Source organism: Intrasporangium sp. (assembly GCF_035688975.1).
In the GTDB taxonomy this organism is placed as follows: domain Bacteria; phylum Actinomycetota; class Actinomycetes; order Actinomycetales; family Dermatophilaceae; genus CALMNV01.
In genome coordinates, this window is the sequence record NZ_DASSMH010000076.1 from 1 (window position 1) to 57,671 (window position 57,671).

48 protein-coding genes and 1 tRNA gene (1 of these 49 running past the window's edge) are annotated in these 57,671 nt (G+C 71.5%); 39 read left to right on the forward strand and 10 right to left on the reverse strand.

Annotation, left to right across the window (positions count from 1 at the left end; genetic code table 11):
- Positions 1-242: 242 nt before the first annotated feature.
- The 18 genes from hisI to VFJ94_RS07850 all read left to right on the forward strand — a co-directional run bounded on the left by hisI (position 243) and on the right by VFJ94_RS07850 (position 20,593).
- Positions 243-596 (forward strand): phosphoribosyl-AMP cyclohydrolase, encoded by a 354-nt coding sequence (hisI, locus tag VFJ94_RS07765; RefSeq protein ID WP_325003686.1) that lies wholly within the window; start codon positions 243-245, stop codon positions 594-596.
- 60 nt (positions 597-656) lie between these two features.
- Complete coding sequence (locus VFJ94_RS07770) at positions 657-2,240, forward strand: anthranilate synthase component I (RefSeq protein ID WP_414654584.1); 1,584 nt, start codon at positions 657-659, stop codon at positions 2,238-2,240.
- Positions 2,237-2,821 (forward strand): Trp biosynthesis-associated membrane protein, encoded by a 585-nt coding sequence (locus tag VFJ94_RS07775; protein ID WP_325003626.1) that lies wholly within the window; start codon positions 2,237-2,239, stop codon positions 2,819-2,821. The genes VFJ94_RS07770 and VFJ94_RS07775 overlap by 4 nt, the downstream gene beginning before the upstream one ends.
- Before the next feature lie 50 nt (positions 2,822-2,871).
- Positions 2,872-3,150 (forward strand): HGxxPAAW family protein, encoded by a 279-nt coding sequence (locus VFJ94_RS07780; RefSeq protein ID WP_325003627.1) that lies wholly within the window; start codon positions 2,872-2,874, stop codon positions 3,148-3,150.
- 5 nt (positions 3,151-3,155) lie between these two features.
- Positions 3,156-3,959, forward strand: a complete 804-nt coding sequence (gene trpC / locus VFJ94_RS07785) for an indole-3-glycerol phosphate synthase TrpC (protein ID WP_325003628.1) — start codon at positions 3,156-3,158, stop codon at positions 3,957-3,959.
- On the forward strand, positions 3,956-5,203 hold the full coding sequence (trpB, locus tag VFJ94_RS07790) for a tryptophan synthase subunit beta (RefSeq protein WP_325003629.1): 1,248 nt from the start codon (positions 3,956-3,958) through the stop codon (positions 5,201-5,203). The genes trpC and trpB overlap by 4 nt, the downstream gene beginning before the upstream one ends.
- Positions 5,200-6,000 (forward strand): tryptophan synthase subunit alpha, encoded by an 801-nt coding sequence (trpA, locus tag VFJ94_RS07795; protein ID WP_325003630.1) that lies wholly within the window; start codon positions 5,200-5,202, stop codon positions 5,998-6,000. Before trpB ends, trpA begins: the two co-directional genes overlap by 4 nt.
- Entirely contained in the window at positions 6,000-6,920 is a 921-nt protein-coding gene (gene lgt, locus VFJ94_RS07800; RefSeq protein WP_325003631.1) for a prolipoprotein diacylglyceryl transferase, read from the forward strand. Before trpA ends, lgt begins: the two co-directional genes overlap by 1 nt.
- Positions 6,921-7,071: 151 nt before the next feature.
- Positions 7,072-11,625 carry a glutamate synthase large subunit gene (gene gltB, locus VFJ94_RS07805; protein WP_325003632.1) on the forward strand — a complete coding sequence of 1,518 codons (4,554 nt, stop codon included), beginning with the start codon at positions 7,072-7,074 and terminating at the stop codon, positions 11,623-11,625.
- Entirely contained in the window at positions 11,618-13,084 is a 1,467-nt protein-coding gene (locus tag VFJ94_RS07810; RefSeq protein WP_325003633.1) for a glutamate synthase subunit beta, read from the forward strand. Before gltB ends, VFJ94_RS07810 begins: the two co-directional genes overlap by 8 nt.
- Before the next feature lie 79 nt (positions 13,085-13,163).
- Positions 13,164-14,621: a pyruvate kinase gene (gene pyk / locus VFJ94_RS07815; protein ID WP_325003634.1), complete on the forward strand. Its 1,458-nt coding sequence runs from the start codon at positions 13,164-13,166 to the stop codon at positions 14,619-14,621.
- 119 nt (positions 14,622-14,740) lie between these two features.
- Positions 14,741-14,823 (forward strand) — tRNA-Leu (locus VFJ94_RS07820).
- A gap of 59 nt (positions 14,824-14,882) precedes the next feature.
- Positions 14,883-15,530, forward strand: coding sequence for an ANTAR domain-containing response regulator (locus VFJ94_RS07825; protein WP_414654585.1), 648 nt, complete (start codon positions 14,883-14,885; stop codon positions 15,528-15,530).
- Between the two features lie 127 nt (positions 15,531-15,657).
- Entirely contained in the window at positions 15,658-16,800 is a 1,143-nt protein-coding gene (locus tag VFJ94_RS07830; RefSeq protein ID WP_325003635.1) for a branched-chain amino acid ABC transporter substrate-binding protein, read from the forward strand.
- Positions 16,801-16,911: 111 nt separating this feature from the next.
- Positions 16,912-17,901 (forward strand): branched-chain amino acid ABC transporter permease, encoded by a 990-nt coding sequence (locus VFJ94_RS07835; protein WP_325003636.1) that lies wholly within the window; start codon positions 16,912-16,914, stop codon positions 17,899-17,901.
- Entirely contained in the window at positions 17,898-19,013 is a 1,116-nt protein-coding gene (locus VFJ94_RS07840) for a branched-chain amino acid ABC transporter permease (RefSeq protein WP_325003637.1), read from the forward strand. Before VFJ94_RS07835 ends, VFJ94_RS07840 begins: the two co-directional genes overlap by 4 nt.
- Positions 19,006-19,884, forward strand: coding sequence for an ABC transporter ATP-binding protein (locus VFJ94_RS07845; RefSeq protein WP_325003638.1), 879 nt, complete (start codon positions 19,006-19,008; stop codon positions 19,882-19,884). The genes VFJ94_RS07840 and VFJ94_RS07845 overlap by 8 nt, the downstream gene beginning before the upstream one ends.
- Positions 19,874-20,593, forward strand: a complete 720-nt coding sequence (locus VFJ94_RS07850; RefSeq protein ID WP_325003639.1) for an ABC transporter ATP-binding protein — start codon at positions 19,874-19,876, stop codon at positions 20,591-20,593. The genes VFJ94_RS07845 and VFJ94_RS07850 overlap by 11 nt, the downstream gene beginning before the upstream one ends.
- A gap of 45 nt (positions 20,594-20,638) precedes the next feature.
- Here VFJ94_RS07850 and VFJ94_RS07855 read toward each other — a convergent pair whose 3' ends face one another.
- Positions 20,639-21,394 carry a DUF554 domain-containing protein gene (locus VFJ94_RS07855; protein ID WP_325003640.1) on the reverse strand — a complete coding sequence of 252 codons (756 nt, stop codon included), beginning with the start codon at positions 21,392-21,394 and terminating at the stop codon, positions 20,639-20,641.
- Positions 21,395-21,493: 99 nt separating this feature from the next.
- Here VFJ94_RS07855 and VFJ94_RS07860 point away from each other — a divergent pair, with 99 nt between their 5' ends.
- On the forward strand, positions 21,494-22,078 hold the full coding sequence (locus VFJ94_RS07860) for a GNAT family N-acetyltransferase (protein WP_325003641.1): 585 nt from the start codon (positions 21,494-21,496) through the stop codon (positions 22,076-22,078).
- 325 nt (positions 22,079-22,403) lie between these two features.
- Here the strand turns inward: VFJ94_RS07860 and VFJ94_RS07865 are convergent, their stop codons facing one another.
- A complete protein-coding gene (locus VFJ94_RS07865; RefSeq protein ID WP_325003642.1) occupies positions 22,404-22,850 on the reverse strand; it encodes a hotdog fold thioesterase in 447 nt (148 codons plus the stop codon).
- Positions 22,851-22,909: 59 nt separating this feature from the next.
- On the opposite strand from VFJ94_RS07865, the gene polA reads away from it, so the two are divergent.
- On the forward strand, positions 22,910-25,597 hold the full coding sequence (gene polA, locus VFJ94_RS07870; protein ID WP_325003643.1) for a DNA polymerase I: 2,688 nt from the start codon (positions 22,910-22,912) through the stop codon (positions 25,595-25,597).
- Positions 25,598-25,713: 116 nt separating this feature from the next.
- Here the strand turns inward: polA and VFJ94_RS07875 are convergent, their stop codons facing one another.
- Entirely contained in the window at positions 25,714-26,523 is an 810-nt protein-coding gene (locus VFJ94_RS07875; protein ID WP_325003644.1) for a class I SAM-dependent methyltransferase, read from the reverse strand.
- A 190-nt stretch (positions 26,524-26,713) separates the two neighbouring features.
- On the opposite strand from VFJ94_RS07875, the gene rpsA reads away from it, so the two are divergent.
- The 10 genes from rpsA (at position 26,714) to VFJ94_RS07925 (ending at position 38,799) form a co-directional block, all read left to right on the forward strand.
- Complete coding sequence (rpsA, locus tag VFJ94_RS07880) at positions 26,714-28,207, forward strand: 30S ribosomal protein S1 (protein WP_325003645.1); 1,494 nt, start codon at positions 26,714-26,716, stop codon at positions 28,205-28,207.
- A gap of 233 nt (positions 28,208-28,440) precedes the next feature.
- Positions 28,441-29,400, forward strand: coding sequence for a sugar ABC transporter permease (locus VFJ94_RS07885; protein WP_325003646.1), 960 nt, complete (start codon positions 28,441-28,443; stop codon positions 29,398-29,400).
- Entirely contained in the window at positions 29,397-30,329 is a 933-nt protein-coding gene (locus VFJ94_RS07890; RefSeq protein ID WP_325003647.1) for a carbohydrate ABC transporter permease, read from the forward strand. Before VFJ94_RS07885 ends, VFJ94_RS07890 begins: the two co-directional genes overlap by 4 nt.
- A 37-nt stretch (positions 30,330-30,366) precedes the next feature.
- Positions 30,367-31,671 carry an ABC transporter substrate-binding protein gene (locus VFJ94_RS07895; protein ID WP_325003648.1) on the forward strand — a complete coding sequence of 435 codons (1,305 nt, stop codon included), beginning with the start codon at positions 30,367-30,369 and terminating at the stop codon, positions 31,669-31,671.
- Positions 31,672-31,678: 7 nt separating this feature from the next.
- Positions 31,679-32,809, forward strand: coding sequence for an ABC transporter ATP-binding protein (locus tag VFJ94_RS07900; protein WP_325003649.1), 1,131 nt, complete (start codon positions 31,679-31,681; stop codon positions 32,807-32,809).
- Complete coding sequence (locus tag VFJ94_RS07905; RefSeq protein WP_325003650.1) at positions 32,760-33,644, forward strand: glycerophosphodiester phosphodiesterase family protein; 885 nt, start codon at positions 32,760-32,762, stop codon at positions 33,642-33,644. Before VFJ94_RS07900 ends, VFJ94_RS07905 begins: the two co-directional genes overlap by 50 nt.
- Positions 33,645-33,737: 93 nt before the next feature.
- Positions 33,738-34,202, forward strand: a complete 465-nt coding sequence (locus VFJ94_RS07910) for a PPOX class F420-dependent oxidoreductase (RefSeq protein ID WP_325003651.1) — start codon at positions 33,738-33,740, stop codon at positions 34,200-34,202.
- 9 nt (positions 34,203-34,211) lie between these two features.
- Positions 34,212-35,417, forward strand: coding sequence for a dephospho-CoA kinase (coaE, locus tag VFJ94_RS07915; RefSeq protein WP_325003652.1), 1,206 nt, complete (start codon positions 34,212-34,214; stop codon positions 35,415-35,417).
- A gap of 103 nt (positions 35,418-35,520) precedes the next feature.
- Positions 35,521-37,632 carry an excinuclease ABC subunit UvrB gene (uvrB, locus tag VFJ94_RS07920; RefSeq protein WP_325003653.1) on the forward strand — a complete coding sequence of 704 codons (2,112 nt, stop codon included), beginning with the start codon at positions 35,521-35,523 and terminating at the stop codon, positions 37,630-37,632.
- 183 nt (positions 37,633-37,815) lie between these two features.
- Positions 37,816-38,799: a TerC family protein gene (locus VFJ94_RS07925; protein WP_325003654.1), complete on the forward strand. Its 984-nt coding sequence runs from the start codon at positions 37,816-37,818 to the stop codon at positions 38,797-38,799.
- Between the two features lie 17 nt (positions 38,800-38,816).
- On the opposite strand, the gene VFJ94_RS07930 is transcribed toward VFJ94_RS07925, so the two are convergent.
- Genes VFJ94_RS07930 through VFJ94_RS07940 form a run of 3 tightly spaced genes read right to left on the reverse strand, consistent with a single transcriptional unit; the run spans position 38,817 to position 41,040 of the window.
- The gene (locus VFJ94_RS07930) at positions 38,817-39,707 is read right to left on the reverse strand and encodes an EamA family transporter (protein ID WP_325003655.1); all 891 of its coding nucleotides are present in this window, start codon (positions 39,705-39,707) and stop codon (positions 38,817-38,819) included.
- Positions 39,704-40,477 carry a C40 family peptidase gene (locus VFJ94_RS07935; protein WP_325003656.1) on the reverse strand — a complete coding sequence of 258 codons (774 nt, stop codon included), beginning with the start codon at positions 40,475-40,477 and terminating at the stop codon, positions 39,704-39,706. Before VFJ94_RS07935 ends, VFJ94_RS07930 begins: the two co-directional genes overlap by 4 nt.
- Positions 40,478-40,518: 41 nt before the next feature.
- Positions 40,519-41,040, reverse strand: a complete 522-nt coding sequence (locus tag VFJ94_RS07940; RefSeq protein ID WP_325003657.1) for an excalibur calcium-binding domain-containing protein — start codon at positions 41,038-41,040, stop codon at positions 40,519-40,521.
- A 161-nt stretch (positions 41,041-41,201) separates the two neighbouring features.
- Between VFJ94_RS07940 and VFJ94_RS07945 the strand changes: the two genes are divergently transcribed.
- Positions 41,202-41,660: a hypothetical protein gene (locus VFJ94_RS07945; protein ID WP_325003658.1), complete on the forward strand. Its 459-nt coding sequence runs from the start codon at positions 41,202-41,204 to the stop codon at positions 41,658-41,660.
- A 52-nt stretch (positions 41,661-41,712) separates the two neighbouring features.
- Here the strand turns inward: VFJ94_RS07945 and VFJ94_RS07950 are convergent, their stop codons facing one another.
- From VFJ94_RS07950 to VFJ94_RS07965, 4 genes are all read right to left on the reverse strand, one after another.
- The gene (locus tag VFJ94_RS07950; RefSeq protein WP_325003659.1) at positions 41,713-43,005 is read right to left on the reverse strand and encodes a ScyD/ScyE family protein; all 1,293 of its coding nucleotides are present in this window, start codon (positions 43,003-43,005) and stop codon (positions 41,713-41,715) included.
- Between the two features lie 234 nt (positions 43,006-43,239).
- Positions 43,240-43,902: an MBL fold metallo-hydrolase gene (locus VFJ94_RS07955; protein ID WP_325003660.1), complete on the reverse strand. Its 663-nt coding sequence runs from the start codon at positions 43,900-43,902 to the stop codon at positions 43,240-43,242.
- Positions 43,903-43,906: 4 nt separating this feature from the next.
- Positions 43,907-44,608, reverse strand: a complete 702-nt coding sequence (locus VFJ94_RS07960) for a maleylpyruvate isomerase family mycothiol-dependent enzyme (protein WP_325003661.1) — start codon at positions 44,606-44,608, stop codon at positions 43,907-43,909.
- A complete protein-coding gene (locus VFJ94_RS07965; protein WP_325003662.1) occupies positions 44,595-46,409 on the reverse strand; it encodes a glycoside hydrolase family 15 protein in 1,815 nt (604 codons plus the stop codon). The genes VFJ94_RS07960 and VFJ94_RS07965 overlap by 14 nt, the downstream gene beginning before the upstream one ends.
- A 66-nt stretch (positions 46,410-46,475) precedes the next feature.
- On the opposite strand from VFJ94_RS07965, the gene uvrA reads away from it, so the two are divergent.
- The 8 genes from uvrA to VFJ94_RS08005 all read left to right on the forward strand — a co-directional run.
- Positions 46,476-49,517 (forward strand): excinuclease ABC subunit UvrA, encoded by a 3,042-nt coding sequence (gene uvrA / locus VFJ94_RS07970; protein WP_325003663.1) that lies wholly within the window; start codon positions 46,476-46,478, stop codon positions 49,515-49,517.
- 15 nt (positions 49,518-49,532) lie between these two features.
- The gene (locus tag VFJ94_RS07975; RefSeq protein WP_325003664.1) at positions 49,533-50,096 is read left to right on the forward strand and encodes a Rieske (2Fe-2S) protein; all 564 of its coding nucleotides are present in this window, start codon (positions 49,533-49,535) and stop codon (positions 50,094-50,096) included.
- A 41-nt stretch (positions 50,097-50,137) separates the two neighbouring features.
- Complete coding sequence (gene uvrC / locus VFJ94_RS07980) at positions 50,138-52,135, forward strand: excinuclease ABC subunit UvrC (protein ID WP_325003665.1); 1,998 nt, start codon at positions 50,138-50,140, stop codon at positions 52,133-52,135.
- Positions 52,132-53,046, forward strand: a complete 915-nt coding sequence (rapZ, locus tag VFJ94_RS07985; RefSeq protein ID WP_325003666.1) for an RNase adapter RapZ — start codon at positions 52,132-52,134, stop codon at positions 53,044-53,046. The genes uvrC and rapZ overlap by 4 nt, the downstream gene beginning before the upstream one ends.
- A 4-nt stretch (positions 53,047-53,050) precedes the next feature.
- Positions 53,051-54,013: a uridine diphosphate-N-acetylglucosamine-binding protein YvcK gene (locus VFJ94_RS07990; protein WP_325003667.1), complete on the forward strand. Its 963-nt coding sequence runs from the start codon at positions 53,051-53,053 to the stop codon at positions 54,011-54,013.
- A 269-nt stretch (positions 54,014-54,282) separates the two neighbouring features.
- Complete coding sequence (gene whiA / locus VFJ94_RS07995) at positions 54,283-55,263, forward strand: DNA-binding protein WhiA (RefSeq protein ID WP_325003668.1); 981 nt, start codon at positions 54,283-54,285, stop codon at positions 55,261-55,263.
- A gap of 460 nt (positions 55,264-55,723) precedes the next feature.
- Positions 55,724-56,728, forward strand: a complete 1,005-nt coding sequence (gap, locus tag VFJ94_RS08000; protein ID WP_325003669.1) for a type I glyceraldehyde-3-phosphate dehydrogenase — start codon at positions 55,724-55,726, stop codon at positions 56,726-56,728.
- A 7-nt stretch (positions 56,729-56,735) separates the two neighbouring features.
- Positions 56,736-57,671: the 5' portion of a phosphoglycerate kinase gene (locus tag VFJ94_RS08005; protein ID WP_325003670.1), read on the forward strand. 273 nt of this gene lie beyond the right edge of the window; 936 of the gene's 1,209 nt are visible here — the first part of the coding sequence; it begins with the start codon at positions 56,736-56,738; the stop codon falls past the right edge of the window.

The following is a 57,671-nucleotide window of genomic DNA, read 5'->3' on the forward strand; positions in this document are numbered from 1 at the left end:
TGTGCGCGCCCGCGCGCGTGCGGAAATGGCCACTCGACGGGTTGGGGGGCGCCTGGGGGGGACCGGTGGGCGCGCTGACCTTGTCGAGTGGCCACTTGTGCGCGCCCGGACGCGTGCGGAAATGGCCACTCGACGGGTTGGGGGGGCGCGGGCGGCACAATGGGCGCGTGACCGACCCGACGAGTGACCCGCAGACGCTCGACCCGCAGACGCTCGACCCGCAGACGCTCGACCCGAAGGCGCTGGACCCGCGAATCGCCGAGCTGCTCAAGCGTGACGAGCGAGGCCTTGTCGCCGCCGTCGTGCAGCAGCACGACACGGGCGACGTCCTCATGGTCGGGTGGATGGACGACGAGGCGCTTCGGCGCACGCTCACCGAGGGGCGGGTCACCTTCTGGTCGCGCAGCCGGGGGGAGTACTGGCGCAAGGGCGACACGAGCGGCCACGTCCAGTGGGTCCGCGGCGTGCGCCTCGACTGCGACGGCGACGCGCTGCTCGTCAGCGTCGACCAGGTCGGCGCGGCCTGCCACACCGGTGACCACTCGTGCTTCGACGCCCGGGTCCTGCCGGCCGTCGTCGGTCGCGCAGCGCCCTAACGCAGCTCGTCTCCGGGGAGCCTTGGCCGGCTCCGCGGCATACGACGGCGGTGGTCCACAATGGGCCCCGTGCCCGAGGACCGTATGCCGCCCAGCCCGCCCTCGCCGGAGCCCGACCTCACGTGGGGCCGCACGTGGCCGTCGCTGGAGGTGTTCACGGAGCTGGCGCTCTCCGGCGACCGGCGGGTCATCCCCGTCGTGCGGCGCCTCCTCGCGGACGCCGAGACGCCCGTCGGCGTCTACCGCAAGCTGGCAGAGGACCGGCCCGGCACGTTCCTGCTCGAGTCGGCCGAGCACGGTGGGGTGTGGTCCCGGTTCTCCATCGTCGGCGCCCGGTGCGTGGCGACCCTCACCGAGCGGGACGGGGAGGCCACGTGGATCGGCACCCCGCCGGTCGGGGTGCCCACGGGCGGTGACCCGACCGCCGCGCTGCGCGACACCGTCGCGGCCCTGGCGACGCCACGCGTCCCCGGCCTGCCGCCGTTGACCGGCGGCATGGTCGGCGCCATCACGTATGACGCCGTCCGGCGGTGGGAGTCCGTGCCCGACGCGGGCCGGGACGATCTGGACCTGCCGGAGCTCGCCATGATGCTCGCCAGCGACCTCGCTGTCATCGACCACAGTGACGGCTCCCTCCTCCTCGTCGCCAACGCGATCAACCACGACGCGACCGACGAGCGCGTCGAGGAGGCGTGGGCCGACGCCGTCGCCCGGCTCGACCGGATGACCGAGGAGCTCGCGGCCCCGGCCCCGAGCACCGTGGCGACGATCGAGCCGCGGCGCAGTGCACCGGCGAGCAGCCACACCCAGGAGCAGTTCGAGGACATGGTGGAGCAGGCGAAGGAGGCCATCCGGGCGGGCGAGGCCTTCCAGATCGTCGTCTCCCAGCGGTTCACCGTCCCGTGCGCGGCCGACGCCCTCGACGTCTACCGGGCGCTGCGCGTGAGCAACCCGAGCCCGTACATGTACCTGCTGCGCCTGCCCCACCCCGACGGCACGGCATACGACGTCGTGGGCTCGAGCCCGGAGGCGCTCATCAAGGTCACCGACCGGCAGGCCATCACGCACCCGATCGCCGGGTCGAGGCCGCGGGGCAAGACCCCCGACCACGATGCGCACCTCGCGGAGGAGCTCCTCGGCGACGCCAAGGAGCGGGCGGAGCACCTCATGCTCGTTGACCTCGCCCGCAACGACCTCCAGCGGATCTGCCGGGCCGGGACCGTCGACACCGTGGACTTCATGTCGATCCGGCGCTACAGCCACATCATGCACATCGAGTCGAGCGTCGTCGGCGAGCTGCGCCCCGGGTGCACCGCCTACGACGCGCTCGTGGCCACCTTTCCAGCCGGCACGCTCTCCGGGGCCCCCAAGCCGCGGGCCATGGCGCTCATCGACGGGTACGAGGGCCTGCGGCGAGGCCTCTACGGCGGCGTCGTGGGATACCTCGACTTCGCCGGCGACCTCGACATGGCCATCGCCATCCGGACGGCGCTGATCAAGGGAGGCCTCGCCCACGTGCAGGCTGGGGCCGGCATCGTCGCCGACTCCGTGCCGCACCTCGAGTACGAGGAGACGGTCAACAAGGCCGCCGCGGCCCTGCGTGCCGTGGCGGCCGCCGAGGGGCTCGTCCCGGTGCGTCGATGAGGCTGGACAAGAGACGGGCGGTGCTGGCCGTCGTGCTGCCGGCTCTGGTGCTGCTCGGGCTGACGACGCAGGCCTGGGCCACCGGCACGGCGAGCGACGTGCTGAGCGGCGGTGCGGTCGCGGTGCCGGGTGGGCGCGCGGCCCCCGGCGTCATCGGCCTCGTCGTCGTCACGGTCGTGGCCCTGCTCGGCGCGGCAACCGGTGGCCGGGCGATCCGCGCCCTGTCCGTGGCGGTCGCCGTCCTGGCCGCCGCCGCCTCTGTCGTGCTCGTCGCCGTCGTCGTCATCCGACCGGAGGACGCCGTCGCGGCAGAGGTCGCCCGCCAGCTGGCCCGCACCACGCCACCGGCCGCCCGGGCCGCCGCGACGCCGTGGGCCTGGCTGGCGCTCGTCGCGGCGGCACTGCTCACGGCCGGGGCGCTCGCCGTGGCGTGGGCCGCCCGGTCGTGGGCGGGGCTGCCCCGCCGCTACGAGCGGCGACCCCCGCCGCAGGCGGGTCCCCGCGGGGAGGCGCGCAGCGCCTGGGACGAGATCACCGAGGGCCGCGACCCCACCCTGGGCGACGGACCCCAGCGGACCTGACACAATGGGACGGCATACCGGCCGGTGCCAGCAGGACGAGAGAGGAAGCCATGGAAGAGCACGAGGACCACGGTCACAGCTTTGCCGCCTGGGTCGCGGTCGGGGTCATCCTCCTCGGTGCGGTCGTGGGCAGCATCGCCGTGCTCCGGCCGAGCGCCCTCCTCGGCTGGCTGGCCGCCGGGATCATCGTGGTCGGGGCCGTGTCGGGCAAGGTGCTCTCGATGGCCGGCTTCGGCGCCCGCCCGCACGACACCGAGAGCGCCAGCGCGCCGGGTCCCCTCACGGACGCTCCCGAGGAGTCCGGCACCAAGACCGTCGGCAAGAGCTGAGCGCGGTGCCCACAGTCCTCGACGGGATCCTCGACGGCGTGCGTGAGGATCTCGAGTCCCGGCGCGCCGCGACGCCCCTCGCCGCGCTCGAGTCCGCCCTGTCCGACCTCCCTGCCGCGATCGACCCCCTGCCGGGGTTCCGCGCCGCCGCCGCCACCGGCGTGGCGGTCATCGCGGAGGTCAAGCGCGCGAGCCCGAGCAAGGGCTCGCTGGCCGAGATCCCCGAGCCCGGTCGACTGGCTGCTGCGTATGCCGCCGGGGGAGCGAGCGCCGTCAGCGTGCTCACCGAGCGGCGCCGGTTCGGCGGCACGCTCGCCGACCTCGACGAGGTGCGCGCCGCCGTGACGATCCCCGTCCTGCGCAAGGACTTCCTGGTCGACGGCTACCAGGTGACGGAGGCCCGTGCCCACGGGGCCGACCTGGTCCTGCTGATCGTCGCCGGTCTCGACGACGCCCTGCTGCGCGACCTGCACCAGCAGGCCCGCGAACTCGGCATGACCTCGCTCGTGGAGGTGCACGACGCCGCCGAGCTGGACCGGGCGCTCGCGGTCGGTCCTGCCCTGGTCGGCATCAACGCCCGCAACCTCAAGACCCTCGAGGTCGACCTGCGGACGGTCACCGACCTGCTGCCGCGGGTGCCCGGCGACGTGCTCGCCGTGGCCGAGTCCGGGGTGACCGGTCCCGAGGTGGTGGCCGACTACGTCCGCGCCGGGGCGAGCGGCGTGCTTGTCGGTGAGGCGCTGGTGACGGGCGGCCGTCCCGCGCAGGCGGTGCGATCCTTCCTCGAGTCCGCCCGGGCGGTGCGATGACGGTCGTACAGCCCACCGGCCGGTTCGGCGGCTTCGGCGGGCGCTACGTGCCCGAGGCCCTGATCCCGGCCCTCGAGCAGCTCGACGAGGTCCGTCGCAAGGCGACCGTCGACCCGGAGTTCGTCGGTGAGCTCGAGCGCCTGCACCGCTCGTACACCGGCCGACCGAGCATCCTCACCGACGTCCCCCGGTTCTCCACGCACTGCGGGGGGGCGCGGGTGATCCTCAAGCGGGAGGATCTCAACCACACCGGCTCGCACAAGATCAACAACGTCCTCGGGCAGGCCCTGCTCACGCGGCGGATGGGCAAGACCAGGGTCATCGCCGAGACGGGCGCCGGCCAGCACGGCGTGGCGACCGCGACGGCGGCCGCCCTGCTGGGCCTGGAGTGCGTCGTCTACATGGGGCGCAAGGACACCGAGCGCCAGGCGCTCAACGTCGCGCGGATGAGGCTGCTCGGCGCCGAGGTCGTCCCCGTCGACCACGGCAGCCGCACCCTCAAGGACGCCGTCAACGAGGCCTTCCGCGACTGGGTGGCCAACGTCGAGACGACCCACTACGTCCTCGGCACGGTCACCGGCCCACACCCGTTCCCGGAGATGGTCCGCGACTTCCACCGGATCATCGGGGTCGAGGCGCGCGCCCAGATGCTCGACCTCGTGGGGCGGCTGCCCGACGCCGTCCTCGCGTGCGTCGGGGGCGGCTCCAACGCCATGGGCATCTTCCACCGTTTCCTCGACGACGCCTCGGTCCGCCTCATCGGTCTGGAGGGCGGGGGCGGCGGCATCGCGTCGGGCAAGCACGCGGCGCGCTTCGCCACCGGCATACCGGGCGTCCTCCACGGCGCGTACACCTACGTCCTGCAGGACGAGGACGGCCAGACCACCCCGTCGCACAGCGTGTCGGCCGGCCTCGACTACCCCAGCGTCGGCCCTGAGCACGCCTACCTGCGCGACACGGGACGCGCCGAGTACCGCCCGATCACCGACGCCGAGGCGATGGAGGCCTTCTCGCTCCTCAGCCGCAGCGAGGGCATCCTGCCGGCCATCGAGAGCGCGCACGCCCTCGCCGGCGCCATCCAGGTCGGGCGCGAGCTCGGGGAGGAGGCGGTGCTCCTCGTCAACCTCTCCGGCCGGGGCGACAAGGACGTGCACACCGCGGCGGAGTGGTTCGGCCTGCTCGAGGGCGGCATCGAGCGGCCCCCGGACGACCCGGACGCGCAGGGGACCGGGGTGCAGCTGTGAGCGTGGCACGCGTCGTGCAGCGGTGCAACGACGAGGGCCGCGCGGCCCTCGTCGGCTACCTGCCCGTCGGCTTCCCCTCCGTGGAGGGCTCTCTCGAGGCCATGCGCGTCCTCGTGGAGTGCGGCGTCGACGTCGTCGAGGTGGGGGTGCCCTACAGCGACCCGGTCATGGACGGCCCGGTCATCCAGGACGCCGCGGTCCGGGCGCTCGAGCGGGGCGTGCGGCTCACCGACGTCTTCCTCGCCACGGAGGCGGTGGCCGAGGCCGGAGCGGCGGCGCTCGTCATGACGTACTGGAACCCCGTCCTGCGCCACGGCGTCGACACCTTCGCGGCCGAGCTCGTCGCGGCTCGGGGCGCCGGGCTCATCACCCCCGACCTCATCCCGGACGAGGCCGGGGAGTGGATCGCCGCCGCGGATAAGCACGACCTGGACAAGGTGTTCCTCGTCGCGCCGAGCTCGACCCAGGAGCGCCTCGCGGCGGTCACGGCCCAGTGCCGGGGGTTCGTCTACGCCAGCGCCGTCATGGGCGTCACCGGCGCCCGCGCGAGCGTCGGCGCGGCCGCCGAGGACCTCGTGCTGCGCACCCGCGCGGTCACCGACCTGCCCGTGTGCGTCGGCCTCGGGGTGTCGACGGGTGCGCAGGCAGCCCAGGTGGGCCGGTTCGCCGACGGCGTCATCGTCGGGTCCGCCCTCGTGCGATGCCTCACCGAGGCGCCCTCGGATGCCGCCGGGCTCAAGGCGCTCGGCGACCTCACGCGGGAGCTCGCCGACGGGGTGCGAAGGAGCCGCTCCTGATGGCGCTCAACGGCATACCATCCCTGGCGCTCGACCTCGCGGCGGGCGCCGCTGCGCCCGTGCCTGCCGAGATTCCCTCCCCGACGACCGGGGTGTGGCACCTCGGTCCCGTGCCGATCCGGGCCTACGCGCTGTGCATCCTCGCCGGGATCGTCGTCGCCGTCTGGCTCACCCAGCGACGACTTCTCGACCGCGGCGGTCGAGCCGGCGTCGCCCTCGACGTCTCGGCCTGGGCGGTCCCGTTCGGCATCGTCGGTGGGCGTCTCTACCACCTCATCACGACGCCGCAGCCCTACTTCGGCGCGGGCGGCCGGCCCATGGACGCGTTCGCGATCTGGAACGGCGGTCTGGGCATCTGGGGTGCCGTCGCGCTCGGGGCCGTCGGGGCGTGGATCGGCTGCCGCCGCCACGGGGTGGTCTTCCTCGACTTCGCCGACGCGGCGGCACCCGGCATCCTCATCGCCCAGGCCATGGGCCGCTTCGGAAACTACTTCAACAACGAGATCTACGGCCGGCCCACCGACGTGCCGTGGCGGCTCAAGGTCTACGAGTGGGACACCGGCCTCGGGCAGGCGGTGCGCGACGCCGCCGGGGAGCCCATCGTCAAGGGCTGGTTCCACCCCACCTTCCTCTACGAGGCGCTGTGGGCGCTCGCCCTCGCCGCGGCGCTGATCGTGCTCGACCGGCAGCGCTCCCTGCGCCGGGGCCAGCTGTTCGCGGCCTACGTCATGGGCTACCCGGTCGGGCGCATCGTCGTCGAGAACATGCGCAGCGACTCGGCCAACGAGATCCTCGGCCAGCGGGTCAACACGTGGGTCTCGCTCCTCGTCTTCCTCCTCGGCGCCTGGCTGTGGCGTCGCTTCGGCCGCACCTCCCCGGAGGCGCCCAGCGAGCATCCGGAGCCCGCCGTCACGGAGTGACGCCGCGCACGCTCAGCATCTCAGCATCCGGAATCCGCCGTATCAAGGAGTAGGACGGTTGCGGCCTCGGCTATCGTTGGTGGACTTGCCGTGGTCAGTGCTGCCCACCGGCCCTTTGCATCCGGGGACCACACGTAAAAGGACGGTGACGATGACGCCGCACTCCCGCTTCAGCTCGCATCCGCAGAGCACCGGGCTCTACCGGCGCGAGCTCGAGCACGACGCCTGCGGTGTCGCGCTCGTGGCGACCCTACGCGGAACCGCCGGTCACGACATCGTCGACCACGCCCTGACCGCGCTGCGCAACCTCGACCACCGGGGCGCCACCGGTGCCGACCCCCTGGTCGGTGACGGCGCCGGCATCCTCCTGCAGATCCCGGACGAGTTCCTGCGCAGCGTGGTGCCCTTCCGGCTCCCGACCCCCGGGGCGTATGCCGCCGGGCTCGTGTTCCTGCCCGCCGACCCCGGCGAGCGCGCGCAGGCCGTGGCCCGCATCGAGCAGCTCGCGGCCGCCGAGAACCTCACGGTGCTCGGCTGGCGGGACGTGCCGGTCGAGGCCGACCTCGTCGGCAAGGTCGCCCGTGACTGCATGCCGCACTTCGCCCAGCTCTTCGTCTCCTCGGCCATCGGCCGCGCCGTGCACCTCGGCCTCGACCGCCTCGCGTTCCGGCTGCGCAAGCGGGCCGAGCACGACGCCGACGTCTACTTCGCCTCCCTGTCGTCGCGGACCCTCGTCTACAAGGGGATGCTGACGACCGGTCAGCTCGAGCCGTTCTTCCCCGACCTCAGCGACCCGCGCCTCAAGACCGAGCTCGCGGTGGTGCACTCCCGCTTCTCGACCAACACGTTCCCGTCCTGGCCGCTCGCGCACCCCTACCGGTTCATCGCCCACAACGGCGAGATCAACACCGTCAAGGGCAACCGCAACTGGATGCGGGCCCGGGAGAGCCTGCTCACCTCGGACATCATCCCCGGCGACCTCGAGAAGCTCTTCCCCATCGTGACCCCGGGCGGCTCAGACTCGGCCAGCTTCGACGAGGTCCTCGAGCTGCTCCACCTGGGCGGCCGGTCGCTGCCGCACGCGGTGCTCATGATGATCCCGGAGGCGTGGGAGAACCACGCCACGATGGACCCCGCGCGCCGGGCCTTCTACGAGTTCCACTCGACGATCATGGAGCCCTGGGACGGGCCGGCCAACGTCGTCTTCACCGACGGCACGCTCGTCGGCGCCGTCCTCGACCGCAACGGCCTGCGCCCGGGGCGCTACTCGGTGACGTCGGACGGCCTCGTCGTGCTCGCCTCCGAGTCGGGCGTGCTCGACCTCGACCCGGCCTCGATCGTCAAGCGGGGCCGGCTGCAGCCCGGCCGGATGTTCCTCGTCGACACCGAGCACGGCCGGATCGTCGGCGACGACGAGATCAAGACCCAGCTCGCGGCGGCGCACCCGTATGCCGACTGGCTGCACGCCGGGCTCATCCGCCTCGAGGACCTGCCGGAGCGCGAGCACATCGTCCACACGGCCGCGTCGGTGGCCCGCCGCCAGCAGACCTTCGGCTACACCCACGAGGAGCTGCGCATCCTGCTCACCCCGATGGCGCGCACGGGCGGCGAGGCGCTCGGCTCGATGGGGACCGACACGCCCATCGCGGTCCTGTCCTCCCGACCCAGGCTGCTCTTCGACTACTTCACGCAGCTGTTCGCGCAGGTGACCAACCCCCCGCTGGACGCGATCCGCGAGGAGCTCGTCACCTCCCTCGGCACCCTCCTCGGTCCGGAGGGCAACGCGCTGTCCGCGTCCCCCGCGCACGCGCGCCAGCTCGTGCTCAACTTCCCCGTCATCGACAACGACGAGCTCGCCAAGATCGTGCACCTCAACGCCGACGGCGACCTGCCCGGCTACGCGACGTACGTCGTCCGCGGCCTCTACGACGTCACGGGCGGCGCCGCGGCCATGCGCGCCCGGCTCGAGGAGATCTTCACCGAGGTCTCCCACGCGATCAGCCGCGGGGCCCGGTTCGTCGTGCTCTCGGACCGAGACTCCGGCCGCGACCTCGCGCCGATCCCCTCCCTGCTGCTCACGGCGGGCGTGCACCACCACCTCATCCGCGAGAAGACCCGGACGCAGGTGGGCCTCATCGTCGAGGCCGGCGACGTGCGGGAGGTGCACCACGTCGCGCTTCTCATCGGCTACGGCGCCGCGGCGGTCAACCCCTACCTCGCCATGGAGACGGTCGAGGACCTCGTCCGGTCCGGCGAGATCGACGACGTGACGCCCGAGCGGGCGGTCAAGAACCTCATCAAGGCGCTCGGCAAGGGCGTGCTCAAGGTGATGTCCAAGATGGGCATCTCGACGGTCGCGTCCTACCGCGGGGCCCAGGTGTTCGAGGCCATCGGCCTCTCGGAGGACCTCGTCGAGCGCTACTTCACCGGCACCGTGTCCCAGCTGGGTGGCGTGGGCCTCGACGTCATCGCCCGCGAGACCGCGGAGCGCCACGCCCGCGCCTACCCGCCGGACGGCGTCTACCAGGCCCACCGCGTGCTCGACGTCGGTGGGGAGTACCAGTGGCGCCGCGAGGGTGAGCCGCACCTGTTCGACCCCGAGACCGTCTTCCGGCTGCAGCACTCGACCCGGACGCGTCGCTACGACATCTTCAAGCAGTACACCTCCCGGGTCGACGACCAGACGTCGCGGCTCATGACGCTGCGCGGCCTCATGGGCTTCCAGGCTCCGGGCGCCACCGGCAGGCTGCCGGTGCCGATCGACGAGGTCGAGCCGGTGAGCGAGATCGTCAAGCGCTTCAACACCGGGGCGATGAGCTACGGCTCGATCTCCGAGGAGTCGCACGAGACGCTCGCCATCGCGATGAACCGGCTCGGCGGCCGGTCCAACACCGGCGAGGGCGGCGAGGACCGCGAGCGCCTCCTCGACCCGGAGCGCCGCTCCGCCGTCAAGCAGGTGGCCTCGGGCCGGTTCGGTGTCACGAGCCTCTACCTCACGCACGCCGACGACATCCAGATCAAGATGGCCCAGGGCGCCAAGCCGGGCGAGGGCGGCCAGCTTCCCGGGCACAAGGTCTACCCGTGGGTGGCCCGGACGCGGCACTCGACCCCCGGGGTGGGGCTGATCTCCCCGCCGCCACACCACGACATCTACTCGATCGAGGACCTCGCCCAGCTCATCCACGACCTCAAGAACGCCAACCCGAGCGCCCGGATCCACGTCAAGCTTGTGTCCGAGGTCGGGGTTGGCACCGTGGCAGCCGGGGTGTCCAAGGCGCACGCGGACGTCGTGCTCATCTCCGGTCACGATGGCGGCACCGGCGCGTCGCCGCTCACCTCGCTGAAGCACGCCGGCGCGCCCTGGGAGCTCGGTCTCGCCGAGGCCCAGCAGACGCTCGTGCTCAACGGCCTCCGGGACCGGATCGTCGTGCAGGTCGACGGTCAGCTCAAGACCGGCCGCGACGTCGTCATCGCCGCGCTCCTCGGCGCCGAGGAGTTCGGCTTCGCGACAGCCCCTCTTGTCGTGTCGGGCTGCATCATGATGCGGGTCTGCCACCTCGACACGTGCCCCGTCGGCATCGCCACGCAGAACCCCGAGCTGCGGGCCCGCTACTCCGGCAAGCCGGAGTTCGTCGAGACGTTCTTCGAGTACATCGCCCAGGAGGTCCGGGAGCTGCTCGCCTCGCTGGGCTTCCGGTCCGTCGAGGAGGCGGTGGGTCGCGTCGACAGCCTCGACCTCGACCGGGCCATCACGCACTGGAAGGCGTCGGGCCTGGACCTCACGCCGATCCTGTCGGTGGCCGACAACCCGACCGGGGGAACGCTGCACCAGTCGGAGACCCAGGACCACGGGCTGGACAAGGCGCTCGACGTCGAGCTGCTGAGCCGGGCGCTGCCCGCCATCGAGGGCGGCGACCGGGTCGCGACCGAGATCGGCGTGCGCAACGTCAACCGCACGGTCGGCACGATGCTCGGCCACCACGTCACCCGCGCGCACCCCGACGGGCTCGCCGAGGACACGATCGAGATCACGATGACCGGCTCCGGAGGCCAGTCCTTCGGGGCCTTCCTGCCCGCCGGCGTCACGATCAGGCTCTTCGGCGACGCCAACGACTACGTCGGCAAGGGGCTCTCCGGCGGCCGCATCACGGTCCGCCCCGCCCGGGAGGCCACGCTCGTCGCGGAGGACAACGTCATCGCCGGCAACGTCATCGGCTACGGCGCGACCTCCGGCGAGCTCTTCCTGCGCGGCACGGTCGGCGAGCGCTTCTGCGTCCGCAACTCCGGGGCGAGTGCCGTCGTCGAGGGCGTCGGCGACCACGGCTGCGAGTACATGACGGGTGGGACCGTGGTCGTCCTCGGGCCCACCGGTCGCAACTTCGCCGCCGGTATGTCCGGCGGCGTGGCTTACGTGCTCGACCTGAGACGCGACCTCGTCAACCCCGAGCTCGTAGACCTCTCGCCGCTGCGCCCCGACGACGAGACCACGCTTCGGGGGCTGCTCACCAAGCACCTGGCCGAGACCGACTCCGCGGTGGCCCGTCGGCTGCTGGACGACTGGGACGGCGCCCGCGCCCGCTTCACGCTCGTGTTGCCGCGCGACTACCAGCGGGTGCTCGACGTGCGCGCGCAGGCTGAGGAGCAGGGCCTCGACGTCGACGGCGCCGAGGTGTGGAACCGGATCATGGAGGCTTCCCGTGGCTGACCCACAAGGATTCCTGAAGACGCGCGAGCGCGAGCTGCCCACCCGCCGTCCGATCTCCGTCCGCATCCGCGACTGGAAGGAGGTCTACGAGGAGCAGCAGCTGGGCCAGCTCCAGCGCCAGGCCGGCCGCTGCATGGACTGCGGAATCCCCTTCTGCCACAACGGTTGCCCGCTCGGAAATCTCATCCCGGAGTGGAACACCCTTGCGTGGCGGGGCGACTGGGCCGACGCCATCGAGCGGCTGCACGCCACCAACAACTTCCCGGAGTTCACCGGCCGCCTGTGCCCTGCGCCGTGCGAGACGGCGTGCGTCCTCGGCATCAACCAGCCGGCCGTGACGATCAAGCAGGTCGAGGTCACGACGATCGAGCAGGCCTTCGAGCGCGGGCTCGTCGCGCCGGCACCGCCCGAGCGGCTCACGGGCAAGACCGTGGCGGTCGTCGGCTCCGGGCCGGCCGGACTGGCGGCCGCGCAGCAGCTCACGCGTGCCGGGCACACCGTCGCGGTGTTCGAGCGGGACGACAAGCCCGGTGGGCTGCTGCGCTACGGCATCCCGGAGTTCAAGATGGAGAAGTCGGTGCTCGACCGGCGGTTGCGCCAGATGGAGGCCGAGGGCACGCGCTTCCGCAGCGGGGTCGAGGTCGGGGTGAAGATCACGGGCCGGCAGCTGCGCGACCGCTACGACGCGGTCGTGCTGGCGACCGGGTCGACGGTCGCTCGCGACCTCGCGGTCCCGGGTCGGGAGCTGCGCGGCATACACCAGGCGATGGAATACCTGCCGCAGAGCAACCGCGCCTCCCTCGGGGAGGAGGTCGCGGACCAGATCCTCGCGACGGACAAGGACGTCGTCATCATCGGTGGTGGCGACACGGGTGCCGACTGCATCGGCACCGCACACCGCCAGGGCGCCCGCTCCGTCACGTCCCTCGAGATCCTGCCGCGGCCGCCGGAGGAGCGGCCCGAGAGCCAGCCGTGGCCGACCTACCCGATGATCTACCGCGTCGCGAGCGCGCACGAGGAGGGTGGCGAGCGGCTGTATGCCGTGAGCACCACCGAGTTCCTCGGCGACGAGGAGGGCCGCGTGTCGGGGCTGCGCCTCACGGAGGTCGAGCTCGTCGACGGCCGGTTCGCGCCTCGCGCGGGTGGCGAAGGCTCGGAGCGGGTCATCCCGGCGCAGCTCGTGCTCCTCGCGATGGGCTTCCTCGGCCCCGAGGGGACCGGGGTCGTCGAGCAGCTCGGCCTCGAGCTGGACGAGCGCTCCAACATCCGACGGGACAGGAACTACATGGCCTCGGTGCCGGGCGTCTTCGTCGCAGGCGACGCCGGTCGCGGCCAGTCGCTCATCGTGTGGGCCATCGCCGAGGGCCGGGCCGCGGCCGCGGGCGTCGACGCGTGGCTGACCGGGTCGAGCGCGCTGCCGCGACCGGTGGCCCCCACCGACCGACCCGTCACCGTCTGACTTCGGCCACTCACCCCGGGGGCGTCCACAGGGCGAACCCGGGGTGAGCCGCGTCACAGCACCCCCTAGGGTTGCCGTCATGCGTGGTGCGAAGATCGTCTGCACGATCGGACCGAAGACCTCCTCTCCCGAGGCCCTCCGAGCCCTGGTCGACGCCGGGATGGACGTGGCGCGGCTCAACCTCTCCCACGGCGACCACTCGGTCCACGAGGGCGTCTACCACGCCGTGCGGGCCGCGAGCGACGCGTCGGGTCGCGCCGTGGGCATCCTCGTCGACCTCCAGGGACCGAAGATCCGCACCGGCCGCTTCGCGTCCGGCCCCGTGACGCTCGTGCCGGGCCAGCGCTTCACCATCACGACCCGTGACGTCCCGGGCGGCGAGGCAGAGGTGGGCACGACGTATGGCGGGCTGCCGGGCGACGTGCGACCGGGCGACGTGCTGCTCATCGACGACGGCAAGGTGATGCTGCGCGCCGTCGACGTCACCGAGTGCGACGTCATCACCGAGACGGTCATCGGGGGAGTGGTCTCCAACAACAAGGGGATCAACCTGCCCGGCGTCGCGGTCAGCGTGCCGGCCCTGTCGGACAAGGACCGCGACGACCTGCGCTTCGCGATGCGCATCGGCGTCGACCTCATCGCGCTGTCGTTCGTCCGGTCGGCGCAGGACATCACCGACGTGCACGAGATCATGGACGAGTTCGGCTACCGCATCCCGGTGCTCGCCAAGGTCGAGAAGCCGCAGGCGGTCGCCAACCTCGAGGAGATCGTCGCCGCCTTCGACGGAGTCATGGTGGCCCGGGGCGACCTCGGGGTGGAGATGCCCCTCGAGGAGGTGCCGCTCGTCCAGAAGCACGCGATCGACCTCTGCCGCCGCGCCGCCAAGCCGGTCATCGTCGCCACGCAGGTGCTCGAGTCGATGATCGAGAGCCCGCGACCCACGCGCGCCGAGGCGTCGGACGCCGCCAACGCCGTGCTCGACGGGGCCGACGCCCTCATGCTGTCCGGCGAGACGTCCGTGGGCGCCTGGCCCGTGGAGGCCGTCATGACGATGGCGAGGATCATCCAGAGCACCGAGGAGCGCGGGCACGAGCGCATCGCCACGGTGCCGGTCGACCTCTCGAGCGTGGGCAGCGCCGTGACCAGGGCCGCCGTCGAGATCGGGGAGAGTGTCGGAGCCCGGTTCCTCATCACGTTCACCGAGACCGGGGGGTCCGCCAAGCGCATGGCGAGGTTCCGGCCGCACCTGCCGATGCTGGCCTTCACCTCGGAGCCGCGGACCCGGTCGCAGCTCGCGCTCGTCTGGGGCATCGAGACCTATCTCGTGCCGCGCATGTGGCACACCGACCAGTTCGCCATGCAGGTCGACCTCAACCTCATCCCCGAGGGCAGGGTCGCCGAGGGCGACCGGGTCCTCATCGTCGCCGGCTCCCCGCCCGGCATCCCCGGCTCGACCAACGCGCTGCGGGTGCACCGGATCGGCGACGCGGTCAACCGCGCGGCGCCGGCATACCGCCCCGAAGAGGTCACCGGCTGAGCCAAGGCGTGAGGACCCGAGCGAGGAACGAGCGAGGCCCGGAACGCCGGTTCGGCTCGGCCGGTAAGGAGGCTCCGGCTGGACTCGGCCCGGGCTCGGTATGCTGGCGCGGCACTCCGGCCGGGGTGGTGGAATGGCAGACACGGGGCACTCAAAATGCTCTGGCCGCGAGGCCGTGCGGGTTCGAGTCCCGCTCCCGGCACCGATACGCTGTGGCGCGTGAGCCCTGTCGGGGGCCGGACGAGAGCAGGGACGAAGAGCGTGGACGAGAGCACCCACACCCAGGCAAGCGCAGCCACCGAGCCCACGCCGACCGTGTCGTCGGCCGGGGCCCCAGCCCGGCGCATCCTCGTGGCCGAGGACGAGGCGCTCATCCGCCTCGACCTCGTCGAGATGCTCGGGGAGCAGGGCTACGACGTCGTGGGCCAGGCGAGCAACGGCGAGCAGGCTGTGGCGCTGGCCGGTGAGCTGCGGCCCGACCTCGTGATCATGGACGTCAAGATGCCCGTCCTCGACGGGCTCTCCGCAGCCGAGCAGCTGCACGAGGCGAAGCTGTGCCCGGTCATCATGCTCACGGCGTTCTCCCAGACCGAGCTCGTCGAGCGCGCGCGCGACGCCGGCGTCATGGCCTACATCGTCAAGCCGTTCACGGCCGACGACCTGCGGCCAGCCATCGACATCGCGCTCTCCCGGTGGGCCGAGCTCACCGCCCTCGAGGCGGAGATCGCCGACCTCGCCGAGCGCCTGGAGACCCGCAAGCTCGTCGACCGGGCCAAGGGAGTGCTCATGAGCCAGCTGAAGCTCACCGAGGCCGACGCCTTCCGGTGGATCCAGAAGACGGCCATGGACCGCCGGCTCGGCATGAAGGACGTCGCCGAGGCCGTGCTCAAGGGCTTCCCGACCTCCTGACCTCCGGCGGCGGGCGCACAGGTCACGAGACGATCACCACCGGAGTTTCTGCTGTGCTTGCGGCGGGGATGCGTCTACTGTCTCCCTCAGCCCTCGACCGAGGGTGAGTTATCCCAGGAGGACATTCGTGCGTTCCACCATGAAGCTCGCTGTGCCGGTTCTGGCTGCAGCCCTGGCGCTCAGCGCTTGCGGCACCAAGGGAGGCGACGGCGCCGCACCCGCCGCGTCCGGGGGCGGCCCCGCGGCGTGCGACCTCAAGATCGGCATGTTCGGCGCCCTGACCGGGCCCAACGCCAACTTGGGCATCTACATCCAGAACGGCGTCAACCTCGCCCTGGACGACTACAACGCCAAGCACGCCGACTGCAAGGTGGCGCTGGAGAACTACGACTCCCAGGGTGACCCGACCCAGGCCCCCGGCCTCGCCAAGAAGGCCATCGACGACAAGAAGGTCGTCGGAATCGTCGGTCCCGCCTTCTCCGGTGAGTCCAAGGCGGCCGACCCGCTCTTCAACGAGGCGGGCCTCGTGACGATCACGCCGTCGGCGACCAACCCGAAGCTGGCGGACAACGGCTGGAAGACCTTCTTCCGCGCCCTGGGCAACGACGCGACCCAGGGACCCGCGGCGGCCAAGTACATCAAGGACACACTCAAGGCGACGAAGCCCTTCGTCATCGACGACGCGTCGGAGTACGGCAAGGGCCTCGCCGACATCGTCCGCAAGGACCTGGCCGACGCGGTCGTCGGCAATGACACGATCCAGCAGAAGCAGACCGACTTCAGCGCCTCGGTGACCAAGGTCAAGGCGTCCGGCGCCGACACGCTTTTCTTCGGCGGCTACTCGCCCGAGGCGGCGCCGCTCATCAAGCAGCTGCGTGACGCCGGCTGGAAGGGCACGTTCGTCGTCGCCGACGGTGTCAAGGACCAGTCCTACATCGACAACGCCAAGGCGGCGGCGGAAGGCACGATCATCACGTGCCCGTGCGTGCCCGCCGACGTGGCCCCCGACTTCCAGAAGGCCTACAAGGCCAAGTACAACCAGGACCCCAACACCTACTCAGGTGAGGGCTACGACGCGGCCACGATCCTGCTCGACGGCATCGCCGCAGGCAAGAACCGTGCGAGCATGGTGGACTTCGTCAAGTCCTACGACAAGAAGGGCGTCACGAAGCAGCTGAAGTTCGACGCCAAGGGCGAGTCCGCGGACATCCACGTGTTCGCCTACAAGGTCGAAGGCGGCAAGATCGTGTCCGCCGGCGAGATCAAGTAAGGCGGTCGACCCGGACAGGGGCGGTCGGGGCAGCAGCTCCGGCCGCCCTTCACCGGTTTCCGGGACGACGCCTGCCGACGCCACCGACGCACCCGGCCCAGGAGGTCTTGGATGCAGTACCTGTTGGACAACTTCTTCGCCCTGACGATCACCGGCACGACGCTCGGCGCGGTCTACGCCCTCGTCGCCCTCGGCTACACCCTCGTCTACGGCGTGCTGCGCCTGATCAACTTCGCGCACTCCGAGGTGTTCATGTTCGGCACCTTCGCCGCGCTCTGGACGGTGATGTTCCTCGGCGGCAAGGCGGACGCCTCCACGGGCCAGGTCATCTTCTGGGTGGCCATGATGTTCCTGGCCGCGATGGCCATGTCGGGACTCATCGCCATCCTCCTCGAGCGCGTCGCCTACCGCCCTCTGCGCAAGCGGCACGCCCCGCCGCTCATCGCCCTCATCTCGGCCATCGGCGCCTCGTTCGTGCTCTCGGAGACGATGGGGCTGCGCGGCAAGATCGCCGGCTGGCTGGGACTCGACGACAACCTGCGCGACTACGTCGGCAACGCCCGCAACAACGCCGGCCTGCCGGAGATCATCACGCCGCAGCCGGTGTTCACGGTCCGCGACTACGCGGTCACCAACGTCGACATCTTCGTGATCCTCGGCGCCATCGCGATCATGGTCCTGCTCGACCAGTTCGTGAAGCGGTCCCGGCTGGGCCGCGGCATACGGGCCGTCGCGCAGGACCCCGACGCCGCAGCGCTCATGGGCGTCAACCGCGACAGGGTCATCCAGGTGACCTTCCTCGTCGGCGGGGTCATGGCCGGCGCGGCCGCCGTCTTCTACATGCTGAAGATCGGGATCACCCGCTACGACGCCGGCTTCATCCTCGGCGTCAAGGCCTTCACCGCAGCCGTCCTCGGCGGCATCGGCAACCTGCGCGGCGCCCTGCTCGGAGGCTTCGTGCTGGGACTGGCCGAGAACTACGGGTCGGCCCTCGTGGGCACCCAGTGGAAGGACGTCGTGGCCTTCCTGCTGCTCGTCGTCATCCTGCTCTTCCGACCCACCGGCCTGCTCGGTGAGTCCCTCGGGAAGGCCCGCGCATGAGTCACTCAGCAGCCCTGCGTGAGCGGGCCAGGTCGATGCCCAAACCGGTGAAGATCGGCCTCTGGCTGCTCTTCGGCGTCTTCCTCTTCGCCCTGCCCCTGCTCAACATCCCGCTCATCACCACGCCGGGCGCGGACTTCGGCGGCGTCCTGTTCACGGTGGCGACCTACGTCCTCGTCGCGCTCGGGCTCAACATCGTCGTCGGGTATGCCGGTCTGCTCGACCTCGGCTACGTCGGCTTCTACGCCGTCGGCGCCTACACGGTCGGCGTGCTCGGCTCCCAGCACGCGAGCTGGCCGTGGCTCTGGGCCGTGCCGATCGCCATCGTCGCGGCGCTGATCTCCGGGATCCTCCTCGGGGCACCGACGCTGCGCGTGCGCGGCGACTACCTCGCCATCGTCACCCTCGGCTTCGGCGAGATCGTGCGCCTGACGCTCGTCAACAGCCAGTGGCTCGGTGGCGCCCAGGGCATCTCCAACATCCCACGCCCCCCGGGGGCGGAGCTGTTCGACGTGCCGAGCATCGACTGGAGCGGCGGCGCGCCCGTCGTCGACCTCGACAACACGACCACCTTCCTCAAGTTCGGCATCACCGACCAGATCCCGTACTACTGGCTCGCGCTCGCCGTGATCCTCCTCGTCGTCCTCTTCGACCACCTCGTCAAGTCCAGCCGGGTCGGGCGTGCGTGGGAGGCCACGCGCGAGGACGAGGATGCCGCCGAGCTGATGGGCGTGCCCACGTTCAGGTTCAAGCTGCTCGCCTTCGCCCTCGGCGCGTGCATCGGTGGCCTGTCGGGCGCCCTGTTCGCCGGCAAGTCGGGCTTCATCTCACCCGACAGCTTCCAGCTGCTGCTGTCGATCCTCTTCATCGCCGCGGTCGTCGTCGGCGGTCAGGGCAACCGGTGGGGCGTCATCCTCGGGGCCATCGTCGTCAGCTACTTCCCCGAGCGGTTCCGCGAGTTCGCCGACTTCCGCGTGCTCGTCTTCGGTCTCGCGCTCATGCTGCTGGCGATCTTCCGGCCCCAGGGCCTCATCCCCCCACGGCGCACCGTGCGGGCCAAGAAGGCCGACGAGAGACTCGACGCCCTCGAGGAAGGACAGGCCCGTGTCTGACGCGATGGACCAGCCGCTCGCCGACGAGGCGGTCACCGAGATCAACCCCGACGTCGACATCGCCCCTGAGCCGGTGACCGGGCCCCAGGTGGCCGAGGGCGAGAAGCTGCTCGAGGTCGACGACGTGACGCTGCGTTTCGGCGGCGTCGTGGCGCTCGACTCTGTCAGCTTCGAGATCCGCAAGGGAGAGATCCTCGGGCTCATCGGGCCGAACGGCGCCGGCAAGACGACGTGCTTCAACGTCATGACCGGCGTGTACCAGCCGACCTCCGGGCAGGTCCGCTTCAAGGGCGCCGACCTCGGCCGGCGCAAGAAGTACGCGATCACCAAGCTCGGGATCGCCCGCACCTTCCAGAACATCCGGCTCTTCGCCAACATGACCGCCCTCGAGAACGTCATGGTGGGCGTCGACGCACACCACTCGACGGGGGTCGGCTCGGCCATGTTCCGGCTGCCGAAGCACCGCCGCGAGGAGGCGCAGGGGCTCGCCCGGGCCACCGAGCTGCTCGAGTTCATGGGGCTCACCGGCAAGGCCGACGAGCTGGCGCGGAACCTGCCCTACGGCGACCAGCGCCGTCTGGAGATCGCCCGCGCCCTGGCCACCAGCCCTCAGCTGGTCTGTCTCGACGAGCCGGCGGCCGGCTTCAACCCCGCGGAGAAGGCCCGGCTCATGGACCTCATCCGGCTCATCCGCGACCAGGGCTACACGGTCCTGCTCATCGAGCACGACATGAGGCTCGTCATGGGCGTCACCGACCGGATCGTCGTCCTCGAGTTCGGCCGCAAGATCGCCGAGGGCTCGCCGGCCGAGATCCGTGACAACCCGGCGGTCATCGCCGCCTATCTGGGAGTTGCCGAAGATGCTTCTTGAGGTCAGCGGCCTGTGCGTCAACTACGGGCGCATCGAGGCCATCCGCGACATCAGCTTCACCGTCGACGAGGGGGAGATCGTCACCCTCATCGGTGCCAACGGCGCCGGCAAGACGACGACCATGAAGACGGTGTCGGGCCTGCGCCCCGTCCGGGCGGGGACCGTGGTGTTCAAGGGCCAGGACATCACCCACCTGCCGGCCCACGAGCGGCCGGTCCTCGGCATCTCGCAGTCGCCGGAAGGCCGCGGGTGCTTCGTCGGGATGACGGTGATGGAGAACCTCGAGATGGGCACCTATGCCCGCCCCGACCGCAAGTCCCAGCACGTCAAGAAGGACCTGGACCGGGTGTTCGAGCTGTTCCCGCGGCTCAAGGAGCGATCCAGTCAGGCGGCCGGGTCGATGTCAGGCGGCGAGCAGCAGATGCTCGCCATGGGGCGGGCGCTCATGGCGAAGCCCAAGCTGCTCCTGCTCGACGAGCCGTCCATGGGCCTCGCGCCCAAGCTCATCCAGCAGATCTTCGACATCGTCACTGAGATCAACAGCCAGGGCACCACGGTGCTGCTCGTCGAGCAGAACGCCGCCCAGGCGCTGAAGCGCTCCCACCGCGCCTACATCCTCGAGACCGGCGAGATCGTCCGGGAGGGCACCGGGGCGGAGCTCGCCGCCGACCCCGCGGTCAAGGCCGCCTACCTCGGCGGCGACGTCTGACGGCATACCGGCCCTTGACCGGTCGGCCGTCCTCGCGTCCGACGGTCAGAACGCCCCCACGAGGGCGACGAGGAGCGGCGCGACGACGAGCGCGGGGAGCAGGTCCCCGACCGGGACCTGCTTGACCTCGAGCAGGCGCAGCCCGATGCCGGCGAGCATCAGCCCGCCCGTCGCGGTGAGGGCGCTGACCTGGGCGCCGGAGAGCACCGAGCCCAGCAGCAGCCCGGCGACGGTGAGGCCGCCCTGGATGACGAGGACCGACCCCGCCGACAGCAGCACGCCGACCCCGAACGACGCGGCGAAGGCCATGGCGGCGAAGCCGTCGAGGACCGACTTCAGGGCGAGCTTGTCGATGCCACGGCCCATCCCGTCGTCGAGCGAGCCGAGGATCGTGAGGGGGCCCACGCAGAAGAGCAGGGTCGCCCCGAGCCACCCCTCGATGAAGCGCTCGCGCTCCGCGGACCCCTCGTCACCGCCGCGCCCGCGATGGACCCACGCCTGGACCACGCCCGCCAGACCGGCGAGACGTTCCTCGATGCCCAGGAGGGACCCGGCGATGCCGCCGAGCAGCAGGGAGCCGAGGACGACGAGGACCGCGCCGCTGCCGACGGCCTCGCCGAGCGCCGCGTCGCCGACGTGCGAGGCCGACAGCCCCGCCATGAGCAGGGTCGTCAGGCCGAGCACGTCGGTGACGACCGAGGAGGTCCGGCGGGGCAGTCGGTGGCCGACGAGAATGCCGAGCACGGCGCCGACCGTGACCGTCGCGGCGTTGAGGGCCGTGCCGAGGCCGGGGAAGTCCATGAGCCGACCCTAGAGGTTCGCCCGTTACCCTTTCTTGACCATCGACTTGCCCGTAGGGTCGGGCGAGGTCAGGGTGTCGGGGTGATCTGAGGAGGAACGATGGGCCGACCGGCCATAGCGGTCACTCGCGTCGAGCAGCCGCACCACTCGGCGTTCATCGAGCTGTGGATCGCGCACCGCATCGAGGGCGGCACGACGCCCGAGGCGGCCCAGCGCCTGGCCCTCGACGGGACGTTGCGCGCGGCGCTCGGCCGCAGTGACATCTGCGCGTTCCTCGCGTCGGTCGACGGTGTCCCGGCCGGCTACGTCGTGCTGGCCGACTCGACCCGCAGCCTGCTCGTCGACAGCCCGTGCGTGTCCATCGACATGCTCTTCGTCCTGCCGGACCACCGGCGCACGGGGGTGTCCCGCGCCCTGCTCGCGGCGAGTGCGCGGTATGCCGATCGGCTCGGGGCGGAGCACATCGCGAGCGCGGTGCCCGCGGCGGACCGCGACGCCAACCGGTTCTTCGCCCGGCTCGGGTTCGCCCCCGAGACGATCCGGCGCATCACGACGGTCACGACGCTGCAGCGTCGGCTGTCCGGACAGCGTCCGCAGCGCTACTCGCTCGACCACGTGCTGCAGCGGCGGCGCGAGGTCAGGGCGCGTGGGACGCGTCCCCAGCCCCCGCGGATCGCCGGCTGACCCACCCCTCCGGTCGAGTGGCCACTTCCGCGCACCACCCCTCCGGTCGAGTGGCCACTTTGGCGCGCTGGGTCTGTGGTCGAGTGGCCACTTCCGCGCGTTGGGCCTGTGGTCGAGTGGCTACTCGACGTGAGGGGTGCGGGGGCGGGGCACGAAAGTGGCCACTCGACGTAGGAGGGTGCGGGGGCGTGAGCGGAAGTGGCCACTCGACGTGAGGGGTGCGGGGGCGGGGCACGAAAGTGGCCACTCGACGTGAGGGGACGTGAGCAAAAGTGGCCACTCGACGTGGGGGTGATGTCGGTCAGCAGCTGTCCTCGGCTGTCCCTCAGTCGCCGGGCGCGGCGTCGCGGATGAGGCAGGTGATCCGGGACGTGCACACCCGCGCGCCCGACTCGTCCGTCACGACGACCTCGTAGCAGACCAGCGTGCGCCCGGCGCTGATCGGTGTCGCCACCCCCGTGACGACACCCTGCCTCGCGGCCCGGTGGTGGGTGGCGTTGATGTCGACGCCGACCGCGACCCGGCCGGGACCGGCCTGCAGCATGGCGCCGTAGGACCCGAGCGTCTCGGCGAGGACGACACTGGCGCCGCCGTGGAGCAGGCCGTAGGGCTGGGTGTTTCCCTCGACCGGCATGGTCGCGACGAGCCGATCCTTGCGCACCTCCCGCATGGTGATCCCCATCCGCTCGGCGAGTGCCCCGCTGCCGACGGCCAGCACCGTCTCGACGTGGTCGGTGTCGGTCGGGAGTGCGTCTCTGCGGTCGTCGGTCATGCCCACGAGCCTAGGACGGGCCCAGTCGACCGTCGGAGGCGGACACTAGGCTGCGGCCTGTGAGCCGACTCCTCCTGCTTGACGGACACTCGATGGCCTACCGGGCCTTCTTCGCGTTGCCGGCGGACAACTTCTCGACGACGACGGGGCAGCACACCAACGCCGTCTACGGCTTCACCTCGATGCTCATCAACGTGCTGCGCGACGAGCAGCCCACCCACGTCGCGGTCGCCTTCGACCTGTCCCGCCAGACGTTCCGCACGGAGGAGTACGCCGAGTACAAGGCCGGCAGGTCGAGCGCGCCCGACGAGTTCAAGGGCCAGGTGTCGCTGCTGCACGAGGTGCTCGACGCGCTGCGGATCCGCTACATCGAGGTCCCCGGCTACGAGGCCGACGACATCATCGGCACCCTGGCCACCCAGGCGGAAGCCCAGGGTCTCGAGGTGCTCATCTGCTCGGGGGACCGCGACGCCATCCAGCTCGTCTCCGACCGGGTGACCCTGCTCTACCCGGTCCGTGGGGTGTCGGAGCTGACCCGGCTGACACCGGAGGCGGTGCAGACCCGCTACGGCGTCCCGCCCGGGCGCTACAGCGACCTCGCGGCCCTCGTCGGCGAGTCGTCCGACAACCTGCCGGGCGTGCCAGGCGTGGGCCCGAAGACGGCGGCGAAGTGGATCACCCAGTTCGGCGGCCTCGAGGGCATCGTCGCCGGCATCGACCAGATCAAGGGCAAGGCGGGTGAGGCGCTGCGCGACCACCTCGACCAGGTGCTGCGCAACCGCCGGCTCAACCAGCTCGTCCTCGACACCCCCGTCGGCGTCACCGTCGACGAGCTCAGCCGCGCGCAGTGGGACCGAGAGCAGGTGCACACCGTCTTCGACGGGCTCGAGTTCCGCGTCCTGCGGGACCGGCTCTTCGCCACCGTCGAGGCCCCGGTGCCCGAGGCGGAGGCGGGCTTCGACGTGGACGGCACCGTGCTCGCGGCGGGTGACGCCAGGGCCTGGCTCGACGCGCACCTGCCTTCCGGCCGGCGGGCCGGTCTCTCGGTCACCGGCGCGTGGGCGCGCGGCACGGGGGACGCCACGGCCCTGGCCGTCGCCGCACCCGACGGAGCGGCCGCATGGCTCGACCTGCGGGCGCTCACGCCCGACGACGAGGCGGCCGTCGGCGGGTGGCTGGGCGACCCGGACCGGCCCAAGGCGATGCACGACGCCAAGGGCCCCGTGGAGGCGCTCGCGGCACGGGGCTGGGTGCTGCGTGGCCTGACGAGCGACACCCAGCTCGCGGCATACCTCGTCAAGCCCGACCAGCGCTCCTACCAGCTCGACGACCTCGTGCTGCGGGGGCTCAAGCGCGAGCTCTCGGCCCAGGCTGACGACTCCGGACAGGGCATGCTCGACTTCGGCGGTGACGCCGACGAACAGGCGGCCCGCCAGGAGATGGTCCGGGCCACGGCCGTGCGGGACCTCGCCGACAGCCTCGACGCCCAGCTCGCCGCCACGGGGGGTGCCGACCTGCTCCGCGACGTCGAGCTGCCGCTCGTCGACGTGCTGGCCCGGATGGAGGCGACGGGCATCGCCGTCGACGCGCCGGCGCTCGAGGAGCTGGAGACCGACTTCGCAGACAAGGTGGCGCAGGCCCAGCAGGACGCGTGGGACGCCATCGGCGGCGAGCAGGTCAACCTCGGCTCGCCCAAGCAGCTGCAGGTCGTGCTCTTCGACACCCTGGGCATGCCCAAGACGAAGAAGACGAAGACCGGCTGGACCACCGACGCCGACGCCCTTGCCGACCTCTACGCCAAGACGGAGCACCCCTTCCTCGAGGCGATGCTGCGCCACCGTGACGCCTCCCGGCTGCGCAGCACGGTCGAGACGCTGCGCAAGGCCGTGTCCGACGACGGCCGGATCCACACGACCTACCTGCAGACCATCGCCGCGACGGGCCGGCTCTCCTCGATGGAGCCCAACCTGCAGAACGTGCCCATCCGCACCGAGGAGGGCCGTCGGATCCGCGACGTCTTCGTCGTCGGCGAAGGCGCCGGCACCCGCTACGAGTCGCTGATGTCGGCCGACTACTCCCAGATCGAGATGCGCATCATGGCGCACCTGTCGGGGGACGCCGGGCTCATCGAGGCCTTCCGCTCGGGGGAGGACCTGCACCGCTTCGTCGGGTCCCGCGTCTTCGGGGTGCCGCCCGAGCAGGTCACCGCCGAGATGCGCAGCAAGGTCAAGGCCATGTCCTACGGCCTCGCCTACGGGTTGTCCGCCTTCGGGCTGTCCAAGCAGCTGCTCATCTCCACCGAGGAGGCGCGCGGGCTCATGGAGGGCTACTTCGAGCGTTTCGGCGGGGTCCGGGACTACCTGCGCGACGTCGTGGCGCAGGCCCGCACGACCGGCTACACCGAGACGATGCTCGGACGCCGGCGCTACCTGCCCGACCTCACCAGCGACAACCGTCAGCGTCGCGAGATGGCCGAGCGCATGGCGCTCAACGCCCCGATCCAGGGCTCCGCGGCCGACATCATCAAGGTGGCGATGCTGGGGGTGGACCGGGCGCTCACCGATGCGGGCGCGCGCTCGCGCATGCTGCTCCAGGTGCACGACGAGCTCGTCCTCGAGGTGGCGGCCGGGGAGGCCGCAGACGTGGAGCGGCTCGTGCGACGGGAGATGGGCGGCGCCGCGGAGCTGGATGTCCCCCTCGACGTCAGCGTCGGCATCGGGCGGTCCTGGCACGAGGCTGCACACTGAGCCGGCCGACACCGAAGATCGTCGGCGTCGGTGATATGTGCTGCTGACGGCGGCACACCGGTGACACGGCGGCATACCGGTGACACGGCGGCACACCGGTGACGGGTGGGTGAGCCTCAGCCGGGCTTGGCGCAGACGAAGATCGCCGTGCCGGGGATCAACCGACCGCGCAGCGGCGACCAGCCGCCCCACGCCTGCTCGTGCCCGCTTGGCCACTCCGGCTCGACGAGGTCGACGAGACGCAGCCCGGCGGCCGTGACCTCGCGCACCCGGTCGCCGAGGGTGCGGTGGTGCTCGACGTAGGTCGCGCAGCCCGTGGCGTCCTGCTCGACGTAGGGCGTGCGGTCGAAGTACGACGCCGTGACGGTGAGCCCGGCGGGCCCCGGCTCGTCGGGGAAGGCCCACCGCAGCGGGTGGGTGGTCGAGAAGACGAGCCGCCCGCCCGGGCGCAGCACCCGCGCCGCCTCGGCGAGAACCACATCGGAGTCCGCGACGAAGGGCACCACGCCGTATGCCGTGAACACCGTGTCGAAGGAGCCGTCGGCGAAGGGCAGGCTGCGTCCGTCGCACTGCACCAGCGGGACCCGCGCGCCGGGGGAGAGCCGGGCGTTGACCTCCGCGCCGGTGCGCAGCATGCCGGCGGACAGATCCGTGGCGACGACGCTCGCGCCCCGGGCCCGCAGCCAGCGCGAGCACTGCCCGGACCCCGCTCCGATCTCGAGCACCTGCTGGCCGCGCGGGTCCCCGAGCAGGCCGGCCTCCGCCTCGCGGAGCCGCTCCGGTCCCCAGACGAAGTCGGTGTCGCCGAGGAAGGCGCCGTGCTCGGCGTGGTAGCCGGGCGCCTCGGCGTCCCACCACGCCCGGTTGGCGGCCGCCGTCTCGACGGCCCCCGCCGGCCGGCGGGTCGCGTCCGGGGGAACGCTCACGGCATACCCCCGCAGGGCCGCCGGGCGCAGCAGCCGGCCCTTTGACCGCGCGCGACGTGCATCGCTAGGCTGACCCAGCACCCGTGTGTGCGCTGCACGATCCGTACCACCAGCTCACCCGACGCCGGCCCCGGCCCGGGGCCCGTCACGGCGTCTCCACGTCCATGTCCACAATCGGAGTTCCTACTACATGACTGCCAACACGGTCGAGAAGACCGCGCCTGAGGTCGCCATCAACGACATCGGCTCTCAGGAAGACATCCTTGCCGCGATCGACGCGACCATCAAGGACTTCAACGACGGCGACATCGTCGAGGGTCGCATCGTCAAGGTCGACCGGGACGAGGTCCTGCTCGACATCGGCTACAAGACCGAGGGCGTCATCCCCTCTCGCGAGCTGTCCATCAAGCACGACGTCGACCCGTCCGAGATCGTCAAGGTCGGCGACGAGGTCGAGGCCCTGGTCCTCCAGAAGGAGGACAAGGAGGGCCGCCTCATCCTGTCCAAGAAGCGCGCGCAGTACGAGCGCGCCTGGGGCACGATCGAGAAGGTCAAGGAGGAGGACGGCGTCGTCACCGGCACCGTCATCGAGGTCGTCAAGGGCGGCCTCATCCTCGACATCGGCCTGCGCGGCTTCCTGCCCGCCTCCCTCGTCGAGATGCGCCGCGTCCGTGACCTGCAGCCGTACGTCGGCAAGGAGATCGAGGCCAAGATCATCGAGCTCGACAAGAACCGCAACAACGTGGTCCTGTCGCGCCGTGCCTGGCTCGAGCAGACGCAGTCCGAGGTGCGCACGACCTTCCTCAAGGAGCTCCAGAAGGGCCAGGTCCGGTCCGGGGTCGTCAGCAGCATCGTCAACTTCGGCGCCTTCGTCGACCTCGGCGGGGTCGACGGCCTCGTCCACGTCTCCGAGCTGTCGTGGAAGCACATCGACCACCCCTCCGAGGTCGTCGAGGTGGGCCAGGAGGTCAAGGTCGAGGTCCTCGACGTCGACATGGACCGCGAGCGGGTCTCGCTGTCGCTGAAGGCGACGCAGGAGGACCCGTGGCAGCACTTCGCCCGCACGCACGCCATCGGGCAGGTCGTCCCCGGCAAGGTCACCAAGCTCGTGCCCTTCGGCGCCTTCGTGCGGGTCGAGGACGGCATCGAGGGCCTCGTGCACATCTCCGAGCTGGCCGAGCGCCACGTCGAGCTGCCTGAGCAGGTCGTCACGGTCGGCGACGAGATCTTCGTCAAGGTCATCGACATCGACCTCGAGCGCCGCCGCATCTCCCTCTCGCTCAAGCAGGCCAACGACGACGCCGTGCCGGCGTCCGAGTTCGACCCGACGCTCTACGGCATGGCCGCGGAGTACGACGAGCAGGGCAACTACAAGTACCCCGAGGGCTTCGACCCGGAGACCAACGAGTGGCTCGAGGGCTTCGAGGCCCAGCGCGAGAAGTGGGAGCGGCAGTATGCCGAGGCCCACGCCCGTTGGGAGGCGCACAAGACCCAGGTCGAGGCGGCGCTCAAGGCCGACGCCGACGCCGCCTCAGGCGCGGGCACCGCGACGTCCTACTCGTCGGCCACGGGCGACGTGTCCGGCGACGCCGAGGCCTTGTCGAGCACCCCCGCCCCGGCGGAGGGCACCCTGGCCTCCGACGAGGCGCTTGCCGCGCTGCGGGAGAAGCTCACCGGCGGCTGAGCCGCGTCGTATGCCGTGAGGGCCCCGTCCGCTTCGGACGGGGCCCTCACCGCTGCCCGGGCTGGTGGCGTAGTCGGGCAGCCGCGTGTTCGGGCAGCCGCGTGTTCGGGCAGCGGCATGTTCGGACGGCGGCATGTTCGGACGGCGGCATGTTCGGACACAGTTCAGTCACGTGCAATCCGCGCGTCACTCGCCAGCCGATCTCGCGCAACACGGGGCGCTACGTTGGGCTCGTGTCCGAAACGGTGAGGCCGACGCTCGGGGCGGCCCCGTCCGGGGGGCCGCCACCACCGGTGGGGCCGGCCCCGCGACGGTCGAGCGGGACGTGGTGGGAGTGGACGCTCGCGGCGCTCCTGCTGCTGCCCAACCTGACCCTGCTGGTCGTGTTCACCTACCGTCCGCTCGTCGACAACGTCCGCCTGTCCTTCACCGACTGGAACATCTCCTCGCCGGTGGCGAACGGCGTGGGCCTGGCCAACTACGCCGAGTGGCTGACCCGGGAGGACACCCGGACGGTGCTGCGCAACACGGCCGTCTTCACCGTGGCCACGGTGGGGATCTCGATGGCCCTCGGGCTCGGCCTCGCGATCCTGCTCGACCAGCGGCTGAAGGGCCGCAACCTCGTGCGCTCCGCGGTCTTCGCGCCGTTCGTCATCTCGGGCGCCGCCATCGGCGTGGCCTTCCAGTTCGTCTTCGACCCCAGCTTCGGGCTCATCCGGGACCTTGCCGCGCGCGTCGGGGCGCAGGTGCCGGACTTCTACCAGGAGTCCGGTTGGGCGCTGTTCATGGTCACCGTGACCTACATCTGGAAGAACCTCGGCTACTCCTTCGTCATCTACCTCGCAGCCCTCCAGGGCCGGAGGGCGGACCTCGACGAGGCCGCCGAGATCGACGGCGCCTCGGCCTGGACCCGCTTCCGGAAGGTGCTCCTGCCGCAGCTGCGGCCGACGACCTTCTTCCTCTCGATCACGGTCCTGCTGAGCTCGGTGCAGGTCTTCGACATCATCAACGTCATGACCCGCGGCGGCCCGGTCGGCAACGGCACGACCACTCTCGTCTACCAGGTGTATCAGGAGACCTTCGTCAACCAGCGCGCCGGATACGGCGCCACGGTGGCCACGGTCATGTTCCTCATCCTGCTCACGGTCACCGTCGTGCAGGTGCGCTTCATGGACCGGGGGCAGAGCAGATGAGCTCGGCCCCGGTCGTCGGCACGCTCGACGACGAGGTGGTGCCCGGGTCCGGTCGGCGCCGGCGGCGCGGGGAAGCGCCCACCGCGCACGCATCCTCCTCGCACTACCGCGGTCCGGGCTGGACGGTGGCCGGCTACGTCGGGATGGCGCTCGTCGTGCTCCTGGTCGCCGTGCCGCTCCTCTGGATCCTCATCACGTCGCTGAAGGAGCGCCAGGACATCTACGTCCGGCCGGCGCAGTGGCTGCCCAGCCCGGTGACCGGCGAGAACTACAGCGACGTGACGACCCGCATCCCGCTCTTCGCCTACTTCCGCAACTCGTTCCTCATCACCGGTGTGACGTCGGCGGCCAAGATCGTGCTCGGGGTGCTGTCGGCATACGCGCTGGCCCTGCTGCGCTTCCCGGGGCGGCGGGTCCTCTTCCTCGTTGTCATCGCGGCGCTCATGGTGCCCAACCAGATCACCGTCATCTCCAACTACGCCCTCGTCGCCCAGCTCGGTTGGCGCAACACCTACCAGGGCATCATCATCCCGCTGGCGGGGGTCGCGTTCGGCACCTTCCTCATGCGCAACCAGTTCCTGAACCTGCCGGAGGAGATCATCGAGGCGGCGCGCCTCGACGGCGCAGGCCCGCTCAAGCTGCTGTGGCGCGTCGTGCTGCCGATGTCGTGGCCGACGCTCGTCGCGTTCTCGCTCATCACCGTGGTGAACGAGTGGAACGAGTACCTCTGGCCGTTCCTCATGTCCGACGACGAGCGCACCGCGCCGCTGCCCGTCGGCCTGACGCTCCTGCAGAACAACGAGGGCGTCACCAACTGGGGTCCGGTCATGGCGGGCACCGTCCTTGCCATGCTGCCCATCCTCGTCCTCTTCCTCTTCCTCCAGCGCCAGATGATCAAGGGCCTGACGGCCGGCGCGGTCAAGAGCTGAGGCTCATCTCCATCAACACCACCGGAAGGCACGACCTATGAACGGGATCACTCGCCGAGGTTTTCTCGGACTCGCCGGCGCTGCCGGCGTCACGGCCGGTCTGGCCGCCTGTGCGGGCACCGGCACGAGCCCGACCGGCAACCCCTCCGGCGGCGCCGCCGGGGGTGGCGCCCTCGAGTTCTGGAGCAACCACCCCGGCAGCTCCAAGGAGGTCGAGCAGAAGCTCATCGCGGCCTTCGAGGCCGCGAACAGCGGGATCAAGGTCAAGCTCGTCGACGCGGGCAAGAACTACGAGGAGGTCGCCCAGAAGTTCAATGCCGCCCTGGCCGGCGGGCAGCTGCCCGACGTCGTCGTCGTCTCCGACGTCACGTGGTTCAACTTCGCCCTCAACAAGCAGCTCACGCCGCTGGACGAGCTCGTGTCGACGGCCGGCGTCAAGGTCGACGACTACGTCGACGCGCTCTACAAGGACTACCTGTTCAACGGCAAGCACTACGCCCTGCCCTACTCGCGCTCGACGCCGCTCTTCTACTACAACAAGGAGCTGTGGAAGGCTGCCGGCCTCGAGGACCGCGGTCCCAAGGACTGGCAGGAGTTCAAGGCGTGGAGCACCAAGCTCAAGGCTGCGGTCGGCTCCGACAAGGTGGCGCTCGAGCTGGCGGACGGCTCCAACTACCTCGACTGGTACTTCCAGAACATGGTCTGGGGTTTCGGCGGTGCCTACTCGAAGGAGTGGACGCCGACCTTCTCGGACCCGAAGACGATCGAGGCCGGCCAGTTCCTCCAGGACCTCGCCAAGGCGGGCGTGGTCCGCTTCAACAAGGCGCCCGCCACGGACTTCAGCGCAGGGCTCGCCGCGTGCATCCTCGAGTCGACCGGCTCGCTGGGCGGGATCGCCAAGGACGCGAAGTTCGAGTTCGGCACCGCCTTCCTGCCGGGCACCGACAACTGCCCCACGGGTGGTGCCGGGATCGGCATACCTGCGGGGTTGTCCGACGATCGGAAGAAGAACGCGCTGAAGTTCGCCGAGTTCCTCACCAACCCGCAGAACACGGCCACCTTCACCCAGGCCACCGGGTACATGCCCGTGCGCAAGTCGGCGGCGGAGCTGCCGGAGGAGCAGGCGTTCCTCGACAAGCACCCCAACTCCCGCACGGCCATCCTGCAGCTGCCGCACACGCGGTCCCAGGACAACGCCCGGGTCCTCGTGCCCGGCGGCGGAGCCCGGATCGGCAAGGCGCTCGACCAGGTGGCGCAGGGTCAGGACGTCGCCACGGTGTTCAAGGCGCTCGACGCCGAGACCCAGCGGGTCATCGACGCCCAGATCAAGCCCAAGCTCTGAGCGGCCCATGGCAACGGTCTACTTCGACGAGGCCACCCGCCGGTTTGCGGCCTCCGACCGCCCGGCGGTCGACCACGTCACGCTCGACATCGCCGACGGCGAGTTCCTCGTGCTCGTCGGCCCCTCCGGGTGCGGCAAGTCGACCACGCTGCGCATGCTCGCCGGCCTCGAGCCGATCGACGGTGGGCGCATCCTCATCGACGGGCACGACCAGAAGGGCGTGCGGCCTCGAGACCGCGACGTCGCGATGGTGTTCCAGAGCTATGCGCTCTACCCCAACATGACGGCGGCCCAGAACATGGCCTTCGCCCTCGACAACGCCAAGGTCGGCAAGGCCGAGACGCGGGCCCGGGTGGCCGAGGCCGCCAAGATCCTCCAGCTGGAGGACCTGCTCGACCGCAAGCCGGGCTCGATGTCGGGAGGACAGCGGCAACGGGTGGCGATGGGGCGGGCCATCGTGCGCCAGCCCAAGGTGTTCTGCATGGACGAGCCATTGTCCAACCTCGATGCCAAGCTGCGCGTGTCCACCCGGTCCCAGATCGCCGGCCTGCAGCGGCGGCTCGGCATCACGACCGTCTACGTCACCCACGACCAGGTCGAGGCCATGACGATGGGACACCGGGTGGCCGTGCTCCGGGACGGCGCGCTGCAGCAGGTCGACACCCCCGAGCGGTTGTACGATGAGCCCATCAACACGTTCGTCGCGTCCTTCATCGGGTCACCCGCCATCACGCTCGTGGAGGCGACGGTCCGTGAAGGCGTCGCTGCTGTGCACAACCTGCAGGTGCCCCTCGACCGAGGTGTCGCGGGGCGCGCCCGGGAGACCGTGGTCATGGGCTTCCGGCCGGAGGCCTGGCACCTCGCCGACAGCAGCGCCGCCGACTCCCTCGCCCTCACCGTGGAGCTCGTCGAGTCGCTCGGCTCGGAGTCCTTCGTCTATGGCCGGCCGGTCGACGCGGAGCCGAATGCCGAGCGCGTGACGGTCCGCCTCGAGAAGCGAACCCACCTGACGGTCGGTGACCTCGTCCACGTCCGACCGAACCATGCCGATGCGCATGTCTTCGATGCGCAGACAGGAGAGTCGCTTCGTGCCCGAGCAGGTCGAAGCAGCAGCGCGCCCCAGCAGGAGGGTCCGTGACGTCCAGGGCCACCGCGGTGGCGGCCGCCTCGGACCCGAGAACACCATCCCCGGCTTTCTCGCCGGAGTGCAGGCCGGGCTGACCGGTTTCGAGCTCGACACCCGTCTGACGGCCGACGGGCAGGTCGTCGTGTGGCACGACAAGACGCTGCGCGCCGACAAGTGCATTCCTGCCGACCCCGCCCTCATCGGCGCCCGGGTGGACGAGGTGACGATGGCGCAGCTGCGCACGGTGGACGTCGGCTCGTTGGCTCGCCCGGGCCTGCCCGACCAGCGGATCCTGCCCGGCACCCGGATGTCGACCCTGCCGGAGGTCCTCGAGGCCTGCGCCGAGCCCGCGGCCGGCGCCTGGTGGACCGTCGAGATCAAGGTCGACCCGCGTGACGAGCGCGAGGTCGCGAACCGGCGGGTGCTGGTCGACGGCGTCCTCACCGCCATCCACCAGGCGGGCATCGAGGACCGCTGCTATGTGCACTCCTTCGACTGGGCGGTGCTCGAGCTGGCCCGCGACCTGGACCCGGTGCTGCCCCGCTCGGCACTCGCCATCGACGGCCTGACGTATGCCGCGGGCAGCGCCTGGCTCGGCAGCGTCCGATGGGAGGAGCACCGCGGCGACCTGCCTTCCGCCGCGGCCGCCGCGGGCGCCAAGGTCGTCTCGCCGCATCACACGTCGTGCGACCAGCCGCTCGTCGACCGGGCGCACGAGCTGGGCCTCGGCGTGCTGCCCTGGACGGTCAACGACCCGAGCGACCTGCTGCGCATGAAGGAGATCGGGGTGGACGGACTGGTCACCGACTTCCCGACCCGGGCGGTGGAGCTCCTCCACGACGCGTGACCGCGGCGGGATCGCTGCCCACAACGGCCTGATGCGGCCTGACGCACCTGACGCGGCCTGCCCGGGGGCCGGGCCGCGTGGCAGACTCGGTCCGTGCCTCGAACCATCGCCACCACCACGACCGTCGACCGGGAGGGCCTCCTCGACTTCGTCCGGCCCCGACATTCGATGGTGCTCGTCACCACCCGGGCCGACGGGCGGCCGCAGACCTCGCCCGTGACCGGGGGAGTCGACGAGCAGGGCCGCATCGTCATCTCGACGTATCCCGAGCGGGCCAAGACGAGCAACGCCCGGCGCCGACCCGCCGTCAGCGTCCTCGTGCTCTCCGACGACTTCGGCGGCGCGTGGGTGCAGGTCGACGGCGAGTGCGAGGTGCTCGACCTGCCCGAGGCGCTGGAGCCGCTCGTCGACTACTACCGCGCCGTCGCCGGCGAACACCCCGACTGGGACGAGTACCGCGACGCCATGCGCGCGCAGGGCAAGTCCCTGATCCGGGTCACGCCCACCTCGTGGGGACCCGTGGCGACGGGCGGCTTCCCGGCGCGGCTCGCCGACTGAGCCCGCACCATGCTCCGCGTCGGCGTCACGGGCGGGATCGGCTCGGGCAAGTCCACCGCCGCGCGACGGCTGGCTGAGCTCGGTGCCTGTGTCGTCGACGCGGACGTGGTCGCCCGCGAGGTCGTCGAGCCGGGCACGCCCGCGCTGCGGCTGATCCGCGAGCGCTTCGGCGACGAGGTCATCCGCCCGGAGGGTGACCTCGACCGGGCACGCCTGGCGGGCATCGTCTTCCACGACGCCGCCGCCCTGCGCGACCTCGAGGCCATCACCGGGCCGTCCATCACGGAGGGCGTCGCCCGACTGCGCGCGAACACCCCGCCCGGAGTGGTGTCGGTCTTCGACATGCCGCTCCTCGTCGAGCGGCGGCTGTGGGTGCACGAGCACCTGGCCGTCGTCGTCGGTGCCCACGTGGAGACGAGGGTGCGCCGCCTGGTGGAGCAGCGGGGACTGGGGGAGGAGGACGTCCGTGCCCGGATCGCGGCGCAGGCCACCGACGACGACCGCCGTGCCGCGGCGGACGTCTGGCTCGACAACGACGCCGGCCCCGACGACCTGCTGCGCCTCGTCGACGCGGTCTGGCACGACCGCATCGCCCCGTTCAACGCCAACGTCGTGGGCGGCATACGGGCGTCCCGCCCGGAGCTCGGGGCCGTCGTGGACCCGAGGGCGGACTGGGCGGCGCGGGGGAGGCGGACGACGGCGAGGATCGAGGCGGCGCTGGCGCGCGACGGCATCGACGTCGACGTCGAGCACATCGGGTCCACGGCGGTGCCGGGACTGCTCGCCAAGGACGTCATCGACGTGCAGGTCGGGGTGCCCTCCATCGACCGCGCCGACGGGCAGGGGCTCGCCGCGGCCCTGCGCCGCGCCGGCTACGTCCGTGTCCGCGAGATCACGCGAGACACGCCTCATCCCGAGGGCGCCGACGCCGGCGGCTGGGTCAAGCGGTTCTACGGGGGCTGCGACCCCGGAAACCTCGTGCACGTCCACGTGCGCGAGAGGGGCTCCGCCGGCTGGAGGTTCGCGCTGCTGTTCCGCGACTGGCTCATCGCCAGGCCGGACGAGCGGGAGGCGTATGCCGCCGAGAAGCGTCGGTTGCTGGCGCTCGACCCGCGCACCAGCGCCTACGTCGAGGGCAAGGAGCCGTGGTTCTCGGGCGCGTACGAGCGGGCGTCGGCCTGGGCACGCGAGACAGGGTGGACCCCGACCGCCTGACCTCGCCGCGAGCCACCACCCCCGCGGCCGACCACGGGCCCGGGTGGGCGCGCGGCATACGGGCTTGGAGAGCACTGTCGGTGGGCGGGCTTACCGTTGACCCATGCGTCCGACGACCGACCTGCAGCGCACGGTGGCCCCGTTCGAGGTCATCTCCGAGTTCAGCCCCAGCGGCGACCAGCCGGCGGCGATCCGCGAGCTCGCCGCCCGGGTGAGGTCGGGGGCCACGGACACGGTGCTGCTCGGCGCCACGGGCACCGGCAAGTCCGCGACGACCGCGTGGCTCATCGAGCAGGTGCAGCGGCCGACCCTGGTCATGGCACCCAACAAGACGCTCGCCGCCCAGCTCGCCAACGAGTTCCGCGAGCTGCTGCCCAACAACGCGGTGGAGTACTTCGTCTCCTACTACGACTACTACCAGCCCGAGGCCTACATCCCGCAGACGGACACCTACATCGAGAAGGACTCGTCGGTCAACGACGAGGTGGAGCGGCTGCGCCACTCGGCGACGAACTCCCTGCTCACCCGGCGTGACGTCATCGTCGTGGCGTCCGTGTCGTGCATCTACGGCCTCGGGACGCCGCAGGAGTACGTCGACCGGATGGCCCGGCTGCGGGTGGGCGACGAGGTGGGGCGCGACTGGCTGCTGCGTCGCTTCGTCGAGATGCAGTACACCCGCAACGACCTCGCCTTCACCCGGGGCACCTTCCGGGTGCGCGGCGACACCGTCGAGATCATCCCGGTCTACGAGGAGCTCGCCGTCCGCATCGAGTTCTTCGGCGACGAGATCGAGCGGCTCTACACCCTGCACCCGGTGACGGGGGAGGTCGTGCACGAGGAGGAGGAGATGTACGTCTTCCCCGCCTCGCACTACGTCGCCGGCCCGGAGCGGATGGAGCGGGCCATCCGCGGCATCGAGCTCGAGCTGCAGGACCAGCTGGCCGCGTTCGAGAAGCAGGGCAAGCTGCTCGAGGCACAGCGGCTGCGCATGCGCACGACGTACGACATCGAGATGATGCGGCAGGTCGGCTTCTGCTCCGGCATCGAGAACTACAGCCGGCACATCGACGGCCGCGGCGCGGGTTCGGCCCCGAACTGCCTCCTCGACTACTTCCCGGAGGACTTCCTCCTCGTGATCGACGAGTCGCACCAGACCGTGCCGCAGATCGGCGCGATGTATGAGGGCGACATGTCTCGCAAGCGCATGCTCGTCGACCACGGCTTCCGGTTGCCGAGCGCCATGGACAACCGTCCGCTGAAGTGGGAGGAGTTCCTCGAGCGCATCGGCCAGACCATCTACCTGTCCGCCACGCCGGGCGACTACGAGCTCGCGAAGTCGGGGCCGCCCGTCGAGCAGATCATCCGGCCCACGGGCCTCGTCGATCCCGAGGTCGTCCTCAAGCCCACGAAGGGGCAGATCGACGACCTCATGCACGAGATCCAGGAGCGCACGAAGCGTGACGAGCGGGTGCTCGTGACGACGCTGACGAAGAAGATGGCCGAGGACCTCACCGACTACCTGCTCGACAAGGGCATCCGGGTGCGCTATCTGCACAGCGACATCGACACGCTGCGCCGGGTGGAGCTGCTCCGCGAGCTGCGCATGGGCACCTTCGACGTCCTCGTCGGCATCAACCTGCTCCGGGAGGGACTCGACCTGCCGGAAGTGTCGCTGGTGTCGATCCTCGACGCCGACAAGGAGGGCTTCCTGCGCTCGACGCGGAGCCTGATCCAGACCATCGGCCGGGCCGCCCGAAACGTGTCGGGCCAGGTCCACATGTACGCCGACAAGGTCACCCCCTCCATGCAGCAGGCGCTCGACGAGACCAACCGGCGCCGCGCCAAGCAGGTCGCCTACAACCGCGAGCTGGGGCTGGACCCGCAGCCGCTGCGCAAGAAGATCGCCGACATCACCGACCTGCTCCAGCGGGAGGACGCCGACACCGAGGAGCTCATCGGATCGGGCCGCATGCAGTCACGGGGCAGGAGCGGAGCCGGGCGCGGGGCTGTGGTCGCCGACGTCGGGGTCTCCGGTGGCCGGTCGGACCGGCCGCAGGACATGGCGGCGTCCGACCTCGTGGCCCTGATCCAGGAGCTGACGGCGCAGATGCACCAGGCGGCGGCCGAGCTGCACTTCGAGCTCGCTGCGCGTCTCCGGGACGAGATCGGGGACCTGAAGAAGGAGCTGCGCCAGATGACGGCGGCCACGAGGTAGCCGCGCCGATTTGGGCCTGCCCCCCGAGGGGTGGGAGACTTCAGGCATTCACGGAGGGGAGTATCCCCACGCGACGCGCTCGTCATCACGGAGGGGACTCACCGCCGCTCCCGGGCCGTCGGTCCGCCACCAGGGCGGGAGAGACCTCCGGCCACTGATTCGGTGACCGGAAGGCTTACTCCCATGAATGTTCCCGTGTGGGGCTGGTATCTCACGATCGGCCTGATGACCGCCGCCCTCTTCGTCGACGTCTTCGTCATCGCGCGGCGCCCGCACACCCCCTCCCTGCGCGAGGTGTCGCGGCACCTGGCCTTCTACCTCGTGCTGGCGGTCCTCTTCGGCCTCTTCGTGTGGCGGGTGTGGGGCGGGCAGTATGCCGGCGAGTTCTTCGCCGGGTGGCTCACCGAGTACTCGCTCTCCGTCGACAACCTCTTCATCTTCCTGCTCATCATGCAGAGCTTCCGGGTGCCCATGAAGCTGCAGCAGTCCGCTCTCATGATCGGCATCCTCATCGCCATCGTGCTCCGCGGCGTCTTCATCGCGCTCGGCGCCGTCGTCATCAACGCCTACGCGTGGGTGTTCTACCTCTTCGGCGCCTTCCTCATCTACACGGCGGTCAAGCTCGCCCGGGGCGGCGAGAGCGACGACGAGGAGTACCACGAGAACCGGCTGCTGACCTGGGTCGAGCGCAGGTTCCCGGCGACGACCTCCTTCCACGGGGCCCACCTCGTCGTCGTCCAGCAGGGCAAGCGGGTCATCACCCCGATGATGATCGTCATCCTCGCGCTCGGCACCACCGACCTGCTCTTCGCCCTCGACTCCATCCCGGCGATCTACGGCCTGACGAAGGAGCCCTTCCTCGTCCTCACGGCCAACGTCTTCGCGCTCATGGGCCTGCGCCAGCTCTACTTCCTCATCGGCGGGCTGCTCAAGCGGCTCGTCTACCTCAGCATCGGGCTCGCGGTGCTCCTCGGGTTCATCGGCGTCAAGCTCGTGATGCACGCGCTGCACGAGAACAACCTGCCGTTCGTCAACGGCGGGCAGCCGATCGAGTCCGTGCCCGACATCCCCATCAGCGTCTCCCTGGGCGCGATCGTGCTCATCCTCGGCGTGACGACGGTCGCCAGCCTCGTCCAGTCGCGCCGCGAGGCCCGCGCCACCGTCTGAGCGCCGTGGCCGCCTGATCAGCTTCCGGTGGCCTGCGCGGGGTCGGGCTCCGACGGGGCCTTGCCTCGGCGGCCGGGGGCGCCGAGCACGAGGCAGCTGGCCACGACGACCGACGCGATGCCGAGCAGCCGCACCGGGTCCAGGACCTGGCCCAGCACGAGGTACCCGGCGAGCGCCGCGACCGCCGGCTCGGCGCTGAGCAGGATGCCGAACACGTGCTGGCGCAGGTGCCGCAGCGCGACGAGCTCGAGGGAGTAGGGCAGCACGGACGACAGGACGGCGACCGCGAGGCCTAGCCCGACGGCATACGGCGGCCACGCCCGCGTCGTGGTGAGCCCGAGCGGCGCGACCACGACGGTCGCCACGACCATGGCGAGGGCGAGCCCGTCGACGCCCGGGAAGCGGGTCCCCGTGCGCTGGGACAGGACGATGTATGCCGCCCACAGCGCACCGGCGGTCGCGGCGAGCGCGAGCCCGGTGCGGTCGACCGACTCGAAGGAGACCCCGAAGGCGCCCGAGACGAGCACGACGCCCACGGTGGCCGCGGCGACGGCCAGCACGTCGCGGAGGCGGCGGCTCTGCGTCGCCGCGAGGGTGAGCGGGCCGAGGAACTCGACGGTGACGGCGACGCCGATCGGGAGGTGGGCGAGGGAGGCGTAGAAGCTGAGGTTCATCGCGCCGAGGGCAAGGCCGAAGGCGGCGACGGTCAGCCAGTCGGCGCGCGAGCGTCCGCGGACCGGGGGACGGGCGGCGGCACAGAGGATGAGGGTCGCGAAGGCGAGGCGCAGCGTCACCGAGCCCGCGGCCCCCAGTCGCGGCACCAGGGTGGCCGCCAGCGCGCCGCCGAACTGGACCGACAGGATCGCGGCGAGGACGAGCACGGGCGCGCTGCGCTCGTTCGCCGTCACGAGGTCGGGAGCCGGCCGGTGGCGACGAGGGCCTCGAGGCGGTCGGCGGTGAGGTCCTCCTCGACGACCGCGCCGCGGGTCTCGGAGGCGTGCACCATCCGACCCGGGGACACGACGATGCCCACGTGGTGGACCACACGGCCGGGACGACCGAAGAAGTAGAGGTCGCCGGGTCGTGCCTCGCCGGGGTCCGGGGAGAGCGCCGCCTCCGCCTGCGCATCGGCGTCGCGGGGCACGACCACGCCGAGACGGCGCCAGGTGTGGTGGACGAGCCCGGAGCAGTCGAAACCGAGCGGGGAGAGCCCGCCCCACAGATAGGCGAGACCGAGGTGATCCCGCGCGAGCGCGAGGGCCGGATGCTCGCCGGAGCCGGCCGCGGGCCGCGCCGTGGCCGCCGGTGCGGCGACCGAGCCAGACGCGTCGGGGACCTGACGCAGGTGTGCCGCCGGGACCCAACCGGGATACCCGTCCGGGCTCTTCGGCGACGGCTGCCACGGGCAGACGACCTGGGCCCAGGTCTTCGCCTCGTCGAGGCCCACCACGCGGACGGGCTCTCCGGCGACGAGCTGGGACTCGACCCGCCCGTGCAGTCCGAGTCGGCCGTCGCCCGACTCGTCGTCGTCGGGGTGCGAGTCGAGGTCCGCCAGCCACCGCACCGCGTCGGGAGCCGCCGCGACGACCGGTCGGTCCACGTCGCGCGGCCGGTCAGGGCCCACCCACAGCGTCGTCAGGGGGACGGACACCATCGCGGGGCCTGGACGCAGTGACACGGCGGCATCCTCCCATGCCGCATCCCGGCCCGTGCGGGCGGCTACTCGCAGCCGATGCCGTCGTTGTCCCGGTCCAGGTGGCGCGCGTAGCCCGGCTCGCCGCGGTGGATCGGGGCCGCCCCCGCGGCCCGGACGGCCGCGCAGTTCTTGTAGTAGACGGGGCCCGACGAGCCAGCGAGCGGCACCGGTGCCGCCGCGGCCTGCGCCGCGGCGGCCTTCGCCTTCGCCCTCGCGACGCTCGCCGTTTTCGCCGCGGCGGCCTTCGCGTTTGCCTTCGCGGCTGCTGCGGCCTTGGCCGCGGCGGCCTGGGCTGCCGCCGTGCCCGCGGCGGTGGCGGGTGTGCCCTCGCCGACCCCGGTCGTGGTCGGTCCGGGGGTCTCCGCGACGGACGCCGCCGCGGGAGACTGCGCTGAGGACGCCAACGCAGAGGAGGCCGACGCGGCCGGTTGGGCGGTGGAGCCGGCGAGCCTGACCTCGACCGTGGGGACCGGGCTGGTCCCACACGCGGTCGCGGTCATCCCCACGACGAGGGCAAGCGCGAGGGACCTGGGCAGTCGACGCATCGTTGAGCACCTTCCGGGAAGACGGCAAGAAGACTGGGACCGTCTCGTTCGACGGGCGGTGACTGTCTACCGGACCAGGACGCCCGCCATGAGGCTTTCGCGGGATTTGGTGAGGATTGTTCTGTCGTAGCCTGAGCCAGTCTGGGAGAGGAGGCCGGGGGATGACGCTGCGGATCAGCCGCGCCAACCTCGGCGCATGGGTGATCAAGGCCAACCCCGCTGCCCGGGACCCGCAGCGGTTCGCCGCGGAGCACGCCTCGGTCGCCGACCGGTGCGTGGCCGCCAACTACCGCTCCGCCCTGATCCAGGCCGGGGACCCCGTCGTGCTGTGGGTGTCGGGCCCGGAGCGGGACCCGCTGCAGCCGGGGGTCTGGGGCGTGGGCCGCGTGGTCGCGCCCGTGGCTCGCGCTCGAGCGAGCGGGTCTGACGGACCCGCCTCCGGCACGCCCAAGGTCACTCTCGACGTGCCGCTCCTGGAGGCGCCCGTGCCGCGCGCCCTGCTCAGGGCCACCGCCGCGCTCGCCGGCTGCGAGGTGCTGCGGCAGCCGCAGATGGGCAACCCGGGCTGGCTCGACGGGGCCGAGTGGGCCGCCCTCCAGGAGCTGCTCGCGAGCCGGTGAGGGGCCGGGCCGGAGCCCGGCCCCTGCCGGTTGCAGTCAGCCGGACCGCGGCTCAGTGGGAGACGCGCACGACCGCGCCGGCGTTCGGCGTGGTGTCGGCCGAGCCGACGGTGACGTACATGGCGCCGTCACGGCCCTGGGCGATCCCGCCGGGCACGGGCAGCTTGCCCCCGCCTATCCGGGTGTGGTTCGTCGGCGTGCGGAAGGGGATCCGGACGATGTCACCGGGCGGCTGCGCCGCGCCGTTCGGCTGGAACATCTCGGTGGCCCAGAAGTTTCCGGACCGGTCGAACGTGCAGGCCGTGATCGTCGTGAGGCCGGTGGCCCACACCGTGGGCTTGGGCCCGCTGCCGAAGTTGGCGTTCGGGTCGACGCGCCACACCGAGGACCGGTTCGGGCCGCCGGGGACGAAGAGGTTGAAGACGAGGTCGAGGGTGCCCACGTAGAGCATGCCGTCCGGCCCCTCGGCGACGCACGTGGGGGTCGAGTCGCGGACCGGGTCGTTGGGGATGTAGGCGATGACCCGGCTGCGACCCGACGGCATCACCTCACTGATGGTGTTCGCCCCCGCGTCGGCCACGAAGGTGCGCAGCCTGTCCTTCCTGCGGTCCCGGATCAGCAGGACCCCGTACGGGTTGGAGTCCGGGAAGTCGTCCGGGAAGAGTGACTTGTGGTCCGCGGTCCACCGGAACTGCTGGTTGCCGACGTTGGTGACGGGTTTGGCGGCTCCGGTCCTGCCGTCGAGGCGGAAGAGCAGCCCGGCCTGGGAGGGGGGCAGGCTCACCGGGGGCCGCGCGAGACCGAGGTTGGACTCGCTCATGATCATCCGGATCTCGCACCGCCCCTCACGCCCCTCCCCGTCGCCGTCATCGTCGTGCGACCCCCGCCGGATCATGGGCGAGCGGTCGTCGTCGTCGGCCGGCTCCGTGGAGCAGCTGTTTCCCATGGCGCTGATGCCCTCAGGACCGAGGACGGCCGCTTCGCCCTCGCCGTTCGCGAAGAAGCTGGTGAAACCGGTGGACCAGACCGGCTTCCCCGTGCCGCGCTGGTACTTCGTCACCTTGCCGGTCTTGGAGAGGCCGAAGACCGGCGACGACTGGCCCGTCGACGGAGGCGGCCCGAGATACTTGCCCGACTCCGCGACGTACATGGCGCCTCGGGCGTCGAAGGCGATCCCCCGTGGCGCGTTGAGGCCGGAGACGACCGTGCGGAACGTCGGCGAGGAGCCGGCCGACGACGAGGAGGCAGCCTGGGAGGACGCCGACCCCGTCGGGGCCAGCAGTGCTGCCGCGCACAGGCCGGCGACGCCGGCCACGCGGGCGGAAGCCGTGGTGGTCTTGCTCATGAGATCTCCCAACCGACGGATGCAGACCGGGAGCCCGGGAGCTTCCGTCACTGAGTCGAGTGGAGTGCAACACGTGCGCTGATGCCGCCAGGCGGCGTTGATGGACCGCGGCCTTCCCCCCGTGCCGCAACTCTCCACCGTAGCCCGATAGCAGCAGCGGCGTCAGCGAGTTGCGACAAGCCTCGGGCCGATCGGCCAGCGCGCGCCGGCGTCCGTCACCGTGCTCCCGGGCGCCTACCAGCCGCGGTCGCGCCACTCCTGCAGGTGCGGCCGCTCCGCGCCCAGGGTGGAGTCGGCGCCGTGCCCCGGGTAGAACCACGTGTCGTCGTCGTAGACGTCGAAGACCCGCGTCGTCACGTCGGCGTAGAGCGACGCAAAGCTCTGACCCTCGTTCTTCGTGTTGCCGACGCCCCCGGGGAAGAGGCTGTCCCCGGTCCACAGGTGGGCAGGGCCGCCCGGGTCCGCGTAGGCCAGGGCGATGCCACCGGGGGTGTGCCCGCGCAGGGAGATGACGTCGAGCGTGATCTGGCCGAAGGCGACGGTGTCGCCCTGACCCACCCGGACGTCGACGGGCACCGGCAGGGCGTCGGCATCCTCGGCGCCCGCGACCGTCCGCGCGCCCGTGGCGGCGACCACGTCGGGCAGGGCACGCACGTGGTCCCAGTGTTGGTGGGTCGTGACCACCGTGCCGAGCGACGGCCCGCCCGAGCGGACGAGCTCGAGGATGCGCCCGGCCTCGTCCGCCGCGTCGATGAGCAGCTGCTCCCCGGTCCGCCGGCAGGTGAGGAGGTAGACGTTGTTGTGCATGGCCGAGACCGCGAGCTTGCGGATCGTCAGCTGGGGCAGCTCGCGCGTGTCGGCGGGGCCGCCGGGCTCCACGTCACCGGTGTAGGGCATGAGGTCATCCTCCGAAGGGCAGGTCGGGCAGGTCGGTGCTGCAAGTGATCCCGTCGGGGCGCCGGCGCAGGAGCCAGAGCAGCGCCGCCGCACGGGACCCGGTGACGTATGCCGTGCCGGTGCCGATGACGTGCACGTCGCCCTCGTCGGTGCGGATCTCGACGCTCGGTGCCTCCGGGTGCTCGCGCAGCGTGCGGGCGGCGTGGTCGAGCAGGAGCTCTGCGAGCTCGGCCGGGACGTCGGCGAAGGTGAAGGCCGCGTCGAGGTCGACGTGGTGGACGAGGAGCTCACGCAGGCGCAGGAAGGGCACGCGGGCCACGAGGACGGCGCGGCCGCCGGGCGTGCGCTGCACCGTGCGGCCCTCGAGCTGCGGCCCGAGCCGGTCGAGCAGCGGCGCGAGCCGGTCCGCCGCGGCCCGCACGTCCTCCACGAGGTCCGTGGCGCCCCGCCTGGCGCCTGCCTCGATCTCGGCGTCGCGCACGTCGTCGGCGGCATACATCGTCTCGGCGCTCCCGGTGAGACCGGCGCGGCACACCCGCGCCAGGGCGTCGGCGTTGCGGGCGAGGTGCGTGAGGACGTGGGCGCGCGACCAGCCCTCGCAGAGCGACGGCGCGAGGACCGCCTCGTCGGAGAACGCGGCGGCGGTCGCGAGCAGCCGCTCGGTCTCGCGGGCGACGAGGTCGGGGGTCACGTCACGGGGCCGCATGGACGTCCTTCCCCGCAGCCTCCGCGATGGCGAGGGCCGCGGTCACGAGGGTCAGGTGCGAGAAGGCCTGCGGGAAGTTGCCCACCATGCGGCCACCTGCGGGGTCGTACTCCTCGGGGAGGAGGCCCACATCGTTGCAGAGGGCGACCAGCCGGTCCATCAGCGCGGTGGCCTGCTCGAGCAGGCCGGCCTTGGCGTATGCCGTGACCAGCCAGAAGGAGCACGCGAGGAACGGGTGCTCGTCGCCCGCGAGGCCGTCGACGCCGGTGCTCGTCCGGTAGCGCCGCACGAGCCCGTCCCGCATCAGCTCCTGCTCGACGGCCCGGATCGTCCCGAGCATGCGGGGGTCGTCGCCGTCGAGGAAGCCCACGGCCGAGAGCACGAGGAGCGAGGCGTCCACCTCGCTCGTGTGGTAGTGCTGGACGAAGGTCTGCCGCTCCTCGTCCCAGCCCCGGGCGAGGACCTCCCGGCGCACCTCGTCACGGATGGCCCGCCACCGGTCGACGGGCCCGTGCAGACCGTGGCGCTCCACGGCGCGCACGGCACGGTCGAGGGCCACCCACACCATCACCCGGGAGTGGGTGAAGTGGCGCTCGGGCCCGCGGATCTCCCACAGGCCGTGGTCGGGCTCCTGCCAGTGCGCCGCGAGGTGGTTGACGAGGGCCCGCTGCAGGTGCCACGAGTCGGTCGTCTCGCCCAGGCCGGCCTCGCGGGCCAGCTCGAGCGCCATCATCACCTCGCCGAGCACGTCGGTCTGCCGCTGCTCGACCGCGCCGTTGCCGACGCGGACCGGTCGGGAGCAGGCGTAGCCGGGAAGGTGGTCGAGCTCCCGCTCCGGCAGCTGGCGGGCCCCGTCGACGCGGTACATGATCTGCATGTCCTCCGGGTCCCCGGCCACGGCGCGCAGCAGCCAGTTGCGCCAGAGCCGCGTCTCGTCGACGTAGCCGCAGCCGAGCAGCGACTCCAGGGTCAGGGCCGCGTCGCGCAGCCAGCAGTAGCGGTAGTCCCAGTTGCGCTCGCCGCCGAAGTCCTCGGGCAGGGACGTCGTCGGGGCGGCGACGATGCCGCCGGTGACGGCGTGGCTGAGCACCCGGAGCACGAGCAGCGAGCGGGACACGGCAGCGGCATACGGCCCGGCATACCGGTTGCGAGCGGCCCACCGCTCACTGATGTCGAGCGTGTCGCGCACCCGCTCCGCGACGTCGAACCGGCGGGGCACCGGCCGGTGGCTGGGCAGCCAGGTGAGCGAGAAGGTGAGGCTCTCGCCGGCGGCGACGTCGAACTCGTCGACGTGGTGGCCGTCCTGCCCCCGCGGGAGACGGGTGCCCCGGAGCACCAGCATGTCAGGCCCGGCGACGGCGGTGATGATCTGCTCCTCCACGCCGTCCTTGACGTCGGTGTGCCGGCTGATCCACGGGCGGGTCCGGCCGTAGCCGAACCGCACGACCCAGTCATGCCGCAGCCGCAGCGTCCCCTCGAGGCCTTCCACGCGGCGGAGGACGTCGGCGCGCCCGTCGGCGACCGGCATGAGGTCGGTCACCCTGACCCGGCCGGCCGGGGTCTCGTGGAGGGTCTCGAGGACGAAGCTCGCGCCGACGTAGCGGCGGGTCGAGCGGGCCGACGGGTCGCTGGGGCCGATGAGCCACCGGCCGTGCTCGCGGGTGCCGAGCAGCGCGGCGAAGCAGGCCGGTGAGTCGAAGCGCGGGAGACACAGCCAGTCGATCGACCCCGCCCGGCTCACCAGTGCCGCGGTGGCCGTGTCGCCGAGGACCGCGTAGTCCTCGATGGGCGTCGAGCTCATGGAGGCGAGTATGCCGTCCCGGTTCGCGCGTCGGGGACTGTCGGTGCGGGCACCTAGCATGTTGGCGTGACCTCCACGTCCCCCTCCACCTCTCACGCCCTCGTCGTCCGGGGCGCCCGGGAGCACAACCTCAAGGACGTCTCGGTCGACCTCCCCCGGGACAGCCTCATCGTCTTCACCGGGCTGTCCGGGTCGGGCAAGTCCTCGCTCGCGTTCGACACGATCTTCGCCGAGGGCCAGCGCCGCTACGTCGAGTCCCTGTCCGCCTACGCCCGGCAGTTCCTGGGGCAGATGGACAAGCCCGACGTCGACTTCATCGAGGGGCTCTCCCCGGCGGTCTCCATCGACCAGAAGTCGACCAACCGCAACCCGCGCTCGACGGTGGGCACCATCACCGAGGTCTACGACTACCTCCGGCTCCTCTTCGCGCGTGCCGGGCGCCCGCACTGCCCGGTCTGCGGCGAGCCGGTGACCCGGCAGACGCCGCAGCAGATCGTCGACCAGCTCCTGACGCTCGAGGACCGCACCCGTTTCCAGGTCCTCGCCCCGGTCGTGCAGGGCCGCAAGGGCGAGTTCGTCGACCTCTTCGCCGAGCTGCAGTCCAAGGGGTTCTCCCGGGCCCGCGTCGACGGTGACGTCGTGCCGCTCACGGAGCCGCCCGCCCTCGCCAAGCAGAAGAAGCACACGATCGAGGTCGTCGTCGACCGGCTCGTCGCCAAGGGCGACGACGCGGGCGCCAAGCGGCGCCTCACCGACTCGGTCGAGACGGCCCTGCGCCTGACGGGCGGCGTCCTCGTCGTCGACTTCGTCGACCATGACCCCAAGGACCCCGAGCGGTCCCGCCGCTTCTCCGAGCGGATGGCCTGCCCCAACAACCACCCGCTCGCCATGGACGAGGTCCAGCCGCGGACCTTCTCGTTCAACTCGCCCTTCGGAGCCTGCCCCGCGTGCACGGGCATCGGCACGGAGCTCGAGGTCGACCCCGAGCTGGTCGTGCCCAACCAGGAGCTGTCCCTCTCCGAGGGCGCCATCGCGCCGTGGGCGCAGGGATCGGGTGCGGCGGAGTACTTCCAGCGCGTCATGACGGCGCTCGCGGAGGACCTCAAGTTCTCCATGGACGCTCCCTTCGCGGCACTGCCGGACCGGGCCAAGGAGGCGCTGCTGCACGGACAGGACTACAAGGTCCACGTCCGCTACCGCAACCGCTACGGCCGCGACCGGTCCTACACCACGGGCTTCGAGGGCGTCGTGCCCTTCATCAAGCGCCGGCACGGAGAGACTGACTCGGAGTGGAGCCGGGAGCGCTACGAGGGCTACATGCGTGAGGTGCCCTGCCCCGTATGCCGCGGAGCCCGGCTCAAGCCCGAGTCGCTCGCCGTGCTGCTCGGCGGCAAGAACATCTCCGAGGTGTGCGCGCTGGCGATCAACGAGGCGGCCCGCTTCCTCGACACGGTGGACTTCACCGAGCGGGAGCGGCACATCGCCGAGCGGGTCATCAAGGAGATCGACGCGCGGCTCGGCTTCCTGCTCGACGTGGGGCTGGACTACCTCTCCCTCGACCGGCCGGCGGCCACCCTCTCCGGGGGGGAGGCGCAGCGCATCCGGCTCGCCACGCAGATCGGGTCCGGCCTCGTGGGGGTCCTCTATGTCCTGGACGAGCCGTCCATCGGCCTGCACCAGCGGGACAACCACCGGCTCATCGAGACGCTGACGCGGCTGCGCGACCTCGGCAACACGCTCATCGTCGTGGAGCACGACGAGGACACGATCGCGACCGCCGACTGGGTCGTCGACATCGGCCCGGGTGCGGGAGAGCACGGCGGCCAGGTCGTCCACTCGGGCTCGGTGGCCGACCTGCTGAAGCACCCCGACTCGATCACCGGGGAGTACCTCTCGGGTCGGCGCGAGATCCCGACGCCCCCGGTGCGGCGCCCGCACGACGGCCGCAGGCTGTCCATCGTCGGCGCTCGGGAGAACAACCTGCAGGCGGTGGACGTCGACATCCCGCTCGGCAACCTCGTCGCCGTGACAGGAGTGTCGGGCTCCGGCAAGTCCACCCTGATCAACGACATCCTCTACAACGTGCTGGCCAACCGGCTCAACGGCGCCCGCAACGTCCCGGGCCGGCACAAGTCCGTCGCCGGCCTCGAGCACCTCGACAAGGTGGTCCACGTCGACCAGAGCCCGATCGGCCGGACGCCGCGATCGAACCCGGCGACCTATACGGGCGTCTTCGACCACATGCGCAGGCTCTTCGCCGAGACGACCGAGGCCAAGGTCCGGGGGTACCAGCCCGGGCGGTTCTCGTTCAACGTCAAGGGCGGGCGGTGCGACGCCTGCTCCGGCGACGGCACGATCAAGATCGAGATGAACTTCCTGCCGGATGTGTACGTGCCCTGCGAGGTGTGCCACGGCGCCCGCTACAACCGCGAGACGCTTGAGGTGCACTTCAAGGGCAAGACGATCGCCGACGTGCTGGGCATGCCGATCGAGGAGGCGGCGGACTTCTTCGAGGCCGTCCCGGCCATCGCCCGCCACCTGCGCACGCTGGTCGACGTCGGCCTCGGCTACGTCCGGCTCGGCCAGCCGGCCCCCACCCTCTCCGGCGGCGAGGCGCAGCGGGTCAAGCTCGCCAGCGAGCTGCAGAAGCGCTCCAGCGGGCGCAGCATCTACGTCCTCGACGAGCCGACGACCGGGCTGCACTTCGAGGACATCCGCAAGCTCCTCGAGGTCCTGCAGGGCCTGGTCGACAAGGGCAACACCGTCATCGTCATCGAGCACAACCTCGACGTCATCAAGAACGCCGACTGGATCATCGACCTGGGGCCCGAGGGCGGCTCCCGGGGCGGGCGGGTCATTGCCGAAGGGACGCCGGAGCAGGTGGCCGCCGTCGACGCCAGCCACACCGGGCGCTTCCTCGCGCCGGTCCTCGATCGGACCGCTCGCAGCACGACCCGCCCCTCCGGCGCGCGGCCGCGACGGACCGCAGCGGCAACTGCACAGGCGGGCCCAAGGAAGTCAACAGGTGCGGTGGGCAAGGTCAGCAAGGCAACCACCACGCGGACCGGCGCCGCGGTGGCGCCGGCCGGCAGCACCCGAAAAGGATGAGCGAAAGGGATGAGCATGACCGAGCGACCTGAAGTGTCCGACTCCTCCGACCGCGACGGGGTCCCGACCCGCGCCTCGACCGGCTCGTCGCGAGCGACGACGGAGCCGGTCGAGCGCCGAGGCGTGCTTCGCGCGGCCGGTGCCACCGGCTTGCTCGTCCTGGGCGGCTCCTCCCTGGCGGCCTGCGGCGGCAGCTCCTCGCCCGGCACCACGGCCCCGGCCGCGTCGGCGAGCTCGACGCCGGCCGGTGCCGGTTCGAGTGCGGAGACGACGAGCAGCGGCGCGGGCGGCGCCGGGGGCGGCATACCGGCCGCGTCGGTCCCCGTCGGCGGCGGCGCGGTCTTCACGGACCAGAAGGTCGTGGTGACCCAGCCCGTCGCCGGCACCTTCAAGGCGTTCGACACCACGTGCCCGCACAAGGGGTGCGCCGTCGCGACCGTGACGGACAAGCAGATCCACTGCCCCTGTCACGGCAGCGCCTTCGACATCGCCACCGGCGCCCGGGTGGCCGGACCCGCCCCCAAGGGGCTCACGGCCAAGTCGGTGACCGTCTCGGGGGACCAGCTCACCGTCACCTGAGGGGGCGGGAGCCGGCCCCACCTCCCGCATAGGGTGGGGGGGTGGCCGACCCGACGACCTATCGCCCCAAGCCGGGGGAGATCCCGACCGACCCGGGTGTCTACCGCTTCCGCGATGCGCACGGTCGGGTCGTCTACGTCGGCAAGGCAAAGTCGCTGCGTCCGCGGCTGTCGTCCTACTTCCAGGACTTGTCGGCTCTGCACCCGCGCACGGCCACCATGGTCACGACGGCCGCCTCGGTCGAGTGGACCGTCGTGCGCACCGAGGTCGAGGCGCTGCAGCTCGAGTACTCCTGGATCAAGGAGTTCGACCCGCGCTTCAACGTCAAGTACCGCGACGACAAGTCCTACCCCTACCTCGCGGTGACGATGGGTGAGGAGGTGCCGCGGGCGCAGGTCATGCGCGGCGCCAAGCGCAAGGGGACCCGGTACTTCGGGCCCTACGGTCACGCTTGGGCGATCCGCGAGACCCTCGACCTGCTCCTGCGGGTCTTCCCGGTCCGCACCTGCTCGTCGGGCGTCTACCGCCGGGCCGCGGCGAGCGGGCGGCCGTGCCTGCTCGGCTATATCGACAAGTGCAGCGCCCCCTGCGTCGGCCGCGTCTCGGTCGACCAGCACCGCGCCATCGCCGAGGACTTCTGCGAGTTCATGGCCGGCAACACCAGCCGGTTCGTGCGCCGTCTGGAGCAGCGCATGCAGGAGGCGGCTGCGCAGCTCGACTTCGAGCAGGCGGCCCGCCTGAGGGACGACATCGGGGCCCTGACCAAGGCGCTCGAGAAACAGACGGTCGTCCTCGGTGACGCGACCGACGCCGACATCTTCGGCCTCGCCGACGACGACCTCGAGGCCGCCGTGCAGGTCTTCCACGTCCGCGGCGGCCGGATTCGCGGCCAGCGCGGGTGGGTCGTGGAGAAGGAGAGCGAGGACGTGCCGACCCTGGTCGAGCACCTCCTCCAGCAGGTCTACGGCGAGGCCGCGGCCGATGCAGTCCCGCGCGAGGTCCTCGTGCCGACCCCGCCCGCGGACCCCGAGGCGGTCACGCAGTGGCTGTCGTCGGTGCGCGGGTCGGCCGTCGACGTCCGGGTGCCCCAGCGCGGCGACAAGCGCACCCTCATGGAGACCGTCCGGCGCAACGCGGAGCAGTCCCTCGCCCGGCACAAGGTCGCCCGGGCGGGCGACCTGACCCTGCGCAGCCAGGCGCTGCAGGAGCTGCAGGACCTGCTCGAGCTGGACGAGGCGCCGCTGCGCATCGAGTGCTACGACGTGAGCCACGTGCAGGGCACGAACGTCGTGGCAAGCATGGTGGTCTTCGAGGACGGCCTGGCGCGCAAGAGCGAGTATCGCCGGTTCATCGTCCGGGGTGCGAGGCCCGACGACGGCGCCGGCGGGCCCGGGACCGTGGACGACACCGCGGCCATGCGGGAGGTCCTGTCCCGCCGCTTCCGCCGCTACCTCGACGACGCGGAGAGCGCCGGCGACCTCGGCCTCGCACCTGCGGACGACTCCGACGGCAGCGGACCACTCGATCCGGGGACCGGGCGGCCGCGCCGCTTCGCCTACCCCCCGAGCCTCGTCGTCGTCGACGGCGGCCTGCCCCAGGTCAACGCGGCGCAGGCGGTCCTGGACGAGCTCGGCATCAAGGAGGTAGCCCTCGTCGGGCTCGCCAAGCGACTGGAGGAGGTGTGGCTGCCCGGGATCGCGCACCCGCTCATCCTGCCGCGCACGAGCGAGGGGCTCTACCTGCTGCAGCGGCTGCGGGACGAGGCGCACCGCTTCGCCATCACCTTCCACCGGCAGCGCCGGTCCAAGGCGATGACCGTGTCGGCGCTCGACGGCATACCAGGGCTTGGCACGAGCCGGCAGAAGGCGCTGCTCAAGCACTTCGGTTCCGTGAAACGGCTGCGCCAGGCGAGCGCTGAGGACATCATGACCGTTTCGGGCATCGGCCCGGCACTCGCCGGGGCGATCGTCAGCCACCTCGCGCAGGGCGCACCCGCCGCGCCGGCCGTGAACCTCACGACGGGAGAAGTACTCGAATGACCAGCCAGACCAAGGACCGGGCCAACCATCGGCTGTCCGACGCGCCCATGGTCATCGTCACGGGCATGAGCGGCGCCGGGCGCTCGACCACCGCCAACGTCCTCGAGGACCTCGGCTGGCTCGTTGTCGACAACCTGCCTCCCCAGATGCTCGCGCACCTGGCCGCGATGCGCGACGAGAGCCTGGCCCGCCACCCGGAGGCCCCGCACCGGCAGGTCGCCGTGGTCGTCGACGTGCGGTCACGGGAGTGGTTCGGGCACCTGCACGGTGCCATCGAGGCGATGCGCGACCGGGGGCAGCGGCCCAGCCTGGTGTTCCTCGACGCGACGGACGAGACCCTCGTGCGGCGGTTCGAGAGCGTCCGGCGCCCCCACCCGCTCCAGGGCGAGGGACGCCTCCTCGACGGCATCCAACGGGAACGGGACATGCTCGTCGAGCTGCGGTCGAGCGCCGACGTCGTCATCGACAGCTCCGGGCTCAACGTGCACCAGCTGTCGGCCAAGGTCACCTCGCTCTTCTCCGGGGACCAGCAGGCGCAGCTCCGGCTCGCGGTCATGTCGTTCGGGTTCAAGTACGGCCTGCCGCTCGACGCGGACATCGTCTTCGACCTGCGCTTCCTGCCCAACCCCTACTGGGTCCCCGAGCTGCGGCCCCTGACCGGCCGCGACGACGCCGTCGCCGACTACGTCTTGAGCCAGCTCGGCGCGGAGGAGTTCCTCGACCGCGCAGCCGGGCTCCTCGAGACGATGGTGGCCGGCTATGTCCGCGAGGGCCGGCGCTACGTCACGGTCGCCCTGGGCTGCACGGGCGGCAAGCACCGCTCCGTGTCCATGGCGGAGGCGCTGAGCCACCGGGTGGGGGGCGGCCGCGTCGCCACCTTCGTCGTCCACCGCGACCTGGGCCGGGAGTGAGCCGGTGAGTCCCCACGGCCTGGCCCCCGCCGCGCAGCGGCGCGTCGTCGCGCTCGGCGGGGGCCACGGGCTCTCCGCGGCGTTGGCCGCCCTCCGACTGCTGACCGACCACGTGACCGCGATCGTGACGGTCGCCGACGACGGTGGGTCGAGCGGACGACTCCGCGAGGAGCTGGGGGTGCTTCCGCCGGGAGACCTGCGGATGGCCCTCGCCGCCCTGTGCGACGACACGGAGTGGGGTCACACGTGGCGGGACGTCCTGCAGCACCGCTTCAGCGGGGCGGGCGAGCTGCGCGGCCACGCCCTCGGCAACCTCATGATCGTCTCGATCTGGGAGCTGCTCGGAAACACCGTCGGTGGCCTCGACCTCGTCGGCCGGCTGCTGGGCGCCCGCGGACGGGTGCTGCCCATGGCCGGGGAGCCGCTCGACATCGTCGCGGAGATCGTCGGCCACGACCCCGAGCGGCCGACCGAGACGGCCCTCGTGCACGGCCAGCACCGGGTGGCCTCCTCACCGGGGCGGGTGTCCTCGATCGGCATTCTGCCGACGTGCCCCAAGCCCTGCCCGGAGGCGGTCAGCGCGGTCTGGGACGCCGACTGGGTCGTCCTCGGCCCCGGGTCGTGGTTCACGTCCGTCATGCCGCACCTGCTCGTCCCGGAGCTCGCGGACGCCCTGGTGGCCACCCCGGCGAAGCGGCTGCTCAACCTCAACCTCGAGGTGCACAAGGGTGAGACCCGCGACTTTCGCGCCGAGGACCACCTGACGTCCTTGGCGGCCACCGCCCCCGGCCTGCGGCTCGACGTCGTGCTCGCCGATCCCACCGTCGTCGTCGACGAGCCGTCGGTGCGGTCCGTGGCCGCGGGGCTGGGCGCCGAGCTCGTCGTGGCACCGGTCGCCCTGCCAGACCAGCCGGGCGTGCACGACCCACTGCGGCTGGCGGCCGCCTTCCGCGACGTCATCGGCTGACCCGTCCGAGCCCCGGCACGGGCGCCCTCGCCCTGAACCGGCAGATCGACTGGCAGATCAACTGGCGTGATCAGCTGGCGGATCAACTGGCGGATCAACTGGCGGATCAACTGGCGGGCGGTGTCGCCAGGGCAGCACTGACCGCCAGGTGATGTGCCAGTTGATCGACTCCGGCCGGCCGTATGCCGCAGAGGCGACCGGAACCACGGGCTGCCTGGTGTCCGCAACCAGCGCCGAGCCCCGGTGACCCCGGGTGGCAGGATGTCGCCATGGCCATGACCGCGAAGGTGAAGGACGAGCTCTCACGGCTGGAGATCACCAAGCCCTGCTGTCGGAAGGCAGAGGTTGCGGCCCTGCTCCGCTTCGCTGGCGGCCTGCACATCATCGGGGGACAGATCGTCGTCGAGGCGGAGCTCAACACCGCGAGCGCCGCCCGGCGCCTGCGCCGCAACGTCGCCGAGGTCTACGGGCACCGCAGCGACCTGCTCGTCCTCGCAGCCGGTGGCCTGCGTCGGGGCTCGCGCTACGTCGTGCGAGTCGTCGAGGACGGCGCCACGCTGGCACGGCAGAGCGGGCTCATCGACGCCCGCGGCCGTCCGGTGCGGGGGCTGCCGCCCAAGGTCGTGAGCGCGTCCACGTGTGACTCGGAGGCGGCGTGGAGAGGCGCCTTCCTCGCCCACGGCTCTCTCACCGAGCCCGGGAGGTCCTCGGCGCTGGAGGTGACGTGCCCCGGCCCGGAGGCGGCCCTCGCCCTCGTCGGTGCGGGGCGCCGCCTGGGCATCGCCGCCAAGGCCCGCGAGGTGCGCGGGGTGGACCGGGTCGTCATCCGCGACGGCGACGCCATCGGGGCGATGCTGACCAGGCTCGGTGCGCACGACGCCGTGCTGGCCTGGGAGGAGCGGCGGATGCGCCGCGAGGTGCGCGCCACGGCCAACCGGCTGGCCAACTTCGACGATGCCAACCTGCGCCGCTCCGCGCGCGCGGCCGTGGCCGCCGGCGCGCGGGTGCAGCGCGCCATGGACATCCTCGGCGACGACATCCCGGATCACCTGCGCGAGGCCGGCGTGCTGCGGCTGGAGCACAAGCAGGCCAGCCTCGAGGAGCTGGGCCAGCTGGCGCAGCCCCCGATGACCAAGGACGCGGTGGCCGGGCGCATCCGCCGCCTGCTGGCGATGGCGGACAAGCGCGCCGAGGACCTCGGGGTGCCCGCCACCGACGCCGGGCTGACCCCGGACATGCTCGAAGGCTGACTCCCCGCCCCCCGCGTCGAGTGGCCAGTTCTGTTCACCCCGCGAGGTCGAGTGGCCAGTTCTGTTCACCCCGCGAGCTCGAGTGGCCAGTTTCCTTCACATCCATGGCACGGGACCCGGGACGCCCAGAACCGGACCCGGAATGCCCCTCACTACGGGGCCCCGAAGAGCACTGAGTCGCTCGGCTGCGTGCGGAAGTGGCCACTCGAGGAGGGGGCGGCGTGCGGAGGTGGCCACTGGAGGAGGGGTGGGTGTGCGGAAGTGGCCACTCGAGGAGGGGGCGGCGTGCGGAAGTGGCCACTCGACGTTGGGGGGTGAGCGGGCTGCCACGCCCTGAGATGCGGCGCGTGCCCCGCAGAGCCACCGACTAGGGTGACGAGAGGGGAGCCCGACCGGGCCCCCGCAGCCCGCATTGATTTGTCCCGTTCGAGAGTATTTCCGTTTCGAGAGGCTCAGCACAGTGACTGTTCGCGTTGGCATCAACGGCTTCGGCCGCATCGGCCGCAACTTCTTCCGCGCCGTCCTGGCGTCCGGGGCGGACATCGAGATCGTGGGGGTCAACGACCTCACCGACAACAAGACGCTCGCACACCTGCTCAAGTACGACTCGATCCTCGGCCGTGTCGACGCCGAGGTCAGCTACACCGAGGACACCATCACCGTCGGCGGCCACACGTTCGCCGCCTCCGCCGAGCGGGACCCGTCCGCGCTCAAGTGGGCGGATCTCGGCGCCGACGTCGTCATCGAGTCGACCGGCTTCTTCACCGACGCCGAGAAGGCCAAGGCCCACGTGACCGCTGGTGCCAAGAAGGTGATCATCTCGGCGCCCGCGAAGAACGAGGACATCACCATCGTCATGGGCGTCAACCACGAGCAGTACGACGCGAGCGCGCACACGATCATCAGCAACGCGTCGTGCACCACGAACTGCCTGGCCCCGATGGCCAAGGCGCTCCACGACGGCCTCGGCATCGTCAAGGGCCTCATGACCACGATCCACGCCTACACGCAGGACCAGAACCTGCAGGACGCGCCGCACAAGGACCTGCGCCGCGCCCGTGCCGCCGCGCTCAACATCGTCCCGACCACGACGGGTGCGGCCAAGGCCGTGTCGCTCGTGCTGCCCGAGCTCAAGGGCAAGCTCGACGGCTACGCGCTCCGGGTGCCCGTGCCGACCGGCTCGGCGACGGACCTCAGCTTCGAGGCCTCCCGCGAGACGACGGTCGAGGAGGTCAACGAGATCGTCCGCGCGGCGGCCGAGGGCCCGCTGAAGGGCTACCTGCGCTACACCGACGACCCGATCGTCTCCAAGGACATCGAGACCGACCCGGCCTCGTGCATCTTCGACTCCGGCCTGACCAAGGTGATCGGCAACCAGGTCAAGGTCGTCGGCTGGTACGACAACGAGTGGGGCTACTCCAACCGGCTCGCCGACCTCGTCCTCCACGTCGGCGCGACCCTCTGAGGCGCCGGTGAAGACGATCGGCGACCTCGGGGACCTCCGCGGCAAGCGCGTCCTCGTCAGGTCGGACCTCAACGTCCCGCTTGACGGCAGCACGATCACCGACGACGGACGTATCCGGGCGTCTCTCCCGACGATCCAGATGCTCACCCAGATGGGTGCCCGGGTCGTCGTGTGTGCCCACCTCGGCCGCCCCAAGGGCGCGCCGGACCCGGCATACTCGCTGGCCCCGGTGGCCCGGCGGCTCGGCGAGCTGCTCGGCGCCCCCGTCGCCTTCGCCGAGGACACCGTCGGGCCGCGGGCCCACGCCGCGGTGGACGCGCTCGGGGACGGCCGCGTCGTCGTCCTGGAGAACCTGCGCTTCAACCCCGGAGAGACCGGCAAGACAGCCGCTGATCGCGAGGAGTTCGCGCGCCAGCTCGCCTCTCTCGCAGACGTATTCGTGTCGGACGGCTTCGGCGTGGTGCACCGCGAACAGGCCTCGGTCTACGACGTGGCAAAGTTGTTGCCCCACGCGGTCGGTGGGCTCGTCGAGGCGGAGATCAGCGTGCTGCGCCGGCTCACGCAGGAACCGCAGCGGCCGTATGCCGTCGTCCTCGGCGGCGCGAAGGTGTCGGACAAGCTCGGCGTCATCGGCAACCTGCTCGGCACCGCGGACCGGCTGCTCATCGGCGGCGGGATGGTGTTCACCTTCCTCAAGGCCAAGGGCCTCGAGGTCGGCACGAGCCTGCTCGAGCAGGACCAGGTGGACGCGGTCAAGGGCTACCTCGACGAGGCGGCGGACAAGGGCGTCGAGATCGTCCTGCCCGTCGACATCGTCGTCGCGGACGCCTTCAGGGCGGACGCCGCCACGACGACTGTGCCGGTCGAGCAGATCCCGGCGGACCGGATGGGGCTCGACATCGGGCCCCGGTCGAGCGAGCTCTTCGCGGAGAAGCTCGCCGAC

What these genes read in the sequence shown, in the direction of transcription:
- VFJ94_RS07770 (WP_414654584.1), top strand. Translation starts at nt 657, where the DNA reads ATGGGCCCCGTGCCCGAGGACCGTATGCCGCCCAGCCCGCCCTCGCCG.
- VFJ94_RS07775 (WP_325003626.1), top strand. Translation starts at nt 2,237, where the DNA reads ATGAGGCTGGACAAGAGACGGGCGGTGCTGGCCGTCGTGCTGCCGGCT.
- VFJ94_RS07780 (WP_325003627.1), top strand. Translation starts at nt 2,872, where the DNA reads ATGGAAGAGCACGAGGACCACGGTCACAGCTTTGCCGCCTGGGTCGCG.
- trpB (WP_325003629.1), top strand. Translation starts at nt 3,956, where the DNA reads ATGACGGTCGTACAGCCCACCGGCCGGTTCGGCGGCTTCGGCGGGCGC.
- lgt (WP_325003631.1), top strand. Translation starts at nt 6,000, where the DNA reads ATGGCGCTCAACGGCATACCATCCCTGGCGCTCGACCTCGCGGCGGGC.
- gltB (WP_325003632.1), top strand. Translation starts at nt 7,072, where the DNA reads ATGACGCCGCACTCCCGCTTCAGCTCGCATCCGCAGAGCACCGGGCTC.
- pyk (WP_325003634.1), top strand. Translation starts at nt 13,164, where the DNA reads ATGCGTGGTGCGAAGATCGTCTGCACGATCGGACCGAAGACCTCCTCT.
- VFJ94_RS07835 (WP_325003636.1), top strand. Translation starts at nt 16,912, where the DNA reads ATGCAGTACCTGTTGGACAACTTCTTCGCCCTGACGATCACCGGCACG.
- VFJ94_RS07840 (WP_325003637.1), top strand. Translation starts at nt 17,898, where the DNA reads ATGAGTCACTCAGCAGCCCTGCGTGAGCGGGCCAGGTCGATGCCCAAA.
- VFJ94_RS07850 (WP_325003639.1), top strand. Translation starts at nt 19,874, where the DNA reads ATGCTTCTTGAGGTCAGCGGCCTGTGCGTCAACTACGGGCGCATCGAG.
- VFJ94_RS07855 (WP_325003640.1), bottom strand. Translation starts at nt 21,394, where the DNA reads ATGGACTTCCCCGGCCTCGGCACGGCCCTCAACGCCGCGACGGTCACG.
- VFJ94_RS07860 (WP_325003641.1), top strand. Translation starts at nt 21,494, where the DNA reads ATGGGCCGACCGGCCATAGCGGTCACTCGCGTCGAGCAGCCGCACCAC.
- VFJ94_RS07865 (WP_325003642.1), bottom strand. Translation starts at nt 22,850, where the DNA reads ATGACCGACGACCGCAGAGACGCACTCCCGACCGACACCGACCACGTC.
- rpsA (WP_325003645.1), top strand. Translation starts at nt 26,714, where the DNA reads ATGACTGCCAACACGGTCGAGAAGACCGCGCCTGAGGTCGCCATCAAC.
- VFJ94_RS07890 (WP_325003647.1), top strand. Translation starts at nt 29,397, where the DNA reads ATGAGCTCGGCCCCGGTCGTCGGCACGCTCGACGACGAGGTGGTGCCC.
- VFJ94_RS07895 (WP_325003648.1), top strand. Translation starts at nt 30,367, where the DNA reads ATGAACGGGATCACTCGCCGAGGTTTTCTCGGACTCGCCGGCGCTGCC.
- VFJ94_RS07900 (WP_325003649.1), top strand. Translation starts at nt 31,679, where the DNA reads ATGGCAACGGTCTACTTCGACGAGGCCACCCGCCGGTTTGCGGCCTCC.
- coaE (WP_325003652.1), top strand. Translation starts at nt 34,212, where the DNA reads ATGCTCCGCGTCGGCGTCACGGGCGGGATCGGCTCGGGCAAGTCCACC.
- uvrB (WP_325003653.1), top strand. Translation starts at nt 35,521, where the DNA reads ATGCGTCCGACGACCGACCTGCAGCGCACGGTGGCCCCGTTCGAGGTC.
- VFJ94_RS07925 (WP_325003654.1), top strand. Translation starts at nt 37,816, where the DNA reads ATGAATGTTCCCGTGTGGGGCTGGTATCTCACGATCGGCCTGATGACC.
- VFJ94_RS07940 (WP_325003657.1), bottom strand. Translation starts at nt 41,040, where the DNA reads ATGCGTCGACTGCCCAGGTCCCTCGCGCTTGCCCTCGTCGTGGGGATG.
- VFJ94_RS07945 (WP_325003658.1), top strand. Translation starts at nt 41,202, where the DNA reads ATGACGCTGCGGATCAGCCGCGCCAACCTCGGCGCATGGGTGATCAAG.
- VFJ94_RS07950 (WP_325003659.1), bottom strand. Translation starts at nt 43,005, where the DNA reads ATGAGCAAGACCACCACGGCTTCCGCCCGCGTGGCCGGCGTCGCCGGC.
- VFJ94_RS07955 (WP_325003660.1), bottom strand. Translation starts at nt 43,902, where the DNA reads ATGCCCTACACCGGTGACGTGGAGCCCGGCGGCCCCGCCGACACGCGC.
- VFJ94_RS07960 (WP_325003661.1), bottom strand. Translation starts at nt 44,608, where the DNA reads ATGCGGCCCCGTGACGTGACCCCCGACCTCGTCGCCCGCGAGACCGAG.
- VFJ94_RS07965 (WP_325003662.1), bottom strand. Translation starts at nt 46,409, where the DNA reads ATGAGCTCGACGCCCATCGAGGACTACGCGGTCCTCGGCGACACGGCC.
- VFJ94_RS07975 (WP_325003664.1), top strand. Translation starts at nt 49,533, where the DNA reads ATGACCGAGCGACCTGAAGTGTCCGACTCCTCCGACCGCGACGGGGTC.
- rapZ (WP_325003666.1), top strand. Translation starts at nt 52,132, where the DNA reads ATGACCAGCCAGACCAAGGACCGGGCCAACCATCGGCTGTCCGACGCG.
- whiA (WP_325003668.1), top strand. Translation starts at nt 54,283, where the DNA reads ATGGCCATGACCGCGAAGGTGAAGGACGAGCTCTCACGGCTGGAGATC.